Genomic DNA, 57,334 nt, shown 5'->3' on the forward strand with positions numbered 1-57,334 from the left:
GGTGACGATGTGGACGTCGAGGTCGGGGCCGGACTCGCGGGCGACGGTGGCGCCGACGCCGGGTCCGAAGACGTACTGCCAGGCCTTGCGGCGCGAGGAGCCGAGCACGATCTGGGTGGCGTTGACGCCGCGCGCGAAGTCCAGGAGCGCGGCCGGGATGTCGTCGCCGACCACGTGGTGGAAGGTGCCGCCGAGGTCCTCCACGAGGGTGCGCTGGACGGCGAGTTCCTTCGGGGAGGCGGCGGTCAGTCCGTCGCTGCGGGCGATGTAGACGGCGAGCACCTCGCCGCCCGCGCCCTTCTCGGCGAGCCGGGCGGCCCGGCGGATGAGCGTACGGCCCTCGGGGCCGCCGGTGAGCCCGACCACGATCCGCTCCCGCGAACCCCAGATCTTCGAGACCCGGTGCTCGCTGCGGTACTGGTTCAGGTACTCGTCCACCCGGTCGGCGACCCAGAGCAGCGCCAGCTCGCGCAGGGCGGTGAGGTTGCCGGGGCGGAAGTAGTTGGAGAGGGCCGCGTCGACCTTGTCGGGCTGGTAGATGTTGCCGTGCGCCATCCGGCGGCGCAGCGCCTCCGGGGACATGTCGACCAGCTCGATCTGGTCGGCGCGCCGTACCACCTCGTCGGGCACGGTCTCGCGCTGGCGCACCCCGGTGATGGACTCGACCACGTCGCCGAGTGATTCCAGGTGCTGGATATTGACGGTCGAGATGACGTCGATCCCGGCGGCGAGCAGTTCCCCGACGTCCTGCCAGCGCTTGGCGTTGCGCGAGCCGGGGATGTTGGTGTGCGCGAGTTCGTCCACCAGGGCGATGGCGGGCGCCCTGCGCAGCACGGCGTCGACGTCCATCTCCCCGAAGACGCCCCCGCGGTACTCCAGCTCCTTGCGGGGCACCTGTTCGAGGCCGTGCAGCATCACCTCGGTGCGCGGCCGGCCGTGGTGCTCCACGAACGCCACGACGCAGTCCGCGCCGCGCTCGACGCGCCGGTGCGCCTCGGCGAGCATCGCGTACGTCTTTCCGACCCCCGGCGCCGCCCCGAGATAGATCCGCAGCTTCCCGCGTGCCATGGCTCCATTGTCTTCCGCTCATCCCTGCCTACGCAGCGTCGACCTTACGGCCAACGATGGGGACAAACGGGACGGGGACAGGCGTATGAGAGCACTTTGACGGAACCCTGATGGGTCGGGGCTCCCCCGGCGCGCGCCGGCGCGCAAACGGGCCGCACCCCGCGAAGGCGCGACCCGTCTGTACGAAATCGTCAGCGGACTTCCGTGATCTCCGGTCCCCGCTGAAGCTGTCCCATGCCCCCGGAGAACCGCGAGCCCTCTTCCTGCTGGACGCCCTCGGGAACCATCTGGGCGTCGTTCGGGAGCTTGAGGACGATCGGGTCGCGGGGCGCCATCGGGCCCTCGCCGCGGACCACGACCGTGTCCCGGAAGATCTGCTCCAGCAGCCCAGCGGCCTGTGGCTGCACCGCGCCCTGCCCGGAGATCACACCGCGCAGGAACCAGCGGGGGCCGTCCACACCGACGAACCGCACCACCTGGAAGCCGCTGGTGCCGTCCGGCAGCTGCACCGGCACCTGGGCCCGCAGCTCCCAGCCGAGCGGGCCCTCGACCTCGTCGACGATGCCGCCCTGCTGGGTGATCCCGGACGCGATCTCCTCGCGTACCTCGCCCCAGATGCCCTCGCGCTTGGGCGCGGCGAAGGCCTGGAGCTGGATGGCGCTGTCGTTCAGGACGACGGTCGCGGCGACGATCGCGTCACCCGCGACCTCGACCCGCAGCTCCATGCCGTCCACGCCCGGCACGAACAGTCCGCCGAGGTCCACGCGGCCCTCGGCCGGGTCGCGCACCTCGGTGCTGTCCCACGGCCCGTCGGGCCGGGGCTCGGGCTCCAGCCGGACGCGCTCGCGCTCGGCCTCCGCTTCCTCGTCCGCCTCGGTGTCGACGCTGTCGACGACCTGCTCGGCCTCGCCGGCCGCGTCCTCGGCGGCACCCTTCTTGTTGCGACGTCCGAACACGTCACTGTCCTTCCCGGTCGGATACGACCGAAGCGTATCGATTCCCACCCGTCGGGCCGCCCTCGGCGGACCGACCGCTTGTGCCGCTCTCGTCGCCCACCGCGGCATGGCCACCGGTGGACCCGAAGCCCCCTTCGGCCCGCGCCGAGCCGGGAAGTTCCGCGACCTCCTGGAAGCGGACCCTCTCGACCTGCTGGACGACCAGTTGGGCAATCCGGTCGAAGCGCTCGAACCGCACGCTGTCGCGCGGGTCGAGATTCACCACGATCACCTTGATCTCCCCACGGTACCCGGCATCAACCGTCCCCGGGGCATTCACCAGGGCGACACCGCAGCGGGCGGCGAGACCGGAACGGGGGTGCACGAAGGCCGCGTACCCCTCGGGGAGGGCGATCGACACTCCCGTGGGCAGCACGGCCCGCTCGCCGGGGGCCAGTTCGCACGTCTCGGTGGTGCGCAGGTCGGCGCCGGCGTCGCCGGGGTGCTCGTACGACGGAAGCGGGACGTCCGGGTCCACGCGCCGGATCAGCACGTCCAGCGGGGGGCGGCCGGCGGCGCTCACGGGTTCACCTCGAAGGCGCGGGCCCGGCGGACCTGGTCGGGGTCGCTCATCGCGGCCTGGATCTCCTCCGGGCGCCCGTGGTCGATGAAGTGGTCGACCTTCACCTCGACGAAGAGGGCGTCGGCGCGGACGGCGACCGGTCCGTCGGGGCCGTCGAGGCGGCCGACCGCGCTGGAGTAGATCTTGCGCCCGGCGACGGCGGTGACCTCGGCCGACAGGTGGAGCGTGCTGCCGACCGGAACGGGCCGTACGAAGTCCGTCTCCAGGCGGCCGGTCACGGCGATGGTGCGCAGCAGCCAGTTCAGCGAGCCCAGGGTCTCGTCCAAGGCGGTGGCCAGCACGCCGCCGTGGGCGAGGCCGGGAGCGCCCTGGTGGGCGGCCTGGACGGTGAACTCGGCGGTCAGGGTGACGCCCTCGCCGGCCCGCGCCTCCAGGTGCAGCCCGTGCGGCTGCCCCGGACCGCAGCCGAAACAGTGCTCGTAGTGGGCGCCGAGAAGTTCCCCGGGCGCGGGCGCGTCGGGGTGCCGTACCGGTTTCACCGCGTCGGCCGGGGGCTGAAGACTCATGGAACTACCACTCACGAGCGCAGACCTTACCCGCGCGTCGGGCGCCACAGGATCCCGTGCCAAGCTTGGTTTCATGCAGCACTCCGCCACCCCGTACGAAGAACGCCTCACCGCCCCGCGCTCGTGGTGGCTGATCAGCTTTCTGGTCGGCGTCTCCTTCGCCCTGATCCTGTTCCCGTTCGGCACCCTGCCGATCCTGGGCGGCCTGGTCGGCGGTACGGCCGCGGCCGCTGTGGTCGCCAGTTCGTACGGCTCCCCGCGCATCCGTGTGGTGGGCGACTCGCTGATCGCGGGCGAGGCGAGGATCCCGGTGTCGGCGCTGGGCGAGACGGAGGTGCTGGATCCGGAGGAGACCCGCGCCTGGCGCACCTACAAGGCCGATGTCCGCGCGTTCCTGCTGCTGCGCGCGTACATCCCTAGGGCGCTGCGGGTGATCGTCACGGACCCGGAGGACCCCACGCCCTACCTGTATCTGTCGACGCGTGAGCCGGAGCGGCTGGCGGCGGCGATCGAGGCGGCGAAGAAGGCGAACGCGTCCCAGCCGGCGGAGAGCGACGCGCCCAGGCCGGCGGACAGCTAGGACCCGGCCCCCGGCGAATCCGCCGGAAGGGCTCAGGGCGGGCCGGAAAGGGCCCGGCAGGGGCTCAGGAGGCCCGGCGTGGGTCAGGACCCCTTGTGCGGACCGCGCAGTCTCAGGGGCTTCGCAGGCTGCTCCAGGGGCGGCAGCTGCTCCAGCTCCTCCCAGGGCACCTGGATCTTGCGCAGGTCGGCGCGGACGCGGGCCGCGAGTCTTCTGGTGTCCCGGCGGTTCAGGACCGCCCCGACCGCGGCGCCCACCATGAACGGCATCAGTGTGGGCATGTCCCGCACCATCCGCTTCATGATCTGCTGGCGCAGTTCGCGCTTCATGCGGCCGCCGAGGGCCGCGTCGTACGTCGACGGCTTCGTCACGTCGACGCCGCGCTCCCCCGACCAGGAGGACAGGTACGCGGTGCCGCGGACCTTGAGGCTGCCGGGCGGGCGGACGCCGTAGACCTCGTGCAGTTCCGCGATGAGTTTCAGTTCGACCGCAGCGACCCCGGTGATCTCCGTGGCCAGTTCGGTCGGCAGGGCGGGTGGCACGGGCAGCATCGCCGCCGCACCGACCCCGGCCCCGATGGTCGAGGTGCCGGCCGCGGCGCCCGCCACCAGCTTGTCGGCCAGCTCCTCGGGTCCGAGACCGGGGAACTGACTGCGCAGGGTCGCGAGGTCGCGTACGGGCACCCGCGGGGCGATGTCGATGACACGGTCCGCGAGGTACGCCAGGCCCGCACGAGCGCGGTCGCCGCTCCTGCGGGCGCCTTCCCGGGCGAGCGTCCGGGCCTTGCCGCCGATGACCCGTGCCTGTCGCCTGGCGATGGGCACGGGACGCCGCTTGGGCGCCGGGCGGTCGGCCCGGTCCGCCGTCGGTTCGAGCGGGGCTCCCGCGTCCGGGGAGCCACGCTCGTCGTCACGCGCGCCGAGTGGGTCGTCGAGCGGCCCTTGGTCCGCTTTCCGCAGGGGGAAGCGGCGCTTCCGGGGAGGGGTCGAGCCAGTCATGGCCGACCCGTCCTCAGTCGCAGTCGCGGCAGATCGGCTGACCGTTCTTCTCGCGGGCCAGCTGGCTGCGGTGGTGCACCAGGAAGCAGCTCATGCAGGTGAACTCGTCCTGCTGCTTGGGCAGGACCCGGACGGCCAGCTCTTCGTTCGAGAGGTCCGCTCCGGGCAGTTCCAGGCCCTCGGCGGCCTCGAACTCGTCGACGTCCACCGCGGAGGTGGTCTTGTCGTTCCGTCGAGCCTTCAGCTCCTCCAGGCTGTCCGAGTCGACGTCATCGTCGGTCTTGCGTGGAGTGTCGTAGTCGGTTGCCATATCGCTCTCCCCCTCTGGGTGTCTGCGGTGTCTCCAGCGCACGTAACGCGTGAGAGGCCGGACTTGTGCCCGACCTGAGGCGGAGATTTTGCCTCACATCAAGGGCTGTTACTCAATCGACACCCAACCCGATCCCTCAAGAGTGATCGGCTTGGATGGCGGTGAGGACCGTACACGCTTCGAATACCGCACCTCAAAGGCGCCTCATCGTGTACTTCCCGTGATCAAGAGCCCTGAAAACCAGGACTTTTCAGGCTTTCTGTCCCCTGTCAGGATCACTGACAGTACATGGCCGGAAATCCGTCCATGTGATCGATCACACAGACACAAGCCCATTCGGCCTCTGGAAAATTCCGCGTGAAGCGAACATCTCCCGCGTGTGTCGATGGATCAGGTGACAGATCGGGCGGTGGATCACAGCGGAAGTGTCACACGCATCACGAGGCCACCGCCCTCGCGGGGCCGCGCCACGATGTGTCCGCCGTGCGCCCTGGCCACGGACCGCACGATGGACAGCCCGAGGCCGACGCCCTTGTCGCTGCCCGTGCGCTCGGTGCGCAGCCGTCTGAAGGGCTCGAAGAGGTTGTCGATCTCGTACGCCGGCACCACCGGACCGGCGTTCGAGACGGTGAGCACCGCCTGTCCGTGCTGGATCTCGGTGTCCACCTCGACCCATCCCGCCTCGGCCACGTTGTACCGCACGGCGTTCTGTACGAGGTTCAGCGCGATCCGCTCCAGGAGCACGCCGTTTCCCTGCACCACGGCGGGTTTGCGCTCGCCGCGGATCTCCACGCCCTTGGCCTCCGCCTCGGTGCGCACCTGGTCGATGGCCTGGGAGGCGACCTCGGCCAGGTCGACCGGTTTACGCTCCACGATCTGGTTGTCGCTGCGGGCGAGCAGCAGCAGGCCCTCCACCAGCTGCTCGCTGCGCTCATTGGTGGCCAGCAGGGTCTTGCCGAGCTGCTGGAGCTCCACCGGCGCGCCCGGATCGGAGAGGTGCACCTCCAGGAGCGTGCGGTTGATCGCGAGCGGGGTGCGCAGTTCGTGCGAGGCGTTGCCGACGAAGCGCTGCTGGGCGGTGAAGGCCCGCTGGAGGCGCTCCAGCATCTCGTCGAAGGTGTCCGCCAGCTCCTTGAGCTCGTCGTCCGGGCCGTCCAGCTCGATCCGGCGGGACAGGTCGGAGCCGGCCACCGCGCGGGCGGTGCGGGTGATCCGGCCGAGCGGGGACAGCACCCGGCCGGCCATCGCGTACCCGAACGCGAAGGCGATCACGGCGAGGCCCAGCAGGGCCAGCAGGGAGCGGCTGAGCAGGTTGTCCAGGGCGGCCTGGCGCTGGTGGTCCACGCACCGGCTGATCGCGTCGTTGAAGTCCGCCAGCGGCAGGCTGGTGGTGTTGATCGCGGGGCAGTTGTCGCTGGAGACCTTCAGCTCCTGGAAGCTGACGATTTTGAACAGCGGCTGGTTGCCGGTGCTGATGGCCTGCGCGGCGAGCAGGTAGATGATAGACAGCAGCAGGATGCCGGCGATCAGGAACATGCCGCCGTACAGCAGCGTGAGCCGTATGCGGATGGTGGGCCGCAGCCAGGGCAGGGGCGGCTGGGGGCGCCGGGGGTCCCAGGTGGGCTTCGGGGGCGCCTGCGGATGCGCGGGGGTCGTGGCCATGGCCGGTCAGATCCGGTAGCCGGAGCCGGGCACGGTGACGATCACGGGGGGCTCGCCGAGCTTGCGGCGCAGGGTCATGACCGTCACCCGGACCACGTTGGTGAACGGGTCGGTGTTCTCGTCCCAGGCCTTCTCCAGCAGCTGTTCCGCCGAGACGACCGCGCCCTCGCTGCGCATCAGGACCTCCAGGACCGCGAACTCCTTGGGCGCGAGCTGGACCTCCTTGCCGTCGCGGAACACCTCGCGGCGGTTGGGGTCCAGTTTGATGCCGGCGCGCTCCAGGACCGGCGGCAGGGGCATGCTGGTGCGGCGGCCGAGGGCGCGCACGCGGGCGATCAGCTCGCTGAACGCGAACGGCTTGGGCAGATAGTCGTCGGCCCCGATCTCCAGGCCCTCCACGCGGTCGCTGACGTCACCGGAGGCGGTGAGCATGAGCACGCGGGTGGGCATGCCCAGCTCGACGATCTTGCGGCAGACGTCGTCGCCGTGCACGAGCGGGAGGTCGCGGTCGAGGACGACCACGTCGTAGTCGTTGACGCCGATGCGCTCCAGGGCGGCCGCACCGTCGTACACGACGTCGACGGCCATGGCCTCCCGGCGCAGTCCGGTGGCCACCGCATCGGCGAGCAGCTGCTCGTCCTCGACGACGAGTACGCGCACGTCCCTTGTCCTTCCTGTGTCCACCCGCGTAGCGCTTCCGGGGCGCGGGCGCGGGCAGGGGTGTTCGTGGAGTGTGACCTCCATCCTGCCCTTTTCGGCCATAAGTCGGCTGTAAGCGGGGTCCGGCCGCAGGGACGGGCGACCTGGAGCGGGAATACGAGATTTTCTCCGCCGCCGAGGTTTCCCGGATCGGAAGCGGGGGGAGGACGGGTTTACACCCCGCGATCACGCTCTGCATGTGCCGCAGCACCATGCGGTATCACGCGATCCGCTTGTGCAGGGCGGGCGCGGGTGTCCGGCACCGTAGCCGCCCGGCCGGGCGCGCCGGGCATCTGCGAGACGTGATCGTCCTTTCCCACGGCACACCCCCGTGCCACCGACCCACCGACCCAGGACGAGGGGGCGCAGCATGGACGCTTTCACCGCAGGACTCCTCCAGCGCATAAAGACGACCGAGTCCGACCTGTCGCGGGCCCGTGACGAGGGCGACGACTTCCTCGTGGAGGTGGAGCAGGCAGAGCTGGACGACCTGCGCCGCCTCGCCGCCGAACACGGCGTGGAGGTCGGCGCGACCCGCGTCTGATCCGCCCGGAGCACAGGCTCCGATCCGCCCGAACGCACAGGCACGGCACCGGCACGCGAAGGGACCCCGGCGAATCCAGCGCCGGGGTCCTTTCGCGTCGTCCGGAGGGCGATCCGGAGCGATCCCGCGTGGGCCGTCAGTCGTGCCAGGCGCCGAAGTCCTCCAGCAGCCCCTGGAGGGGCTCGAAGACGCCCGGTGTCCCGGCGACCGTCAGCTCCCGTGAGGGGGCCTGTGCGGGCCGTCCACCGGTCAGGGCGCCCGCCTCACGGGCGATGAGGTCCCCCGCCGCGTAGTCCCACGGGTTCAGTCCGCGCTCGTAGTAGCCGTCGAGCCGGCCGCAGGCCACGTCGCACAGGTCGATGGCCGCGGAGCCGCCCCGCCGGATGTCCCGGACCAGCGGGACGATCCGGGCGGCCACCTCGGCCTGGTGGGCCCGCACCTCGGTGACGTAATTGAAGCCGGTGGAGACGAGCGCCTGGTCCAGCGGGGGCGCGGGGCGGCAGGCGAGCGCCCGTTCGCCCTCCCACGCGCTGGTGGCCCAGGCGCCGCCGCCGCGCACCGCGTGGTACGTCTCGCCGCGCATCGGGGCCGCGACGACCCCGGCGACGGTCTCGCCGTCCTGTTCGGCGGCGATGGACACCGCCCAGGTGGGCAGCCCGTAGAGGTAGTTCACGGTGCCGTCGAGCGGGTCGATCACCCAGCGGACGCCGCTGGTACCGGCGGCGGACGCGCCCTCCTCGCCGAGGAAGCCGTCGTCGGGGCGCTGCCCGGAGATCAGATCGGTGATCAGCTTCTCGGCCGCGATGTCCATCTCGGTGACGACGTCGATCGGGCTGGACTTGGTCCGTGCCACCGCGAGGTCGGCCGGGCGGCCGTCCCGCAGCAGCTCGCCGGCGCGGCGTGCGGCCTCGCGGGCCAGCCGCAGCAGGTCCTGGTGCAGGGCGTCGGTCACGGGTCTCCTCACGCGTAGGGGCTGTCGGCGCCGGCGGCGGCCGGGCGGGGCGTCCGGGCGGGGCAGCAGCCGACCGGGCAGAGGTGGTGGCTCGCGCCCAGGGTGCCCAGGGCACACGGGGTGATGTCCTGGCCGCGCTCGACGGCGGCGCGCTCCAGGATCAGCTCGCGCACGGCGGCGGCGAACCGGGGGTCGGCGCCCACGGTGGCCGAGCGGCGCACCGGCAGGCCCAGTTCCCGCGCCTTGGCGGTGGCCTCGGTGTCGAGGTCGTACAGGACCTCCATGTGGTCGGAGACGAAGCCGATGGGGGCCATGACGACGGCCGGGACGCCGGCCGCGTGCCGCTCCTCCAGGTGGTCGCAGATGTCGGGCTCCAGCCACGGGACGTGCGGGGCGCCGGAGCGGGACTGGTAGACGAGGCGCCAGGGATGGTCCACGCCGGTGCGCTCGCGGACGGCGTCGGCGATCAGCTGGGCCACCTCCAGGTGCTCCTCGACATAGGCGCCGCCCTCGCCGTGGGCCTCGACAGGGCCGGAGGTGTCGGCGGCGGCCGTGGGGATGGAGTGGGTGCTGAAGGCGATGTGGGCGCCGTCGCGGACGTCCTCGGGGAGGTCGGCGAGGGAGCGCAGCACGCCGTCGATCATGGGCTCGACGAAGCCGGGGTGGTTGAAGTAGTGCCGCAGCTTGTCGACCCTCGGCAGCTCCAGGCCCTCCGCCTGGAGGGCGGACAGCGCGTCGGCGAGGTTCTCGCGGTACTGGCGGCAGCCGGAGTAGGAGGCGTAGGCGCTGGTGGCGAGGACCAGGATGCGGCGGCGGCCGTCGGCGACCATCTCGCGCAGGGTGTCGGTCAGGTACGGCGCCCAGTTGCGGTTGCCCCAGTAGACCGGCAGATCGAGGTTGTGCTCGGCGAAGTCCTCGCGCAGGGCCTTCAGGAGGGCGCGGTTCTGGCCGTTGATGGGGCTGATTCCGCCGAACTGGAAGTAGTGCTGTCCGACTTCCTTCAGGCGTTCCCTCGGGATGCCGCGCCCGCGGGTGACGTTCTCCAGGAAGGGGACCACGTCGTCGGGGCCTTCGGGGCCGCCGAAGGAGAGCAGGAGCAGGGCGTCGTACGGGGTGGCATCGAGCGCGTCTGGCATGTCTCGATCCTGCCACCCGGTACCGACAGCGCGGCAACCGCGGGATGAAGAGTCGAGATCCAGCGGGTTTATACCGAAATTTCCCCAGCCGAAACCGAGTGCACTTAGGGTCCCCTAACTCGTAAGCTGTATCCACCGCATTCGCGCCTTACGGACCGCCTCGGAGACCACGTGCCCAGCCCCTACAGAGCCCTCTTCGACGTGCCCGGCACCAAGGCCTTCTCGGCCGCGGGGCTCCTCGGCCGGATGCCGCTGTCCATGATGGGCATCGGCGTGGTCACGATGATCTCCCAGCTCACCGGGCGCTACGGGCTCGCGGGCGCGCTGTCGGCCACCATCGCGCTGTCCGCGGCGGTGCTCGGGCCCCAGGTCTCCCGGCTGGTGGACCGGCACGGGCAGAGCCGGGTGCTGCGCCCGGCCACCCTGGTGGCGCTCGCCGCGGCCGCCGGGCTGCTGCTGGCCGCGCACTTCCGGTGGCCGGACTGGGTGCTGTTCACCTGCGCCGCCGGAATCGGCGCGGTGCCGAGCCTGGGCGCGATGATCCGGGCCCGCTGGGCCGCCCTGTACCGGGGCACGCCCAAGCTGCACACCGCCTACTCGTTCGAGTCGGTTATGGACGAGATCTGCTTCGTCTTCGGGCCGATCATCTCCATCGGCCTGTGCACGGTCTGGTTCCCGGAGGCCGGCCCCCTGCTCGCCGCCCTCTTCCTGGCGGCCGGCGTGTGCTGGCTGACCGCCCAGCGCGCCACCGAGCCGCAGCCGCATCCGGGCGAGCGGCACGGCGGGGGCACCGCGCTGCGCTCGCCGGGGCTCCAGGTGCTGGTGGCGACCTTCGTGGCGACCGGTGCGATCTTCGGCTCGGTGGACGTGGTCACGGTGGCCTTCGCCGACGAACGCGGCCACAAGGGCGCCGCGAGCGTGGTGCTCGCCCTGTACGCGGCCGGTTCCTGCCTGGCCGGCGCGGTCTTCGGGCTGCTGCGGCTCTCCGGGTCGGCGGAGCGCCGCTGGCTCCTGGGCGTGGCCGCCATGGCCGTGAGTATGATCCCCCTCCTACTGGTCGGAAACCTGCCGCTTCTGGCCGTGGCGCTGTTCGTTGCGGGGCTGTCCATCGCACCGACGATGATCACGACGATGTCCCTCATCGAAAAGCACGTACCTCGCGCGCAGCTCACCGAGGGCATGACCTGGGTGAGCACCGGCCTCGCGGTCGGCGTGGCGCTCGGTTCCTCGCTGGCCGGCTCGGTGATCGACGCCGCCGGGGCGCGCGCCGGGTACGGGGTCCCGGTGCTCTCCGGGGCCGTCGCGGTCGTGGTCGGTTTCCTCGGGTACCGCCGGCTGCGCAGGCCGGCCGCGGGTCGGGGAGGAACCGTTGAGCAGCACGGCGAACGGGAAGACGAGCGGCGCGAACGGCACATGGCGTAACTGGGGCGGGAACATCGCAGCCCGGCCCGCCCGGCAGGTCGCGCCGGCCTCGGTCGGGGAACTGGCGGCGGCGGTGCGGCGGGCGCGGGAGGACGGGCTGGCGGTGAAGGCCGTCGGCACCGGGCACTCCTTCACCTCGATCGCGGCCACCGACGGTCTGTTGATACGCCCTCAACTGTTGACCGGTATACGCACCATCGACCGGGATGCCATGACGGTCACGGTCGAGGCGGGCACCCCGCTCAAGCGACTCAATGCGGCGCTGGCGCGCGAGGGTCTGTCGCTCACCAACATGGGCGACATCATGGAGCAGACGGTCTCCGGGGCGACCAGCACCGGCACCCATGGCACGGGCCGCGACTCCGCCTCCCTCGCCGCCCAGATCAAGGGCCTCGAACTCGTCACGGCGGACGGCTCGGTGCTCACCTGCTCCGCTACGGAGCACCCGGAGGTCTTCGCCGCCGCCCGGCTGGGGCTCGGCGCGCTCGGCATCGTCACCGCGATCACCTTCGCCGTGGAGCCGCTGTTCCTGCTCACGGCGCGCGAGGAGCCCATGCCCCTGGACCGGGTCCTGGCCGAGTTCGATCAACTCTGGGCGGAGAACGAGCACTTCGAGTTCTACTGGTTCCCGCACACCGGCAACACCAACACCAAGCGCAACAACCGCAGCGCGGGCCCCGAGCGACCCCTCGGGCAGCTGTCCGGCTGGTTCGAGGACGAGTTCCTCTCCAACGGCCTCTTCCAGGTGACCCAGTGGGTCGGCCGGGCGGCGCCCGCGAGCATCCCCGGCATCGCGAAGGTCTCCAGCAGGGTGCTGTCCGCGCGGACGTACACCGACATCCCGTACAAGGTCTTCACCTCGCCGCGCCGGGTGCGGTTCGTGGAGATGGAGTACGCCGTGCCGCGCGCGGCCCTGGTGGAGACGCTGCGCGAGCTGAAGGCCATGGTGGAGCGCTCGGGCCTGCGCGTCAGCTTCCCGGTGGAGGTGCGCACCGCCCCGGCCGACGACATCACCCTGTCCACCGCCTCGGGCCGGGACAGCGCCTACATCGCCGTCCACATGTACCGGGGCACGCCGTACCAGTCGTACTTCACCGCCGCCGAGCGCATCTTCACCGCGCACGAGGGCCGGCCGCACTGGGGGAAGGTGCACACACGGGACGCGGAGTACCTCGCGCGGGTGTATCCGCGGTTCGCCGAGTTCACGGCGTTGCGGGACCGTCTGGACCCGGAACGTCTGTTCCGGAACGACTACTTGCGGAGGGTGCTGGGGTCGTAGCCGCCCCGGCGGAGCCGCTGGGTGTGGGGGCCGGGGAGGCCTGGTCCCCGCCGTCCTTCCCGTCGGGCGAGGCGCTCGGGGCGGGCGACGAGGAGTCCGCCGTACCGCCGCCGGAGCCGGTGCCGGTGCCAGCGCCCGAGCCGGTCGACGGGTCCGTGCTGGAACCCGGAGCCGGGGTGCCGGTGTCGGACGCGGCGCCGCCGCTCGGGGAGGTGCGCGGGGGAAGCCGGCCGGGGTCGTCCGTCCGGTGGACGCCGGAACCCCGGCCGCCGACGGCGTCGCCGACCGTCGTACCGGTACCGCCGCTGAAGCTGCTGCCTGACACCAGTTCGTACGTCGTGATGCCACCCATCGTCACCCCGAACACGAGAGCGGCCGCGACCAGCGGACGCCGCCAGCTCTTGACCCGCGCGCGGTAGACGGTGCCGGCGGAGAACTCGCCCTCGGCGGGCGGGTGCTGCGCCGGGGACGCGGCGGCCGGGTTCTTCACCACCCGCAACTGCTCCCCGGTCCGCCGGAAGAAGTGCTGGAAGAGGGAGCCGCCGCAGGTGGCGATCACGCTGACGACACCGGCGCCGAGGATCGTGCCGTACACGCCGAAGGAGGAGGCCAGCTTCGCCGCGATGACGGCCGCGAGGGCGCTGCCGGCCACCTGCGCGACGCTCAGGTCGATCCGCTTCCGCTCCGCATCGGGTGTTTCGCGCATACCCGGAACTTGCCTGCCTTTCCCGTACTTGATCGACATCGGGGTACTGATCGCACGGGATAGGGACGTATACGCGAAACCGATAGTTCCGTTTCCGGGGATTGCGTGAACTTCGCCACGTTCATGATCCACAAAACCGGTTGCGCGCGGCCCGGAGTCGCCCCTTGCCGGAAGTTGGGCGGCGCGCCAATCCACGCACGTGGCCCGAATGGAGTACTGTTGCGAGCCCTGGGTCCGGCCTCCCACCAGGGTGTCCGCGGCCACCAAGGACCGCCGGGAGGGGGCTAGTTGCACAGGGTGACAGACTCGGTCACTTAGCGTGGCGAACTGGTAAACGTGCCATAACGGCGACCCAGGGCCCGCGCCCGACACGCCGGGCAACTCGGCAAGGTTGTGGCAGGCTGCACCCGGGCAGGCCACACTCGACTAGCGGAAGCAGCGACGCACGTGACGTCGGCAGGCACCACCCGGGAGGTCCCCATGCCCGAACTGCGTGTCGTGGCCGTCTCGAATGACGGCACACGGCTGGTGCTGAAGGCTGCCGACTCTACGGAGTACACGCTTCCGATCGACGAGCGGCTGCGCGCCGCCGTGCGCGGAGACCGGCCGCGTCTCGGCCAGATCGAGATCGAGGTCGAGAGCCATCTGCGCCCCCGTGACATCCAGGCGCGGATACGAGCCGGTGCCACCGCGGAAGAGGTCGCACAGCTCGCGGGCATCCCCGTCGACCGGGTGCGGCGCTTCGAGGGGCCGGTGCTGGCCGAGCGCGCCTTCATGGCCGAGCGGGCCCGCAAGACCCCCGTCCGCCGCCCCGGCGAGAACTCGGGACCGCTGCTCGGCGAGGCCGTCCAGGAACGGCTGTTGCTGCGCGGCGCCGAGAAGGACACCGTGCAGTGGGACTCCTGGCGCCGCGACGACGGCACCTGGGAGGTGCTGCTCGTCTACCGGGTCGCGGGCGAACCGCACTCGGCGAGCTGGACGTACGACCCGCCCCGGCGGCTGGTCCAGGCCGTGGACGACGAGGCGCGCTCGCTGATCGGCGAGTCCGACGACCTCGCCGTACCGGAGCCGAGCTTCCCGTTCGTCCCGCGCATCGCCCGGCTGCCGCGCGAGCGCTCGATGGACCGCGCCCTCGACCGGCAGACCGACCGCGAGCGGCCGAGCCTGCCCGCGCAGTCGGCCGAGCCCGCCGAGGAGACCACCGGCGAACGGGACTCGCTGACCAGCCTGTTGGAGGCGGTGCCGTCGTTCCGCGGCGACATGGTGGTGCCGGAGCGCTCCCCGGAGAGCCCGGACGAGCCCGACGAGGAGGCCGCGGTGGAGGAGCCGCCGGCGCCCGCCGCCTCGGCCGGCTCGGCCTACGCGGACGTCCTCATGCCCCGCTCGGTCGGCAGCCACCGCGACCGGCTGACCGGCGCCACGGACCGCCAGGCCGAGGCCGACGGAGTGCGCCCCGGCCGCCGCGCGGCCGTCCCGAGCTGGGACGAGATCGTGTTCGGCACCCGCCGCAAGAAGCAGGAGTAAACCGTCGTACGACGCCAAGAGGGGCGGGACACCCAGGTGTTCCGCCCCTCTTCCGCGCCGCCCTGGCGGCTACTGCGGGTCGGCGCCCACCGCCACCGGCCGGGAGGGGTCCGCGGACCACTCCGACCACGAACCCACGTACAGGGCCGCCGGGATGCCCGCCACCGCGAGGGCCAGCACCTCATGGGCGCCGGACACGCCCGAGCCGCAGTAGACGCCCACCGGCGCGTCGGAGGAGATTCCGAGGGCCTTGAAGCGGTCCTTCAGCTCGACCGCGGGCAGGAAGCGGCCGTCGGGGCCCACATTTTCCGTGGTCGGCGCCGAGACCGCGCCGGGGATGTGCCCACCGACCCGGTCCACGGGCTCCACCTCGCCCCGGTACCGCTCCCCCGCGCGGGCGTCCAGCAGCACACCCGTACGGGCCAGTTCGGCGGCTGCGTCCGCGTCCAGCAGACCGTCCGCGGCCGGCACCGGCACGAAGTCGCCCTCGGCCGGATCGGGCACCTCGGTGGACAACTCCCCCGTCCAGGACGGCAACCCGCCGTCGAGGACCCGCACGTCCGGGTGACCCGTCCAGTGCAGCATCCACCACGCGCGGGCGGCGGCCCAGCCCTGCCCGCCGTCGTACACGACGACCGGACGGCTCGCCGACACGCCCGCGCGGCGCATCGCGGCGCCGAACTCGGCGAGGTCCGGCAGCGGATGGCGGCCGTGCTCGCCCGGCGCCCCGGCCAACTCCCGGTCCAGGTCGACGAAGACCGCGCCGGGGATGTGCCCGGCCGCGTGCTCGGCCCGGCCGTCGAAGGGCGGAGCGCCCGCCGCCTTCGCCAGGCTCAACTGCCAGCGCACGTCCAGCAGGACCGGGGGCGCCTCGCCGGCGAGCGCTTCGGCGAGTTCGGGTGCGGTGATGATGACTGTCATGCCGCCATGCATACGCCAGGGGTGGCCACGGCGTCCAGGTGCGGCTACTCTGCTCGGCCGGGCAGGCTCGATCACGAGCCGTAGGGGATCGAGCACATGCCGTACACCCGGCGAACATGCGTCGGACCTCCGTCGGACATCGTCAGAAAGCGGCGGAAGACGTCAGCCCAGGCATTCTTCCGGAAGACACCGCCGATCCGGCGGCGCGGCGACACGACAGGGCCGTGCGACCGTGGAGGATGCGGACACACCGGTACGGGCGTACGCGCCGGCGGCGTGCACACACCTGCCGGAGAAGCGGAAGCGACACGGCCACCGCACAAAGGGGCCGGGGAGAGAGTGATCGATGACCGAGGCACGGGAGTCGGCCGGTCCGCAGGCGCTGCGCGCGCCCGGCACACCCTGCTGGGTGAGTCTGATGGCGCACCGGCTCACCGCCACCGAGGAGTTCTACGGAGAGCTGTTCGGCTGGGAGTTCCGGCCGGGCCCTCAGCAGCTCGGGCCGTACGTGCGGGCGTTGCTCGACGGGCGCGAGGTGGCCGGCATGGGCCAGTTGCCGCCGGAGAACCTGCTGCCGATCGCCTGGACGCCCTATCTCGCCTCGGCCGACGTGGACCGCACGGCCGAGGCGGTACGGCTGTGCGGGGGCACCGTGGCGGTCGGCCCGCTGGACGCGGCCGAGGCCGGGCGGCTGGCCATCGCGGCGGACCCCTCGGGCGCGGTGTTCGGCATCTGGCAGGCGCCCGCGCATCTCGCCCCGGCGGTCACCGGGGTGCCGGGCGCGCCCGCGTGGAACGAGCTGGTGACGTTTGAGACGGAGAGCGTCGCCAAGTTCTACGCGAGTGTGTTCGGGTACGAGATGGAGCCGGTGGTGTCCGCCGGGTTCGACTATGTGACCCTGCGCGTCGGCGGGCGCCCGGTGGCCGGGCTGCACGGCGTGGGCCACGGGCTGCCGCGGGACCGGGGGCCGTACTGGGCGACCTATTTCGAGGTGGCCGACATCGCGGAGACGCTGCGTCAGGTGACGGGCCTCGGCGGCCTGATCCTCCGCCCGGCCCATGAGGGCCCGCACGGACGGGTGGCCACGGTGGCGGACCCGGAGGGCGCGGTGTTCTCGGTGATCCAGGAGCCACGCTGAGCGCCGCGCCGCTGACCGCTGAGCTCTGAGCCGCTGACTGCTGAGCTGCTGAGCTGCTGAGCGCCGGACGCTGGGTCCCGGCTCGCGCCGAGCGCTGCGGGAGGTTCGGCGAGTGATGGGGGCTCAGCGAGGGCCGGGCGGCCCGGCGAGCGGTCGAGCGGCCGGCGAGTGATGGGGGGCTCGGCAAGTGGTCGGGAGGCCCAGATAGCAGGCCGGGACGCCCGGCGGCAGGCCAGGAGGCCCGGCGAACGGTGGGGGATCCAGCGAGCGGTCGGGAGGCGTGGCGACAGGCCAGGAGGCCAGGCGAGCGGTGGGGGCCCCACCGACCGGTCAGGAGGCCCGGCCGCTCCCGGCTCGCGCCAAGCACTGCGGGAGACCCGGCGACCAGTCGGGGGGCTCGGCGAACGGTCGGGACGTCCGGCGGCAGGCCGGGAAGCGCGGCAGCAGGCCGGGAGGCCAGGCGAGCGGTGGGGGCCCCACCGACCGGTCAGGAGGCCCGGCCGCTCCCGGCTCGCGCCAAGCGCTGCCGGAGACCCGGCGACCGGTCGAAAGGTCCGGAGGCAGGCAGGGAGGACCCGGCCAGCGGTCGGGGGCCGGTGGGGTCAGGGAGAGGAGACGGGGAGGACGTCCGGGGACAGGGCCGCCGCGCGGGCCGTCGCGGCGGTCATGCGGCGCCGGTGGTGGCGGCGGCACAGCACCTCGTAACCGACCTCGCCCGCCGCCTGGTTGACGTCCCCGACGACGACCTGGGCGCCCTCGACCACCATCTGGCCACCGACCGTACGGGCGTTGTGCGTGGCGCGGGCGCCGCACCAGCACAGCGCCTCCACCTGGAGCACCTCGATGCGGTCGGCCAGCTCCACCAGCCGCTGCGAGCCGGGAAAGAGCTTGGAGCGGAAGTCGGTGGTGATGCCGAAGGCGAAGACGTCCACGCCGAGATCGTCCACCACGCGCGCCAGCTGGTCGATCTGCACCGGCGCGAGGAACTGCGCCTCGTCCGCGATCACATAGTCGATCCGGCCGCCCTGCGAGAGGTGGTCCACGATGTACACGTAGAGGTCCTGGGCGTCGGCGACCTCCACCGCGTCGGTGACCAGGCCGAGGCGCGAGGACAGCTTGCCCGCGCCCGCGCGGTCATTGCGGGTGAATATCATCCCGGCCAGGCCCCGCGCGGAGCGGTTGTGCTCGATCTGGAGAGCCAGCGTCGACTTCCCGCAGTCCATCGTTCCGGAGAAGAACACCAGCTCGGGCATGAGGAGTTGAGCACCTTTCGGTGAGGGGGGCGGATGAGGCGGGGAGGGCGGCGGGTCAGGAGCGTACTTCGAGCAGCGGGACCAACTGCTCCACGGGCGTCATCGAACCGTGGTTGCCCACCAGCGCGGACTCCTTGGGCTCCCGCTCGGAGGCGATGATCAGGACGTCGTCGCACGCGGCCGCGATCACATCGCCGAGCCGGTCGTACACCCGCTCGTCCACATGCGGCCCGAACCAGCCGGCCTCGATCGCCTCGTCGCGCGAGGCCACCCAGAACTGCTCGCCGAGCACCTCGCGCCAGCAGGTCAGCACGTCGCTCTGGGCGCCCGGCACCGCGTACACATGGCGGGCCCGGCCCTCGCCGCCCAGCAGGGCGACCCCGGCGCTCAGTTCCCAGTCCGTGTCGAAGTCGAAGCGGTGCTCCTCGTCGAACGGCACGTCGATCATGCCGTGGTCGGCGGTCACGTAGAGCGCGCTGCGCGGGGGCAGCTGCTCGGCGAGGCGCTGGGCGAGCCGGTCGACGTACATCAGCTGGCCGCGCCAGGTGTCGGAGGCGACGCCGTAGCGGTGGCCCGCGCCGTCCAGTTCGGCGTAGTACGTGTACACCAGCGAGCGGTCCCCGGCGGCCAGTTGCGCGGCCGCGAGATCCATCCGCTCCTCGCCGGACAGCCTGCCGTGGAAGGTGCCGCCGCTGAGCGCGACCTTGGTGAGCGGCGTGTGCTGAAACGTCGGCGAGGAGACCTGGGCCGCGTGCACCCCGGCGGCGTGGGCCAGCTGGAAGACGGTGGGGTACGGCTGCCAGCGGCCCGGATCGGTGTACGGCTGCCAGCGGAGCTGGTTCATCAGCGCGCCGGTGGCCGGGTCGCGGACGGTGTAGCCGGGCAGGCCGTGGGCGCCGGGGGGCAGGCCGGTGCCGACGGAAGCGAGGGAGGTCGCGGTGGTCGCTGGGTAGCCGGCGGTGAGCGGCCGGCCGGTGCCGCCGCGCGAGCTGCCGAGCAGCGAGGTGAGGAAGGGCGCCTCGTCGGGGTGGGCGCGCAACTGCTCCCAGCCGAGGCCGTCGACCAGGAAGACGCAGGCCCGGTCGACCGGGGCCAGCTCCGTGATCGCGGCGGTGGTGCCGGGGACGCCCATGCCCGCGGCGAGGGTGGGGAGCAGGTCGGCGAGGGAGCCGGTGCCGTACTCGGGCAGCGGTGCGCCGGACAGGGCGAGGGGTTCCGGGTGGTCCCAGGCGGAGAGCTGGGACATCAGCGGTCGAGGTCCGCGGTCGCCTCGGAAAGGGCCTGCGCGAAGGCGAGCGCCTCGCGCACCGTCTCGGGGCCGTCGCCGGCCTCGCTGACGCGCAGGCTGAGGTCGTCCGCCGTGGAGTTGCCTGTGTAGCCGTGGTCGGCGTCGCAGTTGGGGTCGCCGCAGGCGGCGGGCTCCAGGTCGATCCGGCTGACCGCGCCCCAGCCGATGGTCAGCACGACCTCGCGGGGCAGGGTGCCCGGTGTGTACTGCTCGGGATTGGCGACCACCCGGCTGAGCACGACGGAGGAGATCCGGCCGAGCTTCACGGACTCGGTGGAGGTGGTGGCGTACGGCGTCGGGGAGGTGCCGTCGGCGGCCTGCTCGTCGGTGTGGCTGACGATGAAGCGGTTGGCGGTGAGGACCAGGACGGTCACATGGCGGCGCACCTCGTTCTGGTCGAACGTGGTCTCCTGGTGGACCAGGTACGACCGGATGGGCTCGCCGCCCACGGCGGCCTCCACCGCCTCGGCCACGAGGGCCGGGTAGTAGCCGCTGCGCTCGATCGCCGCTCGCAGCCCCTGGGTCGTCGTACTGGTCTTGGCCATGGCGTCCATCCTAGTGCGTGGACGGGGGCACTCCGGGCCAACGGGGCGTGCGGTGGGAGGGGGGCCGGAGTGTCTCCCGGTCAGGTGCCTTCCCGCTTCTCGGGACGCGGCCCGTGCCGGATCTCCACCCGCTCGGTGGCGGCCAGACAGGACACGGGTTCGATTCCACCGGCGTCCGCCTCGAACGCGACGAGCACGGGGGGCGCCTGCCCGAGGGACCGGATCAGGCAGGCGGTCTCGTCGGGGGTGGGGGCGTCCCGTCAGCTGGCCTCGGGGAGTCGGTGGCCGGCGATCCGCATGGGAGCGCGCTCAGTAGGCCGGCATGGTGCGCGGGCCGTGGTCGTCGCGGGCGGGCGGGGGTGCGAGCCGTACGGTCGCGCCCAGGACGCTCGCGCCGTGCGGGGCCACGACGACCGGTTCCAGGGTGACGGCGACCACCTCGGGGTGGTCGTCGACCAGGCGGGAGACCCGCAGCAGCAGCTCCTCCAGAGCGGGGGTGTCCACGGGGGTGGAGCCGCGCCAGCCGAACAGCAGGGGCGCGGTGCGGATCGCGCGCACCAGCGAGGTCGCCTCCCGGTCGGTGACCGGGATCAGCCGGTGCGCCGTGTCGTCCAGCAGCTGGGAGGCCGCGCCGGCGAGCCCGAAGGACAGCACGGCCCCGGCCGCCGGGTCGATCACGGCGCGTACGACGGTGTCGACGCCTCGGGGCGCCATCCCCTGCACCACCGGCCGGATCTCCTCCGGCTTGCCGAACAGCTCGGTCAACTCCGCGTACGCCCGCCGAAGTTGCTCCTCGTCCGCCAGGTCCAGGCGGACGCCGCCCAGGTCGGCGCGGTGCCGCAGGTGGGGGGCGGTCGCCTTCAGGGCCACGGGGTAGCCGAGGGTACGGGCGGCCTCGGCGGCGGCGTCGGGGGTGGGCGCGGGAAGCGCGCGGCGCACCCGGATGCCGTACTTCGCGAGCAGTTCGCAGGTCTGCGCGTCCGAGATGGTGAGCCCCTCGCCGCGCTCCAGCAGCTCCCCGATCAGCCGCGCGGCGCCCTTCTCGTCGATGTCCTCGTACTCCGGCACCCGTCCGGGCTCGGCCGCCTCCCGCCGCCACTGCCCGTACCGGACCGCCTCGGCGAGCGCGCGTACGGCGCGTTCGGCGGCGGGGTAGGCGGGGATGAGGCGGGTGCCTTCGGGGGGCGTCGGGGGTGTGGGGGGTGTGCTGGGCGTGCGGCGCGGGGTGGTGTCCGCTGATCCCGTGGCGGGCGGCTTTTCCGCTCCTGCGGTGGGCGGCTTCTCCTCGCCCTCGGTGCCCGCGGTGCCCGCGGTGACCTCGGTGCCGGCGGTGACCTCGGTGCCTTCGGTGCCGAGTGCCCTGTCAGCGGCCTGTGGTGCCGTACTCGCTGCCGCCGACAACGCCTCCGCCAGCCCGCCCAGCTCCACATGCACCACCAGCACCGGCTTCCCCGGCACCCCGGCGGCGGCCGAGCGCAGCGCCTCCGCCAGCTCCGCGTCCCCCGGCGACGCCTCCCCGATCGCGGGTATCGCCGTCACCACGACGGAGTCGTTCGTCTCGTCGGCGAGCGCCGCGCTCAGTGCCCGGTGGAAGTCTTCCGGCGTCGCCCCGGTCGTCAGGTCGAGCGGCCGCGACGGGTGCAGCCCCTCCGCGATGCACCGGTCGTACGTCAGCACGCCAAGGGACTCGGAGTTCCCGAGGATCGCCACCCTGGGCCCGGCGGGCAGCGGCTGCCGGGCGAGCAGCAGCCCGGCGTCGACCAGCTCCGTGATGGTGTCCACCCGGATGACCCCGGCCTGCCTCAGCAGCGCGGAGACGGTCGCGTGCGGCAGCCGCGTGGCGCGCACCGCGTGGCCCTGCGGTGCGGTGCCCGTCCCCTGCACCACGACCAGCGGCTTCGCCGCCGCCGTCCGCCGGGCGAGCCGGGTGAACTTGCGCGGGTTGCCGATGCTCTCCAGGTACATGAGGACGACGTCGGTGTCCGGGTCCTCGTACCAGTACTGGAGGACGTCGTTGCCGGACACGTCCGCCCGGTTGCCCGCGGAGACGAACGTGGAGACGCCGGTGACCCCGGTGACGCCGCCGCCGCGCCGGTGCAGCCGGGACAGCAGGGCGATGCCGATGGCGCCGGACTGGGCGAACATGCCGATGCGGCCGGGGCGCGGCATCTCGGGGGCGAGGGAGGCGTTCAGCCGTACGTCCGGTGCGGTGTTGATGACGCCGAACGCGTTGGGCCCGATGATCCGCATGCCGTACGCGCGCGCCTGCTGCACGAGCGCCCGCTGCCGCTCCTTGCCCTCGGGACCGCTCTCGGCGTACCCGGCGCTGAGCACGACGATCCCCTGGACGCCGTGTTCCCCGCACTCGGCGACCACCGCGGGCACGTACTCGGCCGGTACGGCGACGACGGCGAGGTCCACCGGGGCGTCGACGTCCCGCACACAGCGGTAGGCGGCCACCCCGTCGACCTCGGCGAGGTCCGCGGGGAACGCCTTGTTCACGGCGTACAGCCGGCCCGCGTACCCGGCGTCGCGGATGTTGGCCAGGACGCCGCGGCCGACCCCGCCGGGCGCGCGGCCGACGCCGATGACCGCGACGGAGCCGGGCGCGAGCAGCCGCTGCACCGAGCGCGCCTCGGCCCGCTGCTCGCGCGCGTGCTGCACGGCGAGGGCGCGGTCGGTGGGTTCGAGGTCCAGCTCCAGGCGTACGACGCCGTCCTCGAAGCTGCGCTTCTGGGTGTACCCGGCGTCCGTGAACACCTTGATCATCTTGGTGTTGGCGGGCAGCACCTCGGCGGCGAAGCGGCGGATGCCCCGCTCGCGGGCGACGGCCGCGATGTGTTCGAGGAGGGCGGAGGCGACCCCCCGGCCCTGGTGGGCGTCCTGCACCAGGAAGGCGACCTCGGCCTCGTCGGCGGGACCGGACGCGGGCGCGCCGCCTGCCCCTATGCGGTCGTAGCGCACCGTCGCGATGAACTCACCGCCCACGGTGGCCGCGAGGCCCACCCGGTCCACGAAGTCGTGGTGCGTGAAGCGGTGGACGTCCTTGGCGGACAGCCGGGGGTAAGGGGCGAAGAAGCGGTAGTACTTGGACTCGTCCGAGACCTGCTCGTAGAAGTGGACCAGGCGGTCGGCGTCGTCGACGGTGATGGGCCGGATGCGGGCGGTGCCTCCGTCCCGCAGCACCACGTCCGCCTCCCAGTGCGCCGGGTACTCGTACCGGCCCTGCCGGCCCTGCGGTTCCGCCGAGGTTCGCATGGGGCCCAGCGTACGGCTCGCGTCCGACAACGGCGCGGGGCAGTCTGTGGAGCACGGCGGAGGGGGTGCGCAGCCCCTCTTCTGGCACGCCTCGCGATATGGAACACTGGTCTAGACAACCCTGAACAGTGAAGGGCAGCAACACATGGCTGAGCGCCGCGTCAACGTCGGCTGGGCCGAGGGTCTTCACGCCCGCCCCGCCTCCATCTTCGTCCGGGCCGCCACGGCCGCAGGCATCCCGGTGACGATCTGCAAGGCCGGCGGCACCCCGGTCAACGCGGCCTCCATGCTGGGCGTTCTGGGCCTGGGCGCCCAGGGCGGCGAGGAGATCGTGCTCGCCTCCGACGCCGAGGGCGCGGACGCCGCCCTGGACCGGCTGGCCAAGCTGGTCGCCGAGGGCCTGGAGGAGCTGCCCGAGACGGTGTGAGCCGTCCGGGACGGGCCGTGACCGAGGCCGGGACGGGCCGGGGCCGGGACGGGCCGTGGCCGGGACGGGCCGTGGCCGGGGCCGGGAAGTCCGGGCTCTATACGGGCTCTGTCCGGGGCCGGGAAGTCGGGCCGGATTCGGGAAGTCGCGTCATCCTCCAGCGGGTGGCGCGGCTTCCGCGTTTTCCGAGCGCCGCCGTATCGGCCATGGCGAGAATTCCCCATGGACCGCCTCCCCTAATTCACGGCACCCGGAAATACACGCCCGCCGGATATTCCCTCCACTTTGTATACGGCACCGATGTTAATTCCGCGCGCCGGACATGTTTACGGCATGTTGCGAAGCCCGCGCACGCGCCGCGGCCCCGGACAGCCGCAGCCGGTGCGCCGCCGTCGCCCGCTCGGTGTGCAGCGCGGTCACCGCGCGGGCGCGCTCACTGTCGCCGCGCGCCACCGCGTCCACGATCGCGCCGTGCTCGGCCCAGGTGCCGGCCGCGTCCGGCGGCGCGTCCACCGTGTACATCCAGGCGATCTTGTGGCGCAGCTGGACGAGTGCCGAGGTCAGCGAGGGGCTGCCGCAGGACTGGGCCAGCGTCTCGTGGAACCAGCCGTCCAGGGCGCGCAGATCCTCGCTGCCGCCCCTCCTGGCACGCTCCTGGCCCAGCCGGACCAGGCCGCGCAGCACCTTCAGATGGGCCTCGCTGCGGCGCCGGGCGGCCCGCGCGGCGCCGAGCGGCTCCAGGAGCAGCCGCATCTCCAGCAGGTCGGCGGCCTCCTGCTCGGTCGGCTCGGCCACGCAGGCGCCCGCGTGCCGGCGCGTCACCACGAAGCCCTCCGCCTCCAGGGTGCGCAGGGCCTCGCGCACGGGGACGCGCGAGACGCCGTAGCGGCGGGCGAGCACCTCCTCGGTGAGCCGGCTCCCGCGTTCGAGGGCGCCGGCGATGATATCGTCCCGGATCGCCGTGCACACCGATTGCGCCGGAATACGCATGACAGACCTCCGCCTTAATGCCCGCGACACGACGCCGACGACGAACGCGTGTTTTCCGTGACTCTATTCCACCGGGCCGCAATTTCCGACGGCGGGCCTCGATCCATGGATATTTTTTGGACAGGGCCGGGCGAGAACGTCCGGGAAAGGCGAAAGCCCCGGCCGGGAGGGCGGGGCTTTCGGTGCGTGCGGTCGGTCAGACGTTCACGCCGTGGCCGCGCAGGTACGCGACGGGATCGACGTCGGAGCCGTAGTCGGGGCCGGTGCGCGCCTCGAAGTGCAGATGCGGGCCGGTGACGTTGCCGGTCGCGCCGGACAGGGCGATCTGCTGGCCCGCGGTGATCCGCTGGCCCACCGTGACTCCGATGGACGACAGATGGCCGTACTGGGTGTACATGCCGTCGGCCATGCGGAGCACGATCTGGTTGCCGTACGCCCCGCCCCAGCCGGTGGAGACGACCGTGCCGGCGCCGACCGCGTGCACGGGGGTGCCGGTCATCGCGTGGAAGTCGATACCGGTGTGGGAGCCGGAGGACCACAGGGAGCTGCTGGCCTTGTAGCCGGTGGACACGTAGGAGTGCGCGATCGGGGCGACGAAGGCGTTCAGCCGCTTGCGCTCGGCCTCGCGGGCGGCGCGTGCCCTGGCCTCGCGGGCCTCCTTCGCGCGCACGGCGGCGGCTTTCTCGGCCGCCTCGTGCTCGGCGATCCGCTGCTGGGCGACGGCCTGGGCGTCGATGTGCTCGGCGAGGTCGTCGCTCGCGGTGAGCACCGGGGTGAGGCCGGTCTGCTCGACGGGGGTCTCGGCGGCGAGCGCCGGGGACGCGGCGAGGGTGCCGATGACACCGGTGGTGGTCAGGGCCGCGATACCGGCCGCCTGGGCGGTGGTGCGCTTGACCCGGCCGGGCTTGCGGTGCTTCCCGGTGGCGCATGCGAACGCCATGTGCGTGGCTGTTCCTTTCCTTCCCTCTCGCCTACCGGGTTAGCTGACGGGTTAGGAGCAGGAAGGTCTCCTACGGGCCCCGCACTCGCGCGCGGACGGGCCCGATTCACCCCAGGGACAGGTGGGTCCCCGGCTCCCCTGGCTCGCGCCTCGGGGACTCGGCGATGGCTGTCCGGTGCCGCGGCTGCGGCGCACTGCCCGACGGACAACCCGGACGACGCTAAGCGGACCGGCCGCCAATCCTCAAACAGAAGGCGGCTTTTGTAGCGCATCCCACAGGGCAGACGGGCAACCTCCGCCCCAATCCGGACATCTTGGGAAGAGAGTGGAACAAAGTGGGGCCCTGACGACCCGTAGGCCGTCAGGGCCCCATCGCCGTCAGGGCCCATCCCCTGTCGGGGCCTGATCCGCTGTCCGGGCACCGCCCCCAGGGGGCTGCCCGCGCGGGTGGTTACTCGGCCGACACCACGGCGACCGCGCCGATTCCCAGCGCCTCCACCGGCGCCTTGATCTGGGACGCGTCGCCCACGAGAACCGTCACCAGGCGGTCCACCGGGAAGGCGTTGACGACCGCCGCGGTGGCCTCCACGGTGCCCGTCGCGGCCAACTGCCGGTAGAGCGTCGCCTGGAAGTCGTCGGGAAGGTGCTGCTCCACCTGGTCGGCGAGCGTGCCCGCGACGGCCGCCGCGGTCTCGTACTTCAGCGGCGCGACCCCGACGAGGTTCTGCACGGCGACGTCCCGCTCGGCGTCGGTCAGGCCCTCCGCCGCGAGGGTGCGCAGCACCTTCCACAGGTCGTCCAGCGCCGGGCCGGTGTTGGGGGTGTCCACGGAGCCGCTGATGGCCAGCATGGAGGCGCCGTTGCCGTCGGGTCCGGAGCGGAGCACCTGCCCGAACGCGCGCACACCGTAGGTGTAGCCCTTCTCCTCGCGCAGCACCCGGTCCAGGCGGGAGGTGAGGGTGCCGCCGAGGCAGTAGGTGCCGAGCACCTGGGCGGGCCACACCCGGTCGTGCCGGTCCGGGCCGACGCGGCCGATGAGCAGCTGCGTCTGGACGGCGCCGGGCCGGTCCACGATGACGACACGCCCGGTGTCGTCGGCCGTCACGGCGGGCACCGGGCGGGGCGCGCCCGGCGTGCCGGTCCAGGCGCCCAGGGTCTCGCCGAGCAGGGCGTCCAGATCGATGCCGGTGAGGTCGCCGACCACGACCGCGGTGGCGGTGGCGGGGCGCACATGGCGGTCGTAGAAGGCGCGTACGGCGGCCGCGTCGATCTTCTCGACCGTCTCCTCGGTGCCCTGGCGCGGTCGGGACATGCGCGCGGTGGCCGGGAACAGCTCCTTGGAGAGTTCCTTGGCGGCCCGGCGGGCGGGGCTGGCCAGCTCGTGCGGGATCTCGTCCAGGCGGTTGCGGACCAGCCGCTCGACTTCATTCTCGGCGAAGGCGGGGGCGCGCAGCGCGTCGGCGACCAGGCCGAGGCCCTTGGCCAGGCGCGAGGCGGGGACCTCCAGGCTGATGCGGACGCCGGGGTGGTCGGCGTGCGCGTCCAGGGTGGCGCCCGCGCGCTCCAGCTCGGCGGCGAACTCCTCGGCGGAGTGCTTGTCGGTGCCCTCGGAGAAGGCGCGCGCCATGATGGTGGCGACGCCGTCCAGGCCGGCCGGCTCGGCGTCCAGGGGGGCGTCCAGGAGCACCTCGACGGCGACGACCTGCTGGCCGGGTCGGTGGCAGCGCAGCACGGTCAGGCCATTGTCGAGCGCGCCGCGCTCGGGGGCCGGGAAGGCCCACGGCTTCGCCTCGCCGGCCTGCGGCTGCGGGTGGAAGTCCATGGTGGCGAGCTGCTCGGTCACTTGGCCGTCTCCTCGTTCTCGTTTCCGGCCTCTACGGTGGCCTCCGACTCCGGGTCCTCGGGCAGATCGGCGTCCTCGACGGCCTGCGGGGACTTCGGCTCGTAGACCAGGACCGCGCGGTTGTCGGGGCGCAGCCGGGCCTTGGCGACCTCCCTGACCTCCTCGGGGGTGATCTCCAGGATGCGCTGCACGGCGTTCAGGGCGAGCTGCGGGTCGCCGAACAGGACGGCGTAGCGGCACAGTTCGTCGGCGCGGCCCGCGACGGTGCCGAGCCGGTCCAGCCATTCGCGCTCCAACTGGGCCTGGGCGCGCTCCATCTCCTCCGCGGTGGGGCCCTCCTCGGCGAACCGGGCCAGCTCCTCGTCGATGGCCCGCTCGATGACCGGCACCTCGACGTCGCCGGAGGTCTTCACGTCCAGCCAGCCCATGGAGGGCGCGCCGGCCAGGCGCAGCAGCCCGAAGCCGGCCGCGACGGCCGTACGGTCGCGCCGCACCAGCCGGTTGTACAGCCGGGAGGACTCGCCGCCGCCGAGGACGGTCAGGGCGAGGTCGGCCGCGTCGCACGCGCGCGTGCCGTCCTGCGGCAGCCGGTAGGCGGCCATCAGGGCGCGCGCCGGGACCTCCTCCACGACGACCTCGCGCAGTTCCTCGCCGATGACGTCCGGCAGGGAGCCGTCACGGGGCGCGGGCTTGCCGTCGTGGGCCGGGATGGAGCCGAAGTACTTCTCGATCCAGGCGAGGGTCTGCTCGGGGTCGATGTCGCCGACCACGGAGAGCACCGCGTTGTTCGGCGCGTAGTAGGTGCGGAAGAACTGGCGGGCGTCCTCCAGGGTGGCCGCGTCCAGGTCCGCCATGGAGCCGATCGGCGTGTGGTGGTACGGGTGGCCCTCGGGGTACGACAGGGCGGTCAGCTTCTCGAAAGCGGTGCCGTAGGGGACGTTGTCGTAGCGCTGGCGGCGCTCATTTTTGACGACGTCGCGCTGGTTCTCCATGGACTCGTCGTCCAGGGCGGTCAGCAGCGAGCCCATGCGGTCGGCCTCCAGCCAGAGCGCGAGCTCCAGCTGGTGGGCGGGCATGGTCTCGAAGTAGTTGGTGCGCTCGAAGCTGGTGGTGCCGTTGAGCGAGCCGCCGGCGCCCTGCACCAGCTCGAAGTGGCCGTTGCCCTTGACCTGCCCGGAACCCTGGAACATCAGGTGCTCGAAAAGGTGGGCCAGGCCGGTGCGCCCCTTGACCTCGTGGCGGGAGCCGACGTCGTACCAGAGGCAGACCGCCGCCACGGGGGTCAGGTGGTCCTCGGAGAGCACCACGCGCAGACCGTTGGCCAGGCGATGCTCGGTCGCTGTCAGGCCCCCGGAGCCTGCCTCGGCTGTGGTCGTGTGACCCATGGGCATGTACGTCCCTTCGCGAGCGGAGGCGGTCGTGAAACCGCGGTTTTCCTGCCGTTCCTGCCACTGTATGCAAAGCGTGCGGGGCCCCGGTGAAGTTCCCGCGGCACGTACGCCGACAGCGGATCGCGTAGCCTGCCTCGCACCCGGATCCGGTGATCGTCCGGGGCACCGGGCGAGCCGCGCGGACCGGGGCGCCGGTCCGGGTTGTCAGTGCCCCGGTCCACAATGGTCCGCGACAGATTTGTCAGACGCTTCAGCACGAGCGAGCCGAAGGGTGCGCGCCCCGAAGGCGAGCGATCAGATCAGGAGGAGCCGGCAGCGATGGCCCGCCGCAGCACGAAGACCCCGCCGCCCGACGATTCGTACGAGGAGAAGATCCTCGACATCGACGTCGTGGACGAGATGCGTGGCTCCTACCTCGAGTACGCCTACTCGGTCATCTACTCGCGCGCCCTGCCGGACGCCCGTGACGGCCTCAAGCCGGTGCACCGCCGGATCGTCTACCAGATGAACGAGATGGGCCTGCGCCCCGAACGCGGCTATGTGAAGTGCGCGCGCGTCGTCGGCGAGGTCATGGGCAAGCTGCACCCGCACGGCGACGCGTCGATCTACGACGCCCTGGTGCGCATGGCCCAGCCCTTCTCCATGCGGCTGCCGCTGGTCGACGGCCACGGCAACTTCGGCTCGCTGGGAAATGACGACCCGCCGGCCGCCATGCGGTACACCGAGTGCCGGATGGCCGAGGCCACGAGCCTGATGACCGAGTCGATCGACGAGGACACGGTCGACTTCGCGCCGAACTACGACGGCCAGGAGCAGGAGCCGGTCGCCCTGCCCGCCGCCTTCCCGAACCTGCTGGTCAACGGCTCCTCGGGGATCGCGGTCGGCATGGCGACCAACATGCCGCCGCACAACCTGCGCGAGGTCGTGGCCGCCGCCCGCCATCTGATCAGGAACCCGAACGCGGACCTGGACGCGCTGATGAAGCACGTCCCCGGCCCCGACCTGCCCACCGGAGGCCGGATCGTCGGCCTGGACGGCATCCGGGACGCGTACGCGACCGGCCGCGGCACCTTCAAGATGCGCGCGACGGTCTCGGTCGAGCCGGTGACCGCCCGCCGCAAGGGCCTGGTGGTCACCGAACTGCCGTTCGCGGTCGGCCCGGAGAAGGTCATCGCGAAGATCAAGGACCTGGTCAACGCGAAGAAGGTCCAGGGCATCGCCGACGTCAAGGACCTCACCGACCGCGAGCACGGGCTGCGTCTGGTCATCGAGATCAAGAACGGCTTCGTGCCCGAGGCCATCCTGGAGCAGCTCTACAAGCTGACGCCGATGGAGGAGTCCTTCGGCATCAACAACGTGGCCCTGGTGGACGGCCAGCCGCTCACCCTGGGCCTGAAGGAACTCCTCGAGGTCTACCTCGATCACCGCTTCAATGTGGTGCGCCGGCGCAGCGAGTTCCGCCGCGCCAAGAAGAGCGACCGGCTGCACCTGGTCGAGGGTCTGCTGACCGCCCTGGTCGACATCGACGAGGTCATCCGGCTGATCCGGTCCAGTGACAACTCGGCGCAGGCCAAGGAGCGCCTGATGGGGCGCTTCTCGCTGAGCGAGGTGCAGACGCAGTACATCCTCGACACGCCGCTGCGCCGGCTCACCAAGTACGACCGCATCGAGTTGGAGGCGGAGAAGGACAAGCTCACCGCGGAGATCGCGGAGCTGACCCGGATCCTGGACTCCGACCAGGAGCTGCGCAAGCTGGTCTCGGCCGAACTGGCTGCCGTGGCCAAGAAGTTCGGCACCGACCGGCGCACCGTCCTGCTGGAGTCCGGCGGCGCCCCGGCGGCCACCGTGCCGCTCCAGGTGGCCGACGACCCGTGCCGGGTGCTGCTGTCCTCCACGGGCCTGCTGGCGCGTACGGCGACCGCCGAGCCGTTCCCCGACCAGGCGGGCGGCAAGCGGGTCAAGCACGACGTGATCGTCTCGGCGGTGCCGGCGACGGCGCGCGGTGAGATCGGCGCGGTCACCTCGTCGGGCCGGCTGCTGCGGATCAACGTGGTCGACCTGCCGCAGCTGCCCGAGGCGACGGGCGCGCCGAACCTCTCCGGAGGCGCGCCGCTCGCGGAGTTCGTCTCCCTGGAGGACGACGAGACGGTGGTCTGCCTGACCACGCTGGACGAGTCCTCCCCCGGTCTCGCGCTCGGCACCGAGCAGGGCGTGGTCAAGCGCGTGGTGCCGGACTACCCGTCCAACAAGGGCGAGTTGGAGGTCATCACGCTCAAGGAGGGCGACCGGATCGTCGGCGCGGTGGAGCTGCGCACCGGCGAGGAGGACCTGGTCTTCATCACGGACGACGCGCAACTGCTGCGTTTCCAGTCCTCGATCGTCCGTCCGCAGGGCCGTCCGGCGGGCGGCATGGCGGGCATCAAGCTCGCCGAGGGCGCGAAGGTCATCTGCTTCACGGCCGTCGATCCGGCCGCCGACGCGGCGGTCTTCACGGTGGCCGGCTCGCGCGGCACCCTGGACGACTCGGTGCAGACGACGGCCAAGCTGACCCCGTTCGACCAGTACCCGCGCAAGGGCCGGGCCACCGGCGGCGTGCGCTGCCAGCGGTTCCTGAAGGGCGAGGACTGTCTGGCGCTGGCCTGGGCGGGCCCGGTGCCGGCGCGCGCCGCGCAGAAGAACGGCACCCCGGCCGAACTGCCGGACCCGGACCCGCGCCGGGACGGCTCGGGCACCTCGCTGCCGAAGACGGTGTCGGTGGTCGCGGGGCCGGTCTTCTAGTCGCCGCGGGGCTCCGGGCCGGGTTCGTCCTCGGTGCCCTGTACGTAGCGCAGGACGCCCCACATGCCGTGCTCGTCGGCGTGCGGGGCGTCGCTCTCGCAGCCCTTCAGCTCCTTGCCGAGCGCCTCGGTGTCGATGCCGGACCCGATCAGCACCAGCTGGGTGCGGCGGGGCTCGGCGGCTGCCCAGGGCTCGGGGTAGAAGCGCAGGAACCGGCCGACGGCGTGCATGGTGTACCGGTTGCGGGTGTCGTTGGGCCCGAGGTCGACGTGGCCCTTGATCCGGTACAGACCCTCGGGCCGGCTGTCCAGGAACCGCATCAGGCGGCGCGGGTCCAGGGGGGCGTCGGAGGTGAACGAGAGGCTGTCGTAGCCGGTGTGCAGGTGCCCGGCGTGGCCGCCCGCGCCGAGGCCGTCCGCGTCGTGGGCGTCGTCGTGGTCGTGCAGGTCGTCGAAGGACAGCTGGCCGATGCGTTCCTCGCTCGGCCGGCAGTCGAAGAGGAACTCGGGGTCGACGCGCCCGTAGGTCGCCGGGACGACGGCGGCCCGGTCGGTCAGCGACCCCGCCAGGGCGAGCACCCGTTCGGGGTCCCCGGCCCGGTCCACCTTGTTGACAACCACCAGGTCGGCGAGGGCGAGGTGCCGGTCGATCTCGGGGTGCCGCGCGCGTGTGTCGTCGAACTCGGCGGCGTCCACGACCTCGACGAGGCCGCCGTAGACGATGCCGGGGTGCTCGCTGGCCAGCACCATCCGCACCAGTTCCCGCGGTTCGGCGAGTCCGCTGGCCTCGATGACGATCACGTCGACACCGGTCTCGGGCGCGGCGAGCTTGGCCAGGTAGACGTCGAGTTCACTGGCGTCCACGGCGCAGCACAGGCAGCCGTTGCCGAGGGAGACGGTGGAGTCGCCAAGGGCCCCCGCGACGGCCAGCGCGTCGATCTCTATGGCGCCGAAGTCATTGACGATCGCCCCGATCCTGCTGCCCGCGCTGCGGTGCAGCAGGTGGTTGAGGAGCGTGGTCTTCCCCGACCCGAGGAATCCGGCGAGGACGACGACCGGGATCTGCGGCTGGGGACGACGGCTGCCGTCCGTGCTGTGCACCAAGCTGTTCCCCAAGGGGCGACCTTTCTCCTGCGAACGGGCTGTGGACCAGGATAAAAGGGCCGTGGGGGGCGCAAGGGAGCCGACAGCGGGGGCAGCGGGGCCGCGGGCTGGAGGCGGCACAGACGCGCACGGCGGAAGGACCCGGCGTCCGGTCGGCGGGCGGCCCGTCAGGCGGCGGGTATCGCGGCCGCCGGTTCGGGGCCCACATAGCGTGCCGCCGGGCGGATGATCTTCGGGTCGGCGGCCTGTTCCAGGATGTTGGCGCTCCAGCCCACCACCCGTGCCGCCGCGAAGGTGGGGGTGAACATCTCCCGCGGCAGGCCGCACAGTTCCATGACCACACCGGCGTAGAACTCGACGTTGGTGTGGAGTTCGCGGCCCGGCTTCAGCTCGGCGAGGACGGCCTCGACCCCGCGTTCGACCTCCACCGCGAACTCCACCCGCGGTCCGCCGAAGCCGAGGGCGATCTCCCGGAGCATCCGGGAACGCGGGTCCTCCGTACGGTAGACGGCGTGTCCGAAGCCCATGATCCGCTCACCGGCCAGCACCCGTTCCCGGATCCAGGCGTCGACGCGGTCCGGCGTGCCGATCGCGTCCAGGGTGTCCAGGGCCCTGCTGGGCGCGCCTCCGTGCAGCGGACCGGACAGCGCGCCCACGGCACCGGTGAGACAGGCCGCCGTGTCGGCGCCGGTGGAGGCGATGACCCGAGCCGTGAAGGTTGACGCGTTGAACCCATGGTCAATGGTGGAGATCAAGTATTGCTCGACCGCACGGGCCCGGCGCGGATCCGGTACCGAACCGGTCAACATGTACAGGTAGTTGGCCGCGTAGGGCAGATCCTCACGCGGCTCCACGGGATCCAGTCCCTGCCCCAGCCGGTACAGCGCGGTGAGCAGCGTGGGTACGGCGGCGCAGGCGGCGAGGGCGTCGGCGCGGCGCCCGGCGGCGTCCAGGTCGTACAGCGGCCGGAACCCGCGCGCCGCGCCCAGCAGGGACAGCGCGGTGCGCAGGCCGGCCAGCGGGCCGGAGGCGCGGCTCGCGGCGGCGATCGCGGGCAGGCTCGCGCGGACCTCCTCGGGCAGCCGCCGCAGCGCCGCGGTCTCGGCGGCGAAGGCGGCGCCGCGCCCGGCGTCGGGGAGCGCGCCGTGCACGAGCAGGTGCCAGACGTCCTCGAAACGGCGGGTGCGCGCGAGGTCGACCGCGGAGTACTGCCGGTAGTGGTAGAAGCCCTCCCGCCCCCGGACATCGCCGATCTCGGTCTCGGCGACGACGACACCGGCGAGACCGCGCGGGACGTCGACGAGGGGCGTTGCGGTCCTGTTGATGGCCATGACTGTCCTCCTTGAGCTTGATCCGACTGTCCACTCTTGACGAATAGCCTGTCAATATTGATTGAATCAACTCAAGTAGCAACGGGTCATCAAGATGTGCAGAGACCGCTACCGTGGCCCCCATGCGCGATCACGAACCCGCCCCCAACCGACCGGGGCGAAGGCTGACCACCAAGGAGACCGCCGAACTGCTCGGTGTGAAGCCCGAGACGGTCTACGCGTACGTCAGCCGGGGCCTGCTGAGCAGCAAGCGCGAGCCCGGTGGCCGCGCCAGCACCTTCGAGGCGCGCGAGGTGGAGGAACTGGCCCGGCGCAACCGCCGTGAGAGCGCCGGGATTCCGGGCTCCGGCGGCGATCTCTCGGTGCGCACCCGGATCACGCTGATCGAGGCGGACCGGTACTACTACCGGGGCGTGGACGCCACCGAACTGGCCGCCCGCCACCCCTACGAGGAAGTCGCGGAGTGGCTGTGGACCGGCCGGCTCGTGTCCGGTACGGCCTTCACCGCGCCCGAGGCGACCGTGCGCGCCGCCGGCTGGGCCGTGGAGTCGCTGCCCGAGCACACCTCCCCCATCGACCGGCTGCGGGTCGCGACGATCGCCGCGGCGGCCGAGGACCCGCTGCGCTTCGACCTGTCCCCGGAGGCCGTCCTGAACACGGCGCGCGTGCTCATCCCCACGCTCGTCGACGCGCTGCCGCCCATCGCGAGCGACCCCGGCCGCGACGCGTCGCTGGCCCACCGCCTGTGGTCGCGGCTGACCGCCCGCCCCGCGGACGAGGACGCCGTGCGCGTACTGGACGTCGCGCTGGCACTGCTCGCCGATCACGACCTGGCCGCCTCCACGCTCGCGGTCCGGGTCGCCGCGTCCGCGCGGGCGCACGCCTACGCGGCCGTCTCTGCGGGTCTCGGCGTCCTGGAGGGTCCGCTGCACGGCGCCAGCAGCGGGCTGGCCCACCGGCTCCTGCTGGACGTGCTCGAACTGGGCAACGCGGCCCCGGCGATCGCCGGCGAACTGCGCGCGGGGCGCCGCATCCCCGGACTCGGCCACCGCCTCTACACCGGCGAGGACCCCCGCGCGCAGGTCCTGTTCGGCCTGCTGGAGCGGCTCCCGCGCGCGGAGCCGGCGCTGCTCGCGGCCCGCGACATCGTCGCCACGACCGCCCGGCACACCCCGCTGCACGCCAATGTCGACCTGGCGCTCGCGGTGTTCACCTCCTCCTTCGGCATGCCGGCCACCGCCGGCGAGACGATCTTCGCCGTCGCCCGCACGGCGGGCTGGATCGCGCACGCCCTGGAGGAGTACGGCGAGCGCCCGCTGCGCATGCGCCCCGTCGGCCACTACATCGGCCCGCGCCCGCCGCAGCCCCTCCCCGAGGCCGACTGAGAAAACACGCGTCGTCTCCCTGAGCCACGCCCCCTCCGGGAGGCCGCCGCCCTTCCATGGGCACGACACGGACCCCGGCCGGAAGTCGCCCTCGCCGGAGTCAGGTTAGGCTCACCTCTGTGAGTAGGTGCGCGTCCGTCTCCCTCAGCCTCGACGAGCCCGTTTCGGCGACGGCGGCCACGGCGAGGACGTGGCTGCTGCTGGAACAGCCCGGCCCGTGGGGTGCCAAGGCGCTCACTTCGAGCCATCTGGACCCGGCGGTCGGCCGCGCGCTGGAGCGGACCGCCGAGGGCACCGGCGTACGCGTGGCCCTCATCCGGCGCCCCGGCCGCCACGCGGACCCCGGCACCCCCGAGATCCGCCAGGTCTACGCCGCCCACACCGTGCCGGGGCGTACCTGGCTGCGCTCGGCCGTCACGCGCGACCCCCGGCACCTCCTCGACCTGGACCTCGCGGCCCTCGGCGCGGGCGATCACCGCTCCTTCGACGCGGTGCTCGGCGGGCGTCCGCACACCGGCGACCCGCTCGCGCTCGTGTGCACCAACGGCAAGCGCGACCGCTGCTGCGCCCTGCTGGGCCGCCCGCTCGCCACCGAGCTCGCCGCGTCGGGCGAAAAGGGCGTCTGGGAGGTCACTCATCTGGGTGGACATCGCTTCGCGCCGACGGTGCTCGTACTGCCGTACGGCTACGTCTACGGCCGCGCCGAGGCACCCACCCTCAAGAAGGCCCTGGAAGACGTCCGGGAGGGCCGGGTGGCCGGCGCGGGGTGTCGCGGCTGCTCCGCCTTCGAACGCCCAGGTCAGGCGGCCGAACTGGCGGTGCGTGAGGTGGTCGGCGAATACCGGGCGGGGGTGCTGGCCGTCGTACGGACCGACGGCGCGGCGCCGCGCTGGGCGGTCACCGTCGCCCATGCCGACGGCCGCCGCTGGCGGGTCACCGTGGCGCGCGGCGTGTCGCTGCCGCCGCGCCCGGAAAGCTGCGGCGCGTCGGTGCTCGGCACCCCGGCGCGGATGACCGTCGTCGCGGTGCGCGAGCTGCGACCGACGGCGCTGGCGAGCTGAACCGCGCGGCGGGCGCACCCCGTACTGTCGTCCCCCATGAGCCCCACTTTCTCCGCACGCCGTCTGCGCCTCGGGATGCCACGGCGGGTGTTCTCGCAGGTGCTGCTCATGCAGGTGACGATCGCCGCGGGCGTCGCGGTGCTCGTGACCGGCCTGTTCCTGGCGCCGCTGAGCAAACAGCTGGACCACGAGGCGATGCGCCGCGCGCTGGCCATCGCCGAGACCACGGCCCAGGACCCGCAGATCGCCCAGGGACTGCTGACCACGCCGCCGACCGAGGACGGCCCGGTGCAGCGGGAGGCCGAGCGGATCCGGCGGGCCACGCACGCCGAGTACATCGTGGTCCTGGACCGGCACTGGGTGCGCTGGTCGCACCCGACCACCTCGCAGATCGGTCATAAGGTCTCAACAAGCCCCTCCGAGGCCCTGAAGGGCAAGGAGGTCATGGAGATCGACCGGGGCACCCTGGGACGCTCCGCGCGCGGCAAGGTGCCGCTGTACGACGCCCGCCACCGCCTGATCGGGGCGGTTTCCGTCGGCATCGCCTACGACAGCGTGCGCGCCCGGCTGATCGGCGTCATTCCGGGGCTGCTGGCCTACGCGGGAGGCGCCCTCGCGGTGGGCGCGCTGGCGGCCTGGCTGATCGCCCGCCGGGTGCACCGGCAGACCCGTGACCTGGCCTTCTCCGATATCTCGGCGCTGCTCGCGGAGCGCGAGGCGATGCTGCACGGCATCCGTGAGGGCGTGGTCGCGCTGGACCGGGGCGGCCGGATCCGGCTGCTCAACGACGAGGCGCGGCGGCTGCTGGGCATCGGCGACGAGGCCGTGGGCCGCACCCCCGACGAGGCGCTCGGCGAGGGCCGTACCACCGATGTGCTCGCCGGGCGGGTGACCGGCACCGATCTGCTGACGGTGCGCGGGCCGCGGGTGCTGGTCGCCAACCGCATGCCCACCGACGACGGCGGTGCGGTCGCCACCCTGCGCGACCGCACCGAACTGGAGCAACTGGGGCGCGAACTCGACTCCACGCGCGGGCTGATCGACGCCCTGCGCGCCCAGGACCACGAGCACGCCAACCGGATGCACACCCTGCTCGGGCTGCTGGAACTGGAGATGTACGACGACGCGGTGGAGTTCGTCGGGGAGGTGGTCGGGGATCACCGGGTCACCGCCGAACAGGTCACCGAGAAGGTGCAGGACCCGCTGCTGGCCGCCCTGCTGGTCGGCAAGGCGACCGTGGCGGCCGAGCGCGGGGTCGCACTGTGGGTGTCGGAACGCAGCAGGCTTCCGGACCGGCTGGTCGACTCGCGGGGCCTGGTCACGGTCGTCGGCAATCTGGTGGACAACGCGCTGGACGCGGTCGCGGGCACCCCGCACGCGCGCGTGGAGGTCGAGTTGCGCGTCGAGGGCCGTACGGTCGTGCTCAGGGTGCGGGACACCGGGCCGGGAGTGCCGGTGGACCAGCGGGAGTTGGTCTTCACCGAGGGGTGGTCCACCAAGCAGGTGCCGGCGCACGGCAAGCGGGGCCTCGGGCTGTCGCTGGTGCGCCGGCTCGCCGAGCGCCAGGGCGGCAGCGCGACCGTGGACACCGCGGGCGGGGGCGGTGCGGAGTTCACGGTAGTGCTGCCGGAGGCGCTGCGGGAGCCGGAGCTGGAGCCCGGACCCGGACGGGAGCCCGAGCCCACGGCACGCACCAGTTGACGACGTTGACTGTCCGCCGTACTACTTGACCGCCTTGGCGAACTCGGTCGTGTACGTCTTGCTCAGGTCGACGTTCGCGTTCTTGATGTTGGGGTTGAACGCCTTGAGCACCTTCTCCACGGTCTCCGGGCCGTTCTCCGGCATCACGCCGTCGTCGGTGAACATGGGCAGGGTGGCCTTGATGGACTGGGTGTAGAGCGCCTTGTCGCCCTGGGAGTAGTCGGCGGGCATCTTGGCGGCTATCTCGTCGGCGCTGTGGGTGGACATCCACTTGAGCGTCTTGACGAATGCGTTGACCAACTTCTGGACGGTGTCCTTGTGTCCGTTCACCCAGTCCGTCTGCATGTACAGACTTGACGACGGGTACGGCCCGCCCAGCGCCTGCTGCGAACCCTCGGGGGTGCGCATGTCGAGCAGGATCTTGCCGGCCTTCTTGTCGAGGATCGTCGCCACGGTCGGGTCGGTGGTCATGCCGCCGTCGATCGAGCCCTTCTGGAGTGCCGCGATGAAGGTCGGTCCCGCGCCCACCGCGACCGGTGTGAACTCGCTGACGTCCACGCCGTTCTTGACCGCCAGGTACTTGGTGAGGAAGTCGGTGGAGGAGCCGAGCCCGGTCACGCCCAGTTTGCGGCCCTTGAAGTCCTTGGGCGAGGTGATGTCGCCCGCGGCCTTGCCGGAGACGACCTCCACCTCGCCCGGCGCGCGCGAGAACTGCACGACCGACTCGACCGACTTGCCCTTCACCTGGAGGTCGAGGGTGTGGTCGTAGAAGCCGACCGCGCCCTGCACCTGGCCGGCGACGAGCGCGGTCTCGGCCTGGACACCGGCGGGCTCGGACATGAGCTGGACGTTCAGGCCCTCGTCCTGGAAGTACCCGAGGCGCTGGGTGAGCATCGCGGGCATGTAGATGACCTTGTCGAGGCCACCGACCATGATCTTGACGCTCTCGCCCTTGCCGCCGCCCCCGCCGGAGCCGGCCGCGGAACCGGCCGCGTCGTTGGCGCAGGCGGTGAGCGAGGACAGGGCGAGCAGGCCGGCGGCGGCCAGGGAGGCGTGTCTGGCGGTCTTGCGCATGGCGGTTCACGTCCTTGTGAGAGGGCGGTGCGGGTGAGGTGTGGGGGGCTTGGCCCTGCGACGGCCGGTGGTGGCGCGAGCGGGGCCGTCCGGCTGCCGGAACCGGCGGGTCAGTTGTCCGAACCGGCGGGCTTCCAGCGGAAGATGCGCCGCTCGGCGAAGGTCAGCAGGCCCTCGGCGGCGAGGGCGACGACGGCGAGGATGACCATCGCGGCGTACACACCGGCCGCGTTGAAGGTGTTCTGCGACTGCGCGACGAGCAGGCCGATGCCCTTGGTCGCGCCGATGTACTCGCCGACGATCGCGCCGATCAGCGCGAAGCCGAAGCTGACATGGAGGCTGGTGAAGATCCAGGAGGTGGCCGACGGGATGACGACCTGGAGGGTGACCCTGCGGTCGCTCGCACCCAGGATGCGGGCGTTGGCCACCAGATTGCGGTCCACCTCGCGGGCGCCCTGGAAGGCGTTGAAGAACACCGGGAAGAAGACCAGCACCACGGCGGAGGCGACCTTGGAGGACGGGCCGAGTCCGAACCAGATCAGGAAGATGGGCGCGAGGACGATCCGGGGTATCGAGTTGAGCACCTTGATGTATGGACCAAGCACCTCGGCGAGCAGGCCGATCCGCCCCAGCGCGATGCCGAGCAGGACACCGGCGACCACGCCCACGAGCCAGCCGAGCAGTGCCTCGTAGAGCGTGTACCAGACCTGCTCGCCCAGGGAGCCGAGCGCGGTGCCGTGCATGACCCAGGTGGATATCTGGTCCCAGACCTTGGAGGGCATCGAGAAGTTGAACGGATCGATGACCTTCGCCCGCGACAGCGCCTCCCACAGACCCAGCACGGCGACCAGGAGCACCACCCGCGCGGAGTTGACCAGGAGCTTGCGGCGGCGGGCGGCTTGGGCGCGGCTCTGCGCGCGGTCGGTGGTCTTGGCGGTGGCGGCGACCGGGGTGTCGAGAACCTCAGGCGACATGGGCGGCACCCCTCTCGCGGGTGATGCGGACCTCTTCGCCGAGCGACTCCCAGATCTCCCGGTAGATCTCGATGAAGCGCGGTTCGAGGCGTACCGACTCGACCTTGCGCGGGCGCGGCAGATCGATCTCGAAGACCTGCTTGACGGTCGCGGGCCCCGCCGTCATCACGACGACCTTGTCGGCCAGCGCGATGGACTCCTCCAGGTCGTGGGTGACGAAGACGACCGAGGCGCCGGTGCCCTCCCACAGCTCCAGCAGTTCGTCCGACATCAACGCACGCGTCTGCACGTCGAGCGCCGAGAAGGGCTCGTCCATCAGCAGGATCTCGGGGTCGTTGACGAAGGTGGCGGCGAGGGCGACGCGCTTGCGCTGGCCACCGGAGAGCTGGTGCGGGTAGCGGTCCTCGAAGGCGGCGAGCCCGACTCGGGCCAGCCACTCGCGGGCCTTCTGCCGGGCCTCCGCCTTGGGGACGCCCCGGAAGCGGGGGCCCGCCATGACGTTCGACAGGACGGTGCGCCAGGGGAAGGTGGCGTCCTGCTGGAAGACGAAGCCGACCTTGTCGCCGACGCCGCGGACCGGCTCCCCGGCGACCGTCACCTCGCCCTCGGTGGGCTCCTCCAGCCCGCTGACCAGGGTCAGCGTGGTGGACTTGCCGCAGCCGGTCGGCCCCACGACGGCCACGAACTCACCGCGCCCCACGGTGAGATCCAGGCCGCGCACGGCCGTGTGCAGTCCCCCGGAGGGGGTTCTGAAGGTCTTGCTCGCGCCCCGCAACTCGATGGCGGGGCCGGTGTGTGCGCTCATGGCCGGGACGGTAGGTCGGCCCGGCCACGAGCAGCAGTCTTGTGTGCACAAGGCGTTCTTTTGCTCGCAAGAAGCTGTTGTGCTCGTTTTGCTCGCGCTACAACTGCGGAGCCGCACAGGCGGGCCGGACGCCCGCCGGCCTTGAAGGAGAGGCCTGATGATTGACGTCCTGGTGGTCGACGACGACTTCCGCGTCGCTGAGATAAACGCCAAATACGTGGGAAAGGTTCCGGGCTTCCGGGTGGCCGCCCGCGCGCACAACGCCGCCCAGGCGCTGGCCGCCGTGGAGCGCGGCGCCATCGATCTGGTGCTGCTCGACCACTATCTGCCCGACCGTACCGGCCTGGAACTCGTCCACCGTATGCGGGAGCAGGGCCATGGCGCGGACGTCATCATGATCACGGCGGCCGGCGATGTCGCCACCGTCCAGCAGGCGATGCGCCTGGGCGCCCTGCACTACCTGGTGAAGCCGTTCACCTTCGCCGCGCTGCGCACCCGTCTGGACTCCTATGCCGCGCTGCGCCGCACGGTCGACCGGGTGGGCGGCCGGGGCGTGGCGGGCCAGGAACAGGTGGACCGGATCTTCGGGGCGCTGCGCACGGCCCCGGCTCCTTCCGCGCCCGGCCTGCCGAGCGGTCACACCGCGCCCACGACGGACCTGATATGCGACGTCCTGTACGACGCCGACCATCCGCTCTCCGCCCACGAGGTCGCCGCCCGCACCGGCCTGAGCCGCTCCACGGCCCAGCGCTACCTCCGCCACCTGGAACAGGCCGGCCGCCTGCGCCTCTCCCTGAAGTACGGCGACACCGGCCGCCCGGAGCACCGGTACGCGTGGGTGGCGCCGTGACGATGCCGGCCTGGCCCGCTAGACGGCGCCGGCCCCGGTGAGGGAGCGCACCTCCGTCTCGGCGAACTTGGCCTCGTCCGGGATCTCGTCCGAGGTGACCGTGCCCAGCCAGCCGGCGAGGAAGCCCAGCGGGATGGAGACGATGCCCGGATTCTGCAACGGGAAGTACTGGAAGTCGACGCCGGGGAACAGCGAGCCGGGGCAGCCGGACACCACAGGGGACAGCAGCACGAGCCCGAGCGCCGGGGCCAGTCCGCCGTACACGGCCCACACCGCGCCACGGGTGGTGAAGCCGGACCAGAACAGCGAGTACATCAGCACCGGCAGATTCGCCGAGGCGGCGACCGCGAAGGCGAGTCCGACCAGGTAGGCGACATTGAGGTCGCGGGCCAGCAGCCCGAGCGCGATCGCCACGACACCGATCCCGACGGCGGCGAACCGCGCCACGGTCACCTCACGGTGCGCCCCGCCCTTCCGCCCGTGGTGCGCCCGGCGGAGGGAGGCGTACAGATCGTGGGCCACGGAGGCGGAGGAGGCGAGCGTGAGGCCGGCGACCACCGCGAGGATCGTGGCGAAGGCGACGGCGGCGACCACCGCGAAGAGAACCGTTCCGCCAGTGGAGCCCGCGCCGCCGCCCAGGTCGAGGGCGAGCAGCGGCATCGCCGTGTTCCCCGCCGCGTTCGAGGCCCGCAGGGCACCCGGCCCCACGACCGCCGCCGCCCCGAACCCGAGGACGATCGTCAGCAGGTAGAACCCGCCGATCAGGCCGATCGACCACACCGCGGAACGGCGGGCGGCGCGCGCGGTCGGCACCGTGTAGAAGCGGGACAGGACGTGCGGCAGCCCCGCGGTGCCCAGCACCAGCGCGAGCCCCAGGCTGATGAAGTCGAGGCGGGCGGTCCAGCTCCCGCCGTACTTCAGGCCGGGCGCCAGGAAGGCGTCCCCGTGACCGCTGCGCTGCGCGGCCGTGACCAGCAACCGGTCGATGTCGCCATGGAACCGCAGCAGAAGGAGCACGGTCAGGGCGAGCGTCCCGCCGAGCACCAGCACCGCCTTCACGATCTGGATCCAGGTGGTGGCCCGCATCCCGCCCAGCGACACATAGATCACCATGAGCGCGCCGACCCCGATGACCGTCCACGCCCGAGCCGGTCCGCTCGTGCGCCCCAGCAGCAGCGCCACCAGGCTGCCCGCGCCGACCATCTGCGCCACCAGGTAGAGCACGGACACCACGACCGACGACATCCCCGCCGCGATCCGCACCGGGCGCTCGCTCATCCGCGCGGCCACCACGTCGGCCAGGGTGAACCGGCCGCAGTTGCGCACCAGTTCGGCGACCAGGAACAGCACCACCAGCCACGCCACGAGAAAGCCCACCACATACAGCAGCCCGTCGTAGCCGTACAGCGCGATGAGCCCCGTGACGCCCAGGAAGGAGGCCGCCGAGATGTAGTCGCCCGTGATGGCAAAACCATTCTCCATCGGGGAGAACAGCCGCCCGCCCGTGTAGAACTCCTCCGCCGAACCGTGCCTCCGCCGGCTCACCCACGTGGTGATCCCGAGGGTGACCGCGACGAACCCGCTGAACAGCAGCAGCGCCAGCGTCTGATGGCTGCCGGTCACCGCGCACCTCCCCGTGTCTCGCGGGTCAACTCCTGGGTGTCCCAGCGCAGTTCCAGCGCGGCCCTGTCCCGCCGCAGCCGCGCGTGCCGGGCGTAGGCCCAGGTGAGCAGGAACGTGGTGAGGAACTGCCCCAGCCCCGCGAGCATCGCCACGTTCACCGCGCCCACCACAGGGCGTGCCATCAGCCCCGGTGCGGTGGTCGCCGCGACGACATACGCCACGTACCAGCTCAGGAAGACCGCGACCCCGGGCACCACGAACCGCCGGTAGCTGCCGCGCACTTCACGGAAGGCCGCGCTGCGCTGCACCTCGACGTACACATCGCGGACGGGCTCCGCCGCCGGGTCCCGTTCCCCGCGGGCGGAGGGCACGGCCGGCGCGGGCGGCCCCGCGCCGTACGGCTCGTCCCAGCCCAGGGCTGCCGGGTCGCGCCAGGGGTCCTGGTGCCGCCTGTCGCGGGTGGGTGCGCCGTGGTCCCTCCGGTGCTCGGCCGAACGCTCGGGACCGCCCCCTGCTCCGCGGGCACGATCATCGCTTGACTGCATGCCCAAGGATGGACAGACCGGGAAGTTCCCCGACTCTTCTTCTCCGGGACCTTCACCCCATCAGGTGACCTCACCCCGCGGGCGGCCGCACCAGCCCCTTGGCGTAGGCGTAACGCACCGCCTGCGCCCGGTCCTTGAGTCCTGTCTTCGCGAACAGATTGTTGATATGCGTCTTCACCGTCGCGGTCGAGACATGCAGTCTGCGGGCGATGTCCTGGTTGCTGAGCCCCTCGGCGATCAGCACCAGGACCTCGGTCTCCCGCACGGTCAGCCCGTCCGGCGGAACCGGAGCCGCAGACACGACCGCAGCCGGCGGGGCCTCAGCCTGCGACAGCCGCTCCAGCAGACGGCGCTGCACGCTCGGCGACAGCCCCGCCTCTCCCGACAGCACGCTCTCCACCGCCCGGACGATCTCCTCGCCGCCCGCATCTTTGGTCAGATACCCCCGTGCACCGGCCCGCAGCGCGGGGAACAGCGACTCGTCGTCGGCGTACGTGGTGAGCACCACCACCTGGGTTCCGGGGTACTGCTCCCGGATCCGCCGGGTGGCCTCCACGCCGTCGCAGCGGGGCATCCTGAGGTCCATCAGGACGACGTCCGGGGCGAGTTCCCCGACCAGCCGCACCGCCTCCTCGCCGTCCCCTGCGGCACCGATGACCTCGACCCCCGGCAGCAGTCCGAGCAGCATCACGATGCCTTCCCGGACGACGGTCTGGTCGTCGGCGACCACCACCCGCGCCGGCTTCTTCTCCTCCTCGGGCTCGGTCATACGGGCACCTTCAGCGTCACCACGAACCCCTCCTCGTCCGGCCCCGCATCCAGCGAGCCGCCGAGCAGTTCGGCGCGCTCGCGCATACCGAGCAGACCGTACCCGCCGCCGGAGGAGGTGAGGTCGCCGGGCCGTCCGCCCGAGTCACGCACGTTCAGCGTCACTTGGTGCTCGCTGTAGTCGAGACGCAGGTCCACCTTGGCGCCCTGGGCGTGTTTGCGGACGTTCGTCAGCGCCTCCTGGGCGACCCGGCGCACGGCCTGGGACGCCTCGGCCGGCAGGGGCCTGGGCTCACCCGTGACGGTGACCGCCGCGCCCTCGGCCCCGCTGACGAGTTCGCCGAGGAAGTCCTCCAGGGGGGTCAGTTCGCCCCGCAGCGCGGACAGCGCCTGTCTGGTCTCGGCAAGACCTCCGCGGGCCATGCCGCGGGCGGCCACCACCCGCTCCAGGATCCGTTCGCGGTCGGCGCCCTGCTCGATCAGCAGCCGGGCCGCCTCAAGGTGGACCAGCTGCGCGGAGAGGCTGTGGGCCAGCACGTCGTGGATCTCACGGGCGATCCTGGCCCGCTCGGCGAATGCCGCGGACTCGGCCTCGGCGACTCTCGCGGCCCGCTCCTGGTCGAGCAGCCGCTGCGCGTTGCCGCGGGCTTCCGCGTCCAGCCGCAGGACGTATCCGGCGAGGGCCATGCCCGTCACCGAGGCGGCGGTGGTCAGCCAGACATCGTTGTTGAACGCGGAGTACGCGGCGAGGCCCGCCGAGGTCACCGGGGTCGCGGCAGCGAGTGGGAGGCGCTCCAGGGCGGTGATCCCGCAGCCGCACCACAGGACGAGGGCCAGTGCCCTGAATCCGGTGGCCTCGGCGGCGACCGCGATGCCCATGAGCGTGGCCAGCAGGAGGAGGGAGGGAAGCAGCCGGTGCTGATAGGTGGTGCGGAAGAAGGCCCAGGCGAGGAATCCGGCGGCGACGACGCCGGCGAGGGCGGCGACCGCGGTCCAGGCGCCGACATGCTTCTGGTTGTACGCGCCCCACAGCAGCAGGGCGATCACCAGAACCCGGACCGCCCAGGCGAGCAGGCGGCGGGGGCGGGTGCTTCCGGCGCGGCCGAGCGCTTCTTTCGAGGGCCACCGCGTCCAGGCGTTCTCGCTCACACGCGCTCCTTTCCCGCGGGCCTGCCGTCACCGTACGCCGCGGCGGGGCGGCTCGTGGTGCCGAGGGGCTGGGTGGTCAGGGGCGTACGGCTGACGAGGGTGCTCGCTCGCCAGGTCAGGATCCCGGCGCGGACCAGCAGGGAGGCGGCGAAGCCGAGGAGCAGGGCGGAGCTGTGCTGGTGCAGGCCGAGGGCGGCGCCGATGGCGTAGACGCCGATGCGCAGGGCGATGCCGGCGATCCAGACGGCGGCGCTCGCCTTGGTGCCCTTGCTCCACACGGCGCCGTCCGGCTCCGTCCAGACGCGGGTGGTCCAGGCCCAGCCCGCGCCCATGGCGAGGCCGATGAGGAGTTCCACGGCGAGCAGTGCGGCGGACTCGACGCGGTGCTGGGCGTCGAGGATGCCGGGCTCGCGCAGCGCTATGACGCCGAGGATCAGCGGCAGCAGCCACCAGCGGCGGTCCGTGTCGATCGGGCGTGCGCGGAACTGCCGCACCAGCACGAGCGCGACGACGGCCACGACCACCAGCGCGTTGGTGAGCCCCACCATCAGATCCTCCGTGAGTGAGAAGTCGGGTGCCGGGAGCGGCGCTGCCCGACGCTTCGAAGTTACGGAAATTCGCAGGTCGGGAGATCGGAGCGGGGGTGGATCACAGGTGGAGATCTTCGATGGAGCGCCTCCACCCAGGGGTGGAGATGAGGCCGGCGGGGTTCGGTTGGGGTGCCTGTGGATGTAGGTAAGGGTGCGGGCTTGGGGTTGATCGGCTGCGGGGCGCGAGGGCTCGGCGGATCGGGGCGGGGTGAGGAGGGCGAGCCTTCGAGCGGGCGGCAGTCGGAAGGAGTGGCGGTCGGAGGGAGCCGCGGTCGGGTAAGGCTTGGGCGGTCGGTCCAGCTGCCCAGCTGGCTCGCCGCTCGCCGCTGGCTGCTGGCTGCTGGCTGCTGGCTGCTGGCTGCTGGCTGCTGGCTGGGGCAGGTTGAGGGACGGGCGGCTTGAGGTGACGGGTGGGTCGGACTGGGGTGGGGTGGGTGAGAGGGCCGACGGGGACAGCGTGGGCCCGCCGGGCCGGGTGCGAGGTGGGTTACGGGGCGACGGAACTTGCACGTGGGCGGGCCTGAGGCGAGTCGTCAGAGCGGGCGCCTGTGTTGTCGTCCGGGACCGCCAGGCAGCCGGGCTCCGTGCCCGCCCGGCCGCTCCCCCGGTCCCAGACCGAGCCGGGAGCGGCGCCGGGGCAGAGAGCGAAAAGTGACTTGCACATGATCAGGCCGGAGGAAACCGGCGGACGGGCTGCGTGGGGGCACGGCGCGGGCCTCGTCCAGGGCCGCCGTACCCGCACGGTGAACAACGAGGGTCGCAGGCCGGGGCCAGCCTATGCAGGCCCGCGCAGCGAGGTGGACCGGCTCGGGAACTGACGCCTGGGCAGGTCTCTGCGACGGGCCGCGCGGAGTCGTCCGGGGGCTCACCGCAGCGGGGTCGCGTCAGGTCTCACCGGCCCACGCTCGCCCGAGCACAGACCCGTGCGAGCCACACCCCATCAGCGCGCCCGACTCGATGCACGCCGCCTCGTCAGCGCGCCCTCACCCGATCGGGGACGGGGCATGCCGCTCCGGTCCACGGGGTGTTCCTCGCGGGGATCGTGGCGTTGAGGGGCGCCCTGACCGCCACGGGGCAGTGGCGTCGAGGTACGCCCAGGACCGCCACGGCGCCCTCTGGGCCCCTGCCACGACTGGCTCGCCACACACCCGTACGGCGACCCTCCGCCAAACCCACCCAGCCAGAGCACTCCCGCCCCAGCGAGATCACTCACCGCGACCAGACCTCCGCAGCGGCCCGCAGCCAGGTCGCCCACCGCAGCCAGACCCCCGCGGCGGCCCGTCCCAGCCAGGTCACGCACTGCGACCCGCCCCCGGCCCCAGCCCGCCGCAGGCGTCACGCGTCACGCGTCGATACGCGACCGGTCCAGCGTCGCCGCCGAGCTGGAGATGAACTCCTTGCGGGGAGCCACGTCGTTGCCCATCAGGAGGTCGAAGACCTGTTCGGCGGCTTCGAGGTCGGTGAGGTTGATGCGGCGCAGGGTGCGATGGCGGGGGTCCATGGTGGTCTCGGCCAGCTGGTCGGCGTCCATCTCGCCGAGGCCCTTGTAGCGCTGGATGGAGTCCTTGTAGCGGATGCCCTTGGTCTGGAACTCCATGAGCTTGTCCCGCAGCTCGCGGTCCGAGTACGTGTAGACGTACTTGTCCTGGCCCTTCTTCGGCTGGACGATCTCGATGCGGTGCAGCGGCGGCACCGCGGCGAAGACACGGCCGGCCTCGACCATGGGCCGCATGTAGCGCTGGAACAGCGTGAGCAGCAGGCACCGGATGTGGGAGCCGTCCACATCGGCGTCGGTCATCATGATGATCTTGCCGTAGCGGGCCTGGTCGATGTCGAAGGTGCGGCCCGAGCCGGCTCCTATGACCTGGATGATCGCACCGCACTCGGCGTTCTTGAGCATGTCGGTCACGGACGAGCGCTGCACGTTGAGGATCTTGCCGCGGATCGGCAGCAGCGCCTGGAACTCGGAATTGCGCGCGAGCTTGGCGGTGCCGAGCGCGGAGTCGCCCTCGACGATGAACAGCTCGCTGCGGTCGACGTCGTCGCTGCGGCAGTCGGCGAGCTTGGCCGGCAGGGACGAGGACTCCAGGGCGGTCTTCCGCCGCTGGGCGTCCTTGTGCTGGCGGGCCGCGACACGCGTCCTGGCGGCGGCGACCACCTTCTCCATGACGACGCGGGCCTGGGCGGCGGCGTCCCGCTTGGTGGCGGTCAGGAACGCCTTCAGCTCCCTGGTGACCACCTGGTTCACGATGCGGCGGGCCGCCGAGGTGCCGAGCACCTCCTTCGTCTGGCCCTCGAACTGCGGCTCGGCCAGGCGCACCGTGACGACGGCGGTGAGGCCCTCCAGGGCGTCGTCCTTGACGATGTTGTCCTCGGCCACGCGCAGCATCTTCTTGGCGCGCAGCACGTCGTTCATCGTCTGGGTGAGGGCCTGCTCGAAGCCGGAGACGTGGGTGCCGCCCTTGGGGGTGGCGATAATGTTGACGAAGGACCTGAGGGTCGTGTCGTAGCCCGTGCCCCAGCGCAGCGCGATGTCGACGCCCAGTTCGCGGGCGACCTCGGTCGGGGTCATCTGGCCGTGCTCGTCCAGGACGGGGACGGTCTCCTTGAAGGTGCCCTTGCCGGAGAAGCGGAGCACGTCGCACACCGGCTTGTCGCTCGCCAGGTACTCGCAGAACTCGCTGATGCCGCCGTCGAAGCGGAAGGACTCCTCGCCCTTGCTGCCGCCCTCCCCCAGGCCGTACTCGTCGCGGACGACGATGGTCAGACCGGGCACCAGGAAGGCGGTCTGCCGGGCGCGCTGGTGCAGCGTGTCCAGGGAGAGCTTGGCGTCCTTGAGGAAGATCTGCCGGTCCGCCCAGTAGCGCACGCGTGTGCCGGTGCGGGTCTTGGGGATCTTCTTGGCCTTGCGCAGGCCGCTCTTGGCCTCGAACTTCGCGTCCGCGCCGGCGCCCGAGAAGGCGCCCGGCACGCCGCGCCTGAAGCTGATGGCGTGGGTGTTGCCGTTGCGGTCCACCTCGACGTCGAGGCGGGCGGAGAGGGCGTTGACCACGGAGGCGCCGACGCCGTGCAGACCGCCGGAGGCGGCGTACGAACCGCCGCCGAACTTGCCGCCCGCGTGGAGCTTGGTCATGACGACCTCGACACCGGACAGGCCGGTCTTGGGCTCCACGTCCACCGGGATGCCGCGGCCGTTGTCGCGGACTTCCACGGACGCGTCGTCGTGGAGGATCACCTCGATGTGGTCGCAGTAGCCGCCGAGGGCTTCGTCCACCGAGTTGTCGATGATCTCCCACAGGCAGTGCATCAGACCGCGGCTGTCGGTCGAGCCGATGTACATGCCGGGGCGCTTGCGCACGGCCTCGAGGCCCTCGAGGACGAGCAGGTGCCGCGCGGTGTAGTTGGAACCGTCGCGGTCTGCTCCTGCCAGCAGCGCTGTGGACGGCACGGACGTATCGGCGGTCACGCGGTTCGCTCCTCGCTGAATTTCAGGTTGCCCCCTTCTGGGTAAGGGGGAGGCTTCGGTTGCCCGTCAGAGGGTACCGAGGCCTGGTAGAGCCGGTGTAACGCCACCCTCGTCGGTTCCACAGACTAGTCCAGACTCGCATGCACGTTCGATCCCTCGATGGGGTGAAGCGCATATCACGTTCCCTTGGAGGCATGAACCATTTAGGCTCCGGGCACGTCCTCATGAACAACCGGCAACCCGGCCGGGAGGATCGAGATACTAGACAGCGCGAACCCGTAAGCACCCCAACACGCACTACGGCACATTCGCCGCCAACCGGCAGCAGACAGCCGCCCCGGAAAGATTTTTTCGAGGAAAAGCCACGAGCGGGAACGTTTTCGGGCTGGTTGGATGTTGACCCTGGTACGACAGCTCGTCGAGCTAGAGAAGAGGCGACGTGACTACTGTTCTGACCCCCGCGAGCCCGCTGACGGCCGCTGATCGCTGCGACCGCTGCGGCGCCCAGGCATACCTGCGCGTCGTCTTGCTCAGCGGCGGAGAGCTGCTCTTCTGCGCCCACCACGGACGCAAGTTCGAGCCGGAACTCAAGAAGATCGCCGCTGAGATACAGGACGAGACGGAACGGCTGACGACCGCCCCGAGCAGCGCCGCTCCCGAAGAGGAACGCTGAATCTCGCACTTACGACGAGCCAGCACCGGCGCAGGCCGATGAACGGGCGGCCGCTCCGCGAGGAGCGGCCGCCCGTGTTCCATACCCTCATTGCACCCGTGCGGGCCCCTCAGGAGCCCCCATAGGCCCTCTCGCGGGCCTTCGCGGACCCTTTCCCGTCCCCGCCGTCGCCGCCCGCCCCCAGGGCGCGTACGACCTCGGAGACGCGCGTGTAGACGCCGGGGCTCCCGGCCCGTCCACAGCCGCTGCCCCAGGACACGAGCCCGATCAGCCGCCCGCCGGCCACCAGCGGGCCACCGCTGTCCCCCTGGCAGGCGTCCGGACCACCGGCGGCCTCCCCCGCGCAGAGCATGCTCTCGGCCCGGTAGACGCCCTCCGGGCCGCCCGGATAAGCACGGGCGCAGCGGTCGTCGGCGAGCACATGCACATCGGCGGCGTGCAGCCGGTGCGCGTAGGCGCCGCCGCCCGTCAGGTCGCCCCAGCCGGAGACCAGGGCCCTGATGCCCGGCGTGTAGGCCGGGTCGCCGGGGCCCGCCATGCCGATGACCGCGCTCTGCGGCAGCGGCTCGGCGAGCGTGACGACGGCGAAGTCCCCGGAGTTCGTCGCGCTGTCGAAGCCGGGGTTGACCCGGACCTCCCGTACGGCGATCTCCTGACCCTCGTCGGACAGCAGGTCGGTGCGGCCCGCGATGACCTTGAGGTCGCGCACGCGGCCGGGGGGCGCCCCGAGCACGTCGGCGTTCATGCAGTGGGCGGCCGTGAGCACCGTGGTGCGGGCGATCGCCACGCCGCCGCAGAACTGGCCCGCACGGGTGCCGCCGAACCGGTCACGACTGGACAGCGCCACCGTCCACGGGGCCTGCGAGACATCGATGGGGAATCCCCCCACGACCACGCTCCGGACCGCCGAGGGCGACGCCGGGAACGCGCTCACCAGGGGTATGGCGGTCACGGTGGCCGCGAGGATGAGCGACCGGATCAGTGCGCGGCCAAGGGAACGACGCATGCCGACTCCTCACTCAGGGTGTGAACTGGAAAACCCAGAGTGATCCACATGGTCTGCGCGCGCAGCACGAAGGACCGGCTCCCGCGAGGGGAACCGGGCCTTCGGTGTCGTACGACCGGCCGCAGTCGACCGGAGCGGCGGACTAGTCGAGGTAGTCGCGCAGCACCTGGGAGCGCGACGGGTGGCGCAGCTTCGACATGGTCTTGGACTCGATCTGGCGGATGCGCTCACGCGTCACGCCGTAGACCTTGCCGATCTCGTCCAGGGTCTTCGGCTGGCCGTCGGTGAGGCCGAAGCGCATGGAGACGACGCCGGCCTCGCGCTCGGAGAGGGTGTCCAGGACCGAGTGCAGCTGCTCCTGGAGGAGGGTGAAGCTGACGGCGTCCGCGGGGACGACGGCCTCGGAGTCCTCGATGAGGTCACCGAACTCGCTGTCGCCGTCCTCACCCAGAGGGGTGTGCAGGGAGATGGGCTCGCGGCCGTACTTCTGGACCTCGATGACCTTCTCCGGGGTCATGTCGAGTTCCTTGGCCAGCTCCTCCGGGGTGGGCTCGCGGCCCAGGTCCTGGAGCATCTGGCGCTGCACGCGGGCGAGCTTGTTGATGACCTCGACCATGTGCACCGGGATACGGATGGTGCGGGCCTGGTCGGCCATGGCGCGGGTGATCGCCTGACGGATCCACCAGGTGGCGTACGTGGAGAACTTGTAGCCCTTGGTGTAGTCGAACTTCTCGACGGCGCGGATCAGACCGAGGTTGCCCTCCTGGATGAGGTCCAGGAAGAGCATGCCGCGGCCGGTGTAGCGCTTGGCCAGGGAGACCACCAGACGGAGGTTGGCCTCCAGCAGGTGGTTCTTGGCGCGGCGGCCGTCCTCGGCGATGATCTCCAGCTCGCGCTTGAGCTTCGGGGCGAGCTTGTCGGCGTTCGCGAGCTTGTCCTCGGCGAACAGGCCGGCCTCGATGCGCTTGGCGAGCTCGACCTCCTGCTCGGCGTTGAGGAGGGGGACCTTGCCGATCTGCTTCAGGTAGTCCTTGACCGGGTCGGCGGTGGCGCCGGCCGCGGCTACCTGCTGGGCGGGCGCGTCGTCCTCGTCCTCGTCGGACAGGACGAAGCCCGCGTTCTCGGCGCCCTCGGGCTCGTCGCCGACCTTGGTGTCCTCAAGGACCTCGTCCTCGAGAATCTCGGCGTCGTCCTTCTTGCCCGTGGTCTTCTTGGCCGCCGTCTTCTTGGCGGTGGTCTTCTTGGCAACCGTCTTCTTGGCGGTCGTCTTCTTGGCCGCGGCCTTCTTGGCGGGCGACGCCTCTTCGGCGGGATCGGCCGGGGTGGCGGACGCCGCGGGGGCGGCCGTGGTGGCGGTGGCCTTCCTGGTGGTCACCGTCTTCGCCGCGACCGTCTTGGTGGCGGTGCGCTTGGCCGGGCTTTTCGCTGCGACGCTCTTTCGGGTGCGCTTGGGCTCTGCTGCACTGACCATCAGCGTCACACCCTCTTCCTCAAGAATCTGGTTGAGGCTGCGCAGTACGTTCTTCCACTGAGTGGCCGGAATCTGGTCAGCTTCGAAGGCCCGACGCACATCGTCGCCGGCGATCTGCCCCTCAGCCTTTCCCCGCTCAATGAGCGCCATGACAGAGACGGACTCGGCGATCTCCGGCGGGAGCGTACGGGATGTGCTGGCCGACACGAACAACCTCTCGGAACGTTGGAAAACGGCTTCCGGCACCGTCCACTGCGGACGGGAACCGACCACCGGCCTGGGGATGGGCCGACGGCGCGGGCGCGGGCCGGGAAGATGCACAGCGCCATGTCTGGCGTCCGTATTCCCTTCGCGGCTGTCACCTCTTAGGTCATCGCGCTGTTCCCATGAGTGTTACGCCCATTCTGCGTGGCCCGAGTCACACCCCGTAAGCGAACAAAGACGGTCAGATGCGGCCAAAAGATGCCGCCCGGCGCACCACCGGACCTCGCCGGACTCTGAGGGTCCGGCGGGGTCCGGCGGTGGCGGGTACGACGGCAGGCACCTGGGCCCGAAGCGCCACGGGAACCACGAGGGCGCCGCACACCGGCGGACCGCGCCGCCCTGGGGCGGGTCAGTGCTCGCGCGGGGCGGGAACCACCCGTTCCACCTCGGGGTGGGCGGTGAGCAGCTGGCGCATGGCTGCCTCCGCGGCGCCGCCGTCGCCGGTGCCGATGGCGTCGACGATGCGCGCGTGCTGGGCGAGGGACGCGTCGTTCGGCCGGTCACAGGCCGTGACCGGGCCGCCGGAGACCTGGAGGGCGGCGCCGACGATGCCGGAGAGGTGCTCCAGCATGCGGTTGCCCGCGATCTGGATGAGCAGCGCGTGGAACTCGGTGTCGGCGCGCGAGTACGTGAGCGCGTCGCCCTGTGCCATGGCGTGGCTCATGATCTCGACCATGTCGGACAGGCGCTGCTGCACCTCCTCGCGGCCGTGTCCGGCGGCGAGACGGGCGGCGAGCGGCTCGATGGACCAGCGCAGCTCGCTGAGCTCGCGACGCTGGTCGTCGCGCTGGGGTCCGAAGGCCCGCCACTCGATGATGTCCGGGTCGAGGAGGTTCCAGTCACTGACCGGGCGCACGCGCGTGCCGACGTTCGGCCGGGCGCTGACCAGGCCCTTGGCCTCCAGGACGCGGAGGGATTCACGGACGACGGTGCGGGAGACCTCGAAGCGCTGGCCGATCTCCTCGGGCACCAGCGGGCGGTCCGCGCCCAGGTCGCCGGAGACGATCATCTGACCCAGCTGCTGGACGAGTTGGCCGTGCAGCCCGCGGCCGCGGCTGCCCGCCGGCCGCCGGCTGACCCGGCCCAGCTCGGATTCGCCTCCGTCCCAGGCGGGCGCTCCGACGCGGTCGCCCACCGGGGCTTCGCCGTAGGAGTAGCGGTCGAGTTCGCCCGGACCGACCAGACCTGAGTCGGTGGAACGGGCGGCGGTCATCATGGTGTGCGCAAGGGTACTCACGGATCCTTTGTCGGCGTCGTCTCCAACTCCCTTGAGGTCTTTGGTGAAAAGCACACGAAAGGGTGATCGCTCACCCCGTCGCAATTGACGCCTTATCGGAAAGAAACGAGCCGCCCGCGGGGAGTTGTGGGCACAAGCGGCATCAGAACCGTAAGAGGCGTGGTCTCAGGCCCTGGCGCGCAAGGTCGTGAACAGATAAGCGCACAGCAGTGCCGCCAGGGACAACGCCATTGCGCCGCCGACGGGTTGGAGGAGCAGCCGCGCCACCGCGAGCAGGTACCGGTCCCCTTCGAAGGGCCACGGCAGCAGGAACACCTCCCGCGTCCGCGCCGGGAGATCGGCCACCGTGTGCTCGGCCGGCCCCCGGAACGCCGTGCGCAGGAGGGGTACGACGGCCACGGGTACGGCGAGGACGGCGGCGAGCCCGCCCGAGGTGGACCGGAAGACGCCGGACGCGAGCACGCCGGCCCAGGCGCACCCGGTGCCGAGTGCGAGCCAACTCGCGGCCAGCGGGAGCCAGTCGTCGGGAACCTGGGTCAGCTCCCTGCCGTAGACGAGGTAGAGCGCTTCGGCGTCGCAGCCCGCGACGAGGAAGGCGAGCAGTATGGCGGTCGCGCCGGAGACGAGGAGTTTCGCAGCAAGTAGCCCGAGCCGGCGGGGCACGGTGCCGCGGTCGGCCGCAAGGGCGGGGTGGCGGAACTCGTCCCCGAAGGACAGCGCCCCGAGCAGCCCGGCGGCGAGCGCGGCGGGGGGCAGCGGCAGTTCCCGCGGCCAGGCCGCGAACAGCCGCGCCTGCGGGGTGTGGCCGATTCCGGCCAGCGTCACGGCGGTGAGCACGGACAACACGAGCGCCGCGCCGCAGATCAGCCATCCGGTGCCGACGCCCATGGCCCGCCGCAGCTCATAGCGCAGGGGGCGCAGAGGGGTGGGGGCTGGGCGGACGGAGATGGGGAGCGGGAGGGGGGAGCGCGGGTCGAAGGCCCGGACGCTGTCGTCACCGCCGGTCCGGGGCTCGGGGTCCGCCCGCCACGGCCGACGGGCGGCCGGAGTTCTGGCGCCGGGCAGAAGGGTGCGGAGGGCGGAGATACGGGTGGGGGCGATGCGGGTGAGGGTGATGAAGGTGGAAGTGGTGCGAGTGAGGGCGGTGTGGGTGAGGGCGGTGCGTGTGTCGGTGGTTTCCGGCCGTGCGGGACGGCGGGGGGTGGTCTCGGTGTCGACGGCCACGTGTGCTCCGGCCCGCGTCGGGGCCGCGGTGGCTTCGACCGCCGAGGCCGAGGTGCTCGAAAGGGCGCGCGGTGCGGAGGAGTTGGGCCGGGGTGGGTTCTGCGGGAAGGAGGCCGAGGCGGTGGATTCCGTGTGGGCCGTGGCGGGCGGGTCCGGGACGGAGAAGCCGAACACGGTCTTCCCGCGCTCCGGTGGAGTACGGCCGGTCGCCGGGCCGCCCGCGGTCGGCGCGCGGTCGGACAGTGCGCCGGCCGTACCGGAGCCGGGCCCCATGTCGCCCAATTCGTCGGCGAGTTGGTGGACGAGGATGCCGTGCCGGAAGGCCGTCTCGCCGATGACCGCGGTCGTGGTGCCGTACACGGAGAGGCGGTTGCCGTCCTCGCGGACCACCTCGACGGAACGGCGGCCGGTGCGGGCCTCCTTGGCGATCGCGGCCGCGAGGCGCCCCGCGTAGGGGCTGCGCACGGCCACGCGCGGGCGCAGCCGGGTGCGGGCGAACTCCCCGGCCTCCTGGTCGGCGACGAGTCTGCCGGTGTCGAGCGTGATCACCCGGTCGGCGATGTGCGCGGCTTCCCTGGGGTCGCCGGTGGTCGTCAGCACGGTGCCGCCCTGGTCGGCGTGGGCGCGCAGCATGCCGTGCAGCCACTGGGCCTCGGCGGGCGAGAGGCCGGCCGCGGGATCGTCCAGGACGAGCGTGTGCGGGTCGGTCAGCAGGGCACATGCCAGGCCGAGCCTGCGGTCCATGCCGCGCGAGAGCGTGCCGAGGCGTTCCTCGCGGAAGCTGACGAGGCCGACCGCTTCGAGGACCTCGTCGGCGCGGCGCCCCGGCACGCCCGACGCCGCGCACAGCATGCGCAGATGACCGCGGACCGAGCGGGCCGGATGCCCCGGTACGTCGCCGAGCAGCACGCCGACCTCACGCGCCGGATGGGGGATCCGGTACAGGGGCCGGCCCCTGAAGTAGGTGATGCCGCGACCCGGTCGCAGGGCGAGCATCAGCCTCAGCGCCGTGGTCTTGCCCGCGCCCGCGGCCCCCAGGAGCACGGTGATCTGTCCGGCGCGCGCTTCGAAGGAGACGTTGTCGACGGCGGGCGGCCGCGCCTTGCGGGGGGGGCTGGTCAGTCCGAAGGCTTGGATCACTCGCAGCAAGATAGCGTGCGATGTCCTGTTTTTTGGTGTATGGGACGATTTAAAGAAGAACGCCATGCCCGCGCGCCGGTCCCTGTCCACCATTCGGCGCAACATGGGCCCGGTTTCCGGCCTCGGCCGGGCGCGCGCCGGTCAGACTTCGGGGCGCA

The 57,334-nt window shown here is 72.0% G+C and carries 49 protein-coding genes and 1 riboswitch (2 of these 50 cut by a window edge); of the genes, 13 read left to right on the top strand and 36 right to left on the bottom strand.

What is annotated here, in order from left to right:
* The 4 genes from AC069R_RS16390 to AC069R_RS16405 all read right to left on the bottom strand — a co-directional run.
* On the bottom strand, nt 1-1,068 hold the start of the coding sequence (locus AC069R_RS16390; protein ID WP_478767473.1) for an ATP-binding protein. 1,527 nt of this gene lie to the left of the window's left edge; the window shows 1,068 of its 2,595 coding nt (coding positions 1-1,068); it begins with the start codon at nt 1,066-1,068; the stop codon falls past the left edge of the window.
* A 191-nt stretch (nt 1,069-1,259) separates the two neighbouring features.
* Nucleotides 1,260-2,024: a DUF3710 domain-containing protein gene (locus AC069R_RS16395; protein ID WP_397983593.1), complete on the bottom strand. Its 765-nt coding sequence runs from the start codon at nt 2,022-2,024 to the stop codon at nt 1,260-1,262.
* Between the two features lies 1 nt (nt 2,025).
* On the bottom strand, nt 2,026-2,586 hold the full coding sequence (gene dut, locus AC069R_RS16400) for a dUTP diphosphatase (RefSeq protein WP_478767474.1): 561 nt from the start codon (nt 2,584-2,586) through the stop codon (nt 2,026-2,028).
* Entirely contained in the window at nt 2,583-3,167 is a 585-nt protein-coding gene (locus AC069R_RS16405; protein WP_478767475.1) for a PaaI family thioesterase, read from the bottom strand. Before AC069R_RS16405 ends, dut begins: the two co-directional genes overlap by 4 nt.
* A gap of 58 nt (nt 3,168-3,225) precedes the next feature.
* Here AC069R_RS16405 and AC069R_RS16410 point away from each other — a divergent pair, with 58 nt between their 5' ends.
* On the top strand, nt 3,226-3,732 hold the full coding sequence (locus AC069R_RS16410; protein WP_478767476.1) for a DUF3093 domain-containing protein: 507 nt from the start codon (nt 3,226-3,228) through the stop codon (nt 3,730-3,732).
* 83 nt (nt 3,733-3,815) lie between these two features.
* On the opposite strand, the gene AC069R_RS16415 is transcribed toward AC069R_RS16410, so the two are convergent.
* From AC069R_RS16415 to AC069R_RS16430, 4 genes are all read right to left on the bottom strand, one after another.
* On the bottom strand, nt 3,816-4,730 hold the full coding sequence (locus AC069R_RS16415; protein WP_478767477.1) for a hypothetical protein: 915 nt from the start codon (nt 4,728-4,730) through the stop codon (nt 3,816-3,818).
* A gap of 13 nt (nt 4,731-4,743) precedes the next feature.
* A complete protein-coding gene (locus AC069R_RS16420; protein WP_037654155.1) occupies nt 4,744-5,040 on the bottom strand; it encodes a DUF4193 domain-containing protein in 297 nt (98 codons plus the stop codon).
* Nucleotides 5,041-5,454: 414 nt separating this feature from the next.
* Nucleotides 5,455-6,702: a sensor histidine kinase gene (locus AC069R_RS16425; protein WP_478767478.1), complete on the bottom strand. Its 1,248-nt coding sequence runs from the start codon at nt 6,700-6,702 to the stop codon at nt 5,455-5,457.
* A gap of 6 nt (nt 6,703-6,708) precedes the next feature.
* Nucleotides 6,709-7,362, bottom strand: coding sequence for a response regulator transcription factor (locus AC069R_RS16430; protein ID WP_111580853.1), 654 nt, complete (start codon nt 7,360-7,362; stop codon nt 6,709-6,711).
* 409 nt (nt 7,363-7,771) lie between these two features.
* Here AC069R_RS16430 and AC069R_RS16435 point away from each other — a divergent pair, with 409 nt between their 5' ends.
* A complete protein-coding gene (locus AC069R_RS16435) occupies nt 7,772-7,945 on the top strand; it encodes a hypothetical protein (protein ID WP_164932606.1) in 174 nt (57 codons plus the stop codon).
* Nucleotides 7,946-8,081: 136 nt separating this feature from the next.
* Here AC069R_RS16435 and AC069R_RS16440 read toward each other — a convergent pair whose 3' ends face one another.
* Nucleotides 8,082-8,897 (bottom strand): inositol monophosphatase family protein, encoded by an 816-nt coding sequence (locus AC069R_RS16440; protein WP_478767479.1) that lies wholly within the window; start codon nt 8,895-8,897, stop codon nt 8,082-8,084.
* An 8-nt stretch (nt 8,898-8,905) separates the two neighbouring features.
* A complete protein-coding gene (locus tag AC069R_RS16445; RefSeq protein ID WP_478767480.1) occupies nt 8,906-10,033 on the bottom strand; it encodes a ferrochelatase in 1,128 nt (375 codons plus the stop codon).
* Nucleotides 10,034-10,204: 171 nt separating this feature from the next.
* On the opposite strand from AC069R_RS16445, the gene AC069R_RS16450 reads away from it, so the two are divergent.
* The gene (locus tag AC069R_RS16450) at nt 10,205-11,455 is read left to right on the top strand and encodes an MFS transporter (RefSeq protein WP_478767481.1); all 1,251 of its coding nucleotides are present in this window, start codon (nt 10,205-10,207) and stop codon (nt 11,453-11,455) included.
* On the top strand, nt 11,403-12,734 hold the full coding sequence (locus AC069R_RS16455) for a D-arabinono-1,4-lactone oxidase (protein ID WP_478767482.1): 1,332 nt from the start codon (nt 11,403-11,405) through the stop codon (nt 12,732-12,734). Before AC069R_RS16450 ends, AC069R_RS16455 begins: the two co-directional genes overlap by 53 nt.
* On the opposite strand, the gene AC069R_RS16460 is transcribed toward AC069R_RS16455, so the two are convergent.
* Entirely contained in the window at nt 12,658-13,440 is a 783-nt protein-coding gene (locus AC069R_RS16460) for a hypothetical protein (RefSeq protein ID WP_478767483.1), read from the bottom strand. The genes AC069R_RS16455 and AC069R_RS16460 overlap by 77 nt on opposite strands.
* A 480-nt stretch (nt 13,441-13,920) precedes the next feature.
* Between AC069R_RS16460 and sepH the strand changes: the two genes are divergently transcribed.
* Nucleotides 13,921-14,964: a septation protein SepH gene (gene sepH / locus AC069R_RS16465; protein ID WP_478767484.1), complete on the top strand. Its 1,044-nt coding sequence runs from the start codon at nt 13,921-13,923 to the stop codon at nt 14,962-14,964.
* A 69-nt stretch (nt 14,965-15,033) separates the two neighbouring features.
* On the opposite strand, the gene AC069R_RS16470 is transcribed toward sepH, so the two are convergent.
* Nucleotides 15,034-15,885: a sulfurtransferase gene (locus AC069R_RS16470; protein ID WP_478767485.1), complete on the bottom strand. Its 852-nt coding sequence runs from the start codon at nt 15,883-15,885 to the stop codon at nt 15,034-15,036.
* Nucleotides 15,886-16,231: 346 nt separating this feature from the next.
* On the opposite strand from AC069R_RS16470, the gene AC069R_RS16475 reads away from it, so the two are divergent.
* The gene (locus tag AC069R_RS16475; RefSeq protein ID WP_478767486.1) at nt 16,232-17,023 is read left to right on the top strand and encodes a VOC family protein; all 792 of its coding nucleotides are present in this window, start codon (nt 16,232-16,234) and stop codon (nt 17,021-17,023) included.
* A 602-nt stretch (nt 17,024-17,625) separates the two neighbouring features.
* Here the strand turns inward: AC069R_RS16475 and AC069R_RS16480 are convergent.
* From AC069R_RS16480 to AC069R_RS16495, 4 genes are all read right to left on the bottom strand, one after another.
* A complete protein-coding gene (locus AC069R_RS16480; RefSeq protein ID WP_478767487.1) occupies nt 17,626-18,276 on the bottom strand; it encodes a thymidine kinase in 651 nt (216 codons plus the stop codon).
* Nucleotides 18,277-18,331: 55 nt separating this feature from the next.
* The gene (locus tag AC069R_RS16485) at nt 18,332-19,522 is read right to left on the bottom strand and encodes an alkaline phosphatase family protein (protein WP_478767488.1); all 1,191 of its coding nucleotides are present in this window, start codon (nt 19,520-19,522) and stop codon (nt 18,332-18,334) included.
* Entirely contained in the window at nt 19,522-20,118 is a 597-nt protein-coding gene (locus AC069R_RS16490) for a DUF5998 family protein (protein WP_397983609.1), read from the bottom strand. Before AC069R_RS16490 ends, AC069R_RS16485 begins: the two co-directional genes overlap by 1 nt.
* A 300-nt stretch (nt 20,119-20,418) precedes the next feature.
* Nucleotides 20,419-23,367, bottom strand: a complete 2,949-nt coding sequence (locus AC069R_RS16495; protein WP_478767489.1) for a bifunctional acetate--CoA ligase family protein/GNAT family N-acetyltransferase — start codon at nt 23,365-23,367, stop codon at nt 20,419-20,421.
* Between the two features lie 145 nt (nt 23,368-23,512).
* Between AC069R_RS16495 and AC069R_RS16500 the strand changes: the two genes are divergently transcribed.
* The gene (locus AC069R_RS16500; RefSeq protein WP_037654141.1) at nt 23,513-23,794 is read left to right on the top strand and encodes an HPr family phosphocarrier protein; all 282 of its coding nucleotides are present in this window, start codon (nt 23,513-23,515) and stop codon (nt 23,792-23,794) included.
* Nucleotides 23,795-24,097: 303 nt separating this feature from the next.
* On the opposite strand, the gene AC069R_RS16505 is transcribed toward AC069R_RS16500, so the two are convergent.
* From AC069R_RS16505 to AC069R_RS16520, 4 genes are all read right to left on the bottom strand, one after another.
* On the bottom strand, nt 24,098-24,784 hold the full coding sequence (locus AC069R_RS16505) for a GntR family transcriptional regulator (RefSeq protein WP_478767490.1): 687 nt from the start codon (nt 24,782-24,784) through the stop codon (nt 24,098-24,100).
* A 196-nt stretch (nt 24,785-24,980) separates the two neighbouring features.
* Nucleotides 24,981-25,724 carry a M23 family metallopeptidase gene (locus tag AC069R_RS16510; RefSeq protein WP_478767491.1) on the bottom strand — a complete coding sequence of 248 codons (744 nt, stop codon included), beginning with the start codon at nt 25,722-25,724 and terminating at the stop codon, nt 24,981-24,983.
* A gap of 13 nt (nt 25,725-25,737) precedes the next feature.
* Nucleotides 25,738-25,898, bottom strand: a riboswitch (cyclic di-AMP (ydaO/yuaA leader).
* A 277-nt stretch (nt 25,899-26,175) separates the two neighbouring features.
* A complete protein-coding gene (locus AC069R_RS16515) occupies nt 26,176-27,546 on the bottom strand; it encodes a M16 family metallopeptidase (protein WP_478767575.1) in 1,371 nt (456 codons plus the stop codon).
* A 17-nt stretch (nt 27,547-27,563) separates the two neighbouring features.
* Nucleotides 27,564-28,958 carry a M16 family metallopeptidase gene (locus AC069R_RS16520; protein ID WP_478767492.1) on the bottom strand — a complete coding sequence of 465 codons (1,395 nt, stop codon included), beginning with the start codon at nt 28,956-28,958 and terminating at the stop codon, nt 27,564-27,566.
* Nucleotides 28,959-29,276: 318 nt separating this feature from the next.
* On the opposite strand from AC069R_RS16520, the gene AC069R_RS16525 reads away from it, so the two are divergent.
* The gene (locus tag AC069R_RS16525) at nt 29,277-31,736 is read left to right on the top strand and encodes a DNA gyrase/topoisomerase IV subunit A (protein WP_478767493.1); all 2,460 of its coding nucleotides are present in this window, start codon (nt 29,277-29,279) and stop codon (nt 31,734-31,736) included.
* Here AC069R_RS16525 and AC069R_RS16530 read toward each other — a convergent pair.
* On the bottom strand, nt 31,733-32,851 hold the full coding sequence (locus AC069R_RS16530) for a CobW family GTP-binding protein (RefSeq protein WP_478767494.1): 1,119 nt from the start codon (nt 32,849-32,851) through the stop codon (nt 31,733-31,735). The genes AC069R_RS16525 and AC069R_RS16530 overlap by 4 nt on opposite strands.
* Before the next feature lie 155 nt (nt 32,852-33,006).
* Nucleotides 33,007-34,170, bottom strand: a complete 1,164-nt coding sequence (locus AC069R_RS16535) for a citrate synthase/methylcitrate synthase (protein WP_478767495.1) — start codon at nt 34,168-34,170, stop codon at nt 33,007-33,009.
* Between the two features lie 122 nt (nt 34,171-34,292).
* Between AC069R_RS16535 and AC069R_RS16540 the strand changes: the two genes are divergently transcribed.
* From AC069R_RS16540 to AC069R_RS16550, 3 genes are all read left to right on the top strand, one after another.
* Nucleotides 34,293-35,555, top strand: a complete 1,263-nt coding sequence (locus tag AC069R_RS16540) for a citrate synthase (protein WP_478767496.1) — start codon at nt 34,293-34,295, stop codon at nt 35,553-35,555.
* A 119-nt stretch (nt 35,556-35,674) separates the two neighbouring features.
* The gene (locus tag AC069R_RS16545) at nt 35,675-36,616 is read left to right on the top strand and encodes a sucrase ferredoxin (protein ID WP_478767497.1); all 942 of its coding nucleotides are present in this window, start codon (nt 35,675-35,677) and stop codon (nt 36,614-36,616) included.
* 36 nt (nt 36,617-36,652) lie between these two features.
* Nucleotides 36,653-38,317: an ATP-binding protein gene (locus AC069R_RS16550; RefSeq protein WP_478767498.1), complete on the top strand. Its 1,665-nt coding sequence runs from the start codon at nt 36,653-36,655 to the stop codon at nt 38,315-38,317.
* Nucleotides 38,318-38,338: 21 nt separating this feature from the next.
* Here AC069R_RS16550 and AC069R_RS16555 read toward each other — a convergent pair whose 3' ends face one another.
* The 3 genes from AC069R_RS16555 to AC069R_RS16565 all read right to left on the bottom strand — a co-directional run bounded on the left by AC069R_RS16555 (nt 38,339) and on the right by AC069R_RS16565 (nt 41,170).
* Nucleotides 38,339-39,391, bottom strand: coding sequence for an ABC transporter substrate-binding protein (locus AC069R_RS16555; protein WP_478767499.1), 1,053 nt, complete (start codon nt 39,389-39,391; stop codon nt 38,339-38,341).
* A gap of 110 nt (nt 39,392-39,501) precedes the next feature.
* Nucleotides 39,502-40,365, bottom strand: a complete 864-nt coding sequence (locus AC069R_RS16560) for an ABC transporter permease (RefSeq protein ID WP_478767500.1) — start codon at nt 40,363-40,365, stop codon at nt 39,502-39,504.
* Entirely contained in the window at nt 40,355-41,170 is an 816-nt protein-coding gene (locus AC069R_RS16565) for an ABC transporter ATP-binding protein (RefSeq protein WP_471064669.1), read from the bottom strand. The genes AC069R_RS16560 and AC069R_RS16565 overlap by 11 nt, the downstream gene beginning before the upstream one ends.
* Nucleotides 41,171-41,327: 157 nt before the next feature.
* Between AC069R_RS16565 and AC069R_RS16570 the strand changes: the two genes are divergently transcribed.
* On the top strand, nt 41,328-42,020 hold the full coding sequence (locus AC069R_RS16570; protein WP_478767501.1) for a response regulator: 693 nt from the start codon (nt 41,328-41,330) through the stop codon (nt 42,018-42,020).
* 18 nt (nt 42,021-42,038) lie between these two features.
* Here AC069R_RS16570 and AC069R_RS16575 read toward each other — a convergent pair whose 3' ends face one another.
* The 6 genes from AC069R_RS16575 to AC069R_RS16600 form a co-directional block, all read right to left on the bottom strand.
* The gene (locus AC069R_RS16575; RefSeq protein ID WP_478767502.1) at nt 42,039-43,643 is read right to left on the bottom strand and encodes a solute symporter family protein; all 1,605 of its coding nucleotides are present in this window, start codon (nt 43,641-43,643) and stop codon (nt 42,039-42,041) included.
* The gene (locus AC069R_RS16580; RefSeq protein WP_478767503.1) at nt 43,640-44,188 is read right to left on the bottom strand and encodes a DUF485 domain-containing protein; all 549 of its coding nucleotides are present in this window, start codon (nt 44,186-44,188) and stop codon (nt 43,640-43,642) included. The genes AC069R_RS16575 and AC069R_RS16580 overlap by 4 nt, the downstream gene beginning before the upstream one ends.
* A gap of 70 nt (nt 44,189-44,258) precedes the next feature.
* Entirely contained in the window at nt 44,259-44,957 is a 699-nt protein-coding gene (locus AC069R_RS16585; RefSeq protein ID WP_478767504.1) for a response regulator transcription factor, read from the bottom strand.
* Complete coding sequence (locus tag AC069R_RS16590) at nt 44,954-46,105, bottom strand: sensor histidine kinase (protein ID WP_478767505.1); 1,152 nt, start codon at nt 46,103-46,105, stop codon at nt 44,954-44,956. Before AC069R_RS16590 ends, AC069R_RS16585 begins: the two co-directional genes overlap by 4 nt.
* Nucleotides 46,102-46,653, bottom strand: coding sequence for a DUF1453 domain-containing protein (locus AC069R_RS16595; protein WP_478767506.1), 552 nt, complete (start codon nt 46,651-46,653; stop codon nt 46,102-46,104). The genes AC069R_RS16590 and AC069R_RS16595 overlap by 4 nt, the downstream gene beginning before the upstream one ends.
* Nucleotides 46,654-48,037: 1,384 nt before the next feature.
* On the bottom strand, nt 48,038-50,161 hold the full coding sequence (locus tag AC069R_RS16600) for a DNA gyrase/topoisomerase IV subunit B (protein ID WP_478767507.1): 2,124 nt from the start codon (nt 50,159-50,161) through the stop codon (nt 48,038-48,040).
* A gap of 439 nt (nt 50,162-50,600) precedes the next feature.
* Between AC069R_RS16600 and AC069R_RS16605 the strand changes: the two genes are divergently transcribed.
* Nucleotides 50,601-50,834 (top strand): DUF7455 domain-containing protein, encoded by a 234-nt coding sequence (locus AC069R_RS16605; protein WP_478767508.1) that lies wholly within the window; start codon nt 50,601-50,603, stop codon nt 50,832-50,834.
* Between the two features lie 109 nt (nt 50,835-50,943).
* Here the strand turns inward: AC069R_RS16605 and AC069R_RS16610 are convergent, their stop codons facing one another.
* From AC069R_RS16610 to AC069R_RS16630, 5 genes are all read right to left on the bottom strand, one after another.
* Nucleotides 50,944-51,840 carry a serine protease gene (locus AC069R_RS16610; RefSeq protein WP_478767509.1) on the bottom strand — a complete coding sequence of 299 codons (897 nt, stop codon included), beginning with the start codon at nt 51,838-51,840 and terminating at the stop codon, nt 50,944-50,946.
* Between the two features lie 142 nt (nt 51,841-51,982).
* Entirely contained in the window at nt 51,983-53,518 is a 1,536-nt protein-coding gene (locus tag AC069R_RS16615; protein ID WP_397983633.1) for an RNA polymerase sigma factor, read from the bottom strand.
* A gap of 406 nt (nt 53,519-53,924) precedes the next feature.
* On the bottom strand, nt 53,925-54,812 hold the full coding sequence (locus tag AC069R_RS16620) for a FadR/GntR family transcriptional regulator (protein ID WP_397983634.1): 888 nt from the start codon (nt 54,810-54,812) through the stop codon (nt 53,925-53,927).
* 165 nt (nt 54,813-54,977) lie between these two features.
* Nucleotides 54,978-57,176 (bottom strand): ABC transporter ATP-binding protein, encoded by a 2,199-nt coding sequence (locus AC069R_RS16625; protein WP_478767510.1) that lies wholly within the window; start codon nt 57,174-57,176, stop codon nt 54,978-54,980.
* A 141-nt stretch (nt 57,177-57,317) separates the two neighbouring features.
* Nucleotides 57,318-57,334 carry the 3' portion of an NUDIX hydrolase gene (locus AC069R_RS16630; RefSeq protein ID WP_397983636.1) on the bottom strand. 742 nt of this gene lie beyond the right edge of the window, so the window shows 17 of its 759 coding nt (coding positions 743-759); its start codon lies off the right edge, out of view; it ends in the stop codon at nt 57,318-57,320.

This window comes from Streptomyces sp. NPDC043952 (assembly GCF_056435325.1).

Excerpts from the sequence above, each read along its gene's own strand:
- AC069R_RS16540 (WP_478767496.1), top strand. The coding sequence starts at position 34,293 with ATGCGCGATCACGAACCCGCCCCCAACCGACCGGGGCGAAGGCTGACC.
- AC069R_RS16525 (WP_478767493.1), top strand. The coding sequence starts at position 29,277 with ATGGCCCGCCGCAGCACGAAGACCCCGCCGCCCGACGATTCGTACGAG.
- AC069R_RS16595 (WP_478767506.1), bottom strand. The coding sequence starts at position 46,653 with ATGGTGGGGCTCACCAACGCGCTGGTGGTCGTGGCCGTCGTCGCGCTC.
- AC069R_RS16535 (WP_478767495.1), bottom strand. The coding sequence starts at position 34,170 with ATGGCCATCAACAGGACCGCAACGCCCCTCGTCGACGTCCCGCGCGGT.
- sepH (WP_478767484.1), top strand. The coding sequence starts at position 13,921 with ATGCCCGAACTGCGTGTCGTGGCCGTCTCGAATGACGGCACACGGCTG.
- AC069R_RS16420 (WP_037654155.1), bottom strand. The coding sequence starts at position 5,040 with ATGGCAACCGACTACGACACTCCACGCAAGACCGACGATGACGTCGAC.
- AC069R_RS16460 (WP_478767483.1), bottom strand. The coding sequence starts at position 13,440 with ATGCGCGAAACACCCGATGCGGAGCGGAAGCGGATCGACCTGAGCGTC.
- AC069R_RS16580 (WP_478767503.1), bottom strand. The coding sequence starts at position 44,188 with ATGCAGTCAAGCGATGATCGTGCCCGCGGAGCAGGGGGCGGTCCCGAG.
- AC069R_RS16475 (WP_478767486.1), top strand. The coding sequence starts at position 16,232 with ATGACCGAGGCACGGGAGTCGGCCGGTCCGCAGGCGCTGCGCGCGCCC.
- AC069R_RS16520 (WP_478767492.1), bottom strand. The coding sequence starts at position 28,958 with ATGCCCATGGGTCACACGACCACAGCCGAGGCAGGCTCCGGGGGCCTG.
- AC069R_RS16415 (WP_478767477.1), bottom strand. The coding sequence starts at position 4,730 with ATGACTGGCTCGACCCCTCCCCGGAAGCGCCGCTTCCCCCTGCGGAAA.
- AC069R_RS16515 (WP_478767575.1), bottom strand. The coding sequence starts at position 27,546 with ATGGACTTCCACCCGCAGCCGCAGGCCGGCGAGGCGAAGCCGTGGGCC.
- AC069R_RS16510 (WP_478767491.1), bottom strand. The coding sequence starts at position 25,724 with ATGGCGTTCGCATGCGCCACCGGGAAGCACCGCAAGCCCGGCCGGGTC.
- AC069R_RS16500 (WP_037654141.1), top strand. The coding sequence starts at position 23,513 with ATGGCTGAGCGCCGCGTCAACGTCGGCTGGGCCGAGGGTCTTCACGCC.
- AC069R_RS16560 (WP_478767500.1), bottom strand. The coding sequence starts at position 40,365 with ATGTCGCCTGAGGTTCTCGACACCCCGGTCGCCGCCACCGCCAAGACC.
- AC069R_RS16550 (WP_478767498.1), top strand. The coding sequence starts at position 36,653 with ATGAGCCCCACTTTCTCCGCACGCCGTCTGCGCCTCGGGATGCCACGG.
- AC069R_RS16470 (WP_478767485.1), bottom strand. The coding sequence starts at position 15,885 with ATGACAGTCATCATCACCGCACCCGAACTCGCCGAAGCGCTCGCCGGC.
- AC069R_RS16490 (WP_397983609.1), bottom strand. The coding sequence starts at position 20,118 with ATGGACGCCATGGCCAAGACCAGTACGACGACCCAGGGGCTGCGAGCG.
- AC069R_RS16555 (WP_478767499.1), bottom strand. The coding sequence starts at position 39,391 with ATGCGCAAGACCGCCAGACACGCCTCCCTGGCCGCCGCCGGCCTGCTC.
- AC069R_RS16565 (WP_471064669.1), bottom strand. The coding sequence starts at position 41,170 with ATGAGCGCACACACCGGCCCCGCCATCGAGTTGCGGGGCGCGAGCAAG.
- AC069R_RS16485 (WP_478767488.1), bottom strand. The coding sequence starts at position 19,522 with ATGTCCCAGCTCTCCGCCTGGGACCACCCGGAACCCCTCGCCCTGTCC.
- AC069R_RS16505 (WP_478767490.1), bottom strand. The coding sequence starts at position 24,784 with ATGCGTATTCCGGCGCAATCGGTGTGCACGGCGATCCGGGACGATATC.
- AC069R_RS16480 (WP_478767487.1), bottom strand. The coding sequence starts at position 18,276 with ATGCCCGAGCTGGTGTTCTTCTCCGGAACGATGGACTGCGGGAAGTCG.
- AC069R_RS16445 (WP_478767480.1), bottom strand. The coding sequence starts at position 10,033 with ATGCCAGACGCGCTCGATGCCACCCCGTACGACGCCCTGCTCCTGCTC.
- AC069R_RS16435 (WP_164932606.1), top strand. The coding sequence starts at position 7,772 with ATGGACGCTTTCACCGCAGGACTCCTCCAGCGCATAAAGACGACCGAG.
- AC069R_RS16570 (WP_478767501.1), top strand. The coding sequence starts at position 41,328 with ATGATTGACGTCCTGGTGGTCGACGACGACTTCCGCGTCGCTGAGATA.
- AC069R_RS16425 (WP_478767478.1), bottom strand. The coding sequence starts at position 6,702 with ATGGCCACGACCCCCGCGCATCCGCAGGCGCCCCCGAAGCCCACCTGG.
- AC069R_RS16495 (WP_478767489.1), bottom strand. The coding sequence starts at position 23,367 with ATGCGAACCTCGGCGGAACCGCAGGGCCGGCAGGGCCGGTACGAGTAC.
- AC069R_RS16410 (WP_478767476.1), top strand. The coding sequence starts at position 3,226 with ATGCAGCACTCCGCCACCCCGTACGAAGAACGCCTCACCGCCCCGCGC.
- AC069R_RS16610 (WP_478767509.1), bottom strand. The coding sequence starts at position 51,840 with ATGCGTCGTTCCCTTGGCCGCGCACTGATCCGGTCGCTCATCCTCGCG.
- AC069R_RS16585 (WP_478767504.1), bottom strand. The coding sequence starts at position 44,957 with ATGACCGAGCCCGAGGAGGAGAAGAAGCCGGCGCGGGTGGTGGTCGCC.